The 57,671-nt window shown below is 38.2% G+C and carries 55 protein-coding genes, 1 tRNA gene and 1 rRNA gene (1 of these 57 running past the window's edge); 30 read left to right on the top strand and 27 right to left on the bottom strand.

The window, feature by feature from the left end; all coding sequences use genetic code 11:
* Positions 1-826: the 3' portion of a YpdA family putative bacillithiol disulfide reductase gene (locus FAZ19_RS17640; RefSeq protein WP_136822079.1), read on the top strand. It extends 152 nt beyond the left edge of the window; only the last 826 of its 978 coding nucleotides appear in the window; its start codon lies off the left edge, out of view; it ends in the stop codon at positions 824-826.
* On the opposite strand, the gene FAZ19_RS17635 is transcribed toward FAZ19_RS17640, so the two are convergent.
* Entirely contained in the window at positions 815-1,447 is a 633-nt protein-coding gene (locus tag FAZ19_RS17635; protein ID WP_229707634.1) for a TetR/AcrR family transcriptional regulator, read from the bottom strand. The genes FAZ19_RS17640 and FAZ19_RS17635 overlap by 12 nt on opposite strands.
* A gap of 92 nt (positions 1,448-1,539) precedes the next feature.
* Between FAZ19_RS17635 and murB the strand changes: the two genes are divergently transcribed.
* The 3 genes from murB (at position 1,540) to FAZ19_RS17620 (ending at position 3,618) form a co-directional block, all read left to right on the top strand.
* Positions 1,540-2,550, top strand: a complete 1,011-nt coding sequence (gene murB / locus FAZ19_RS17630; protein WP_136822078.1) for a UDP-N-acetylmuramate dehydrogenase — start codon at positions 1,540-1,542, stop codon at positions 2,548-2,550.
* Between the two features lie 283 nt (positions 2,551-2,833).
* Positions 2,834-3,346, top strand: a complete 513-nt coding sequence (locus tag FAZ19_RS17625; protein WP_136822077.1) for an RNA polymerase sigma factor — start codon at positions 2,834-2,836, stop codon at positions 3,344-3,346.
* A gap of 17 nt (positions 3,347-3,363) precedes the next feature.
* Positions 3,364-3,618: a cytochrome b5 domain-containing protein gene (locus FAZ19_RS17620; protein WP_136822076.1), complete on the top strand. Its 255-nt coding sequence runs from the start codon at positions 3,364-3,366 to the stop codon at positions 3,616-3,618.
* A gap of 10 nt (positions 3,619-3,628) precedes the next feature.
* Here FAZ19_RS17620 and FAZ19_RS17615 read toward each other — a convergent pair whose 3' ends face one another.
* The 4 genes from FAZ19_RS17615 to FAZ19_RS17600 form a co-directional block, all read right to left on the bottom strand.
* Positions 3,629-4,546, bottom strand: a complete 918-nt coding sequence (locus tag FAZ19_RS17615) for a PfkB family carbohydrate kinase (RefSeq protein WP_136822075.1) — start codon at positions 4,544-4,546, stop codon at positions 3,629-3,631.
* Positions 4,547-4,606: 60 nt separating this feature from the next.
* Positions 4,607-4,680, bottom strand: a tRNA-Asn gene (locus FAZ19_RS17610).
* 124 nt (positions 4,681-4,804) lie between these two features.
* Positions 4,805-6,502: an asparagine synthase B gene (gene asnB / locus FAZ19_RS17605; protein ID WP_136822074.1), complete on the bottom strand. Its 1,698-nt coding sequence runs from the start codon at positions 6,500-6,502 to the stop codon at positions 4,805-4,807.
* Between the two features lie 297 nt (positions 6,503-6,799).
* A complete protein-coding gene (locus tag FAZ19_RS17600) occupies positions 6,800-7,060 on the bottom strand; it encodes a hypothetical protein (RefSeq protein ID WP_136822073.1) in 261 nt (86 codons plus the stop codon).
* A gap of 216 nt (positions 7,061-7,276) precedes the next feature.
* Between FAZ19_RS17600 and FAZ19_RS17595 the strand changes: the two genes are divergently transcribed.
* Positions 7,277-7,834, top strand: coding sequence for a hypothetical protein (locus tag FAZ19_RS17595; RefSeq protein ID WP_244927463.1), 558 nt, complete (start codon positions 7,277-7,279; stop codon positions 7,832-7,834).
* Here FAZ19_RS17595 and tamL read toward each other — a convergent pair.
* Entirely contained in the window at positions 7,831-10,179 is a 2,349-nt protein-coding gene (tamL, locus tag FAZ19_RS17590; RefSeq protein ID WP_136822072.1) for a translocation and assembly module lipoprotein TamL, read from the bottom strand. The two genes, FAZ19_RS17595 and tamL, sit on opposite strands and share 4 nt — an antisense overlap.
* A 5-nt stretch (positions 10,180-10,184) precedes the next feature.
* Here tamL and FAZ19_RS17585 point away from each other — a divergent pair, with 5 nt between their 5' ends.
* Genes FAZ19_RS17585 through FAZ19_RS17575 form a run of 3 tightly spaced genes read left to right on the top strand, consistent with a single transcriptional unit; the run spans position 10,185 to position 13,422 of the window.
* Complete coding sequence (locus FAZ19_RS17585) at positions 10,185-10,943, top strand: TrmH family RNA methyltransferase (protein WP_136822071.1); 759 nt, start codon at positions 10,185-10,187, stop codon at positions 10,941-10,943.
* Between the two features lie 4 nt (positions 10,944-10,947).
* A complete protein-coding gene (locus FAZ19_RS17580; protein WP_136822070.1) occupies positions 10,948-12,123 on the top strand; it encodes an MFS transporter in 1,176 nt (391 codons plus the stop codon).
* 24 nt (positions 12,124-12,147) lie between these two features.
* Positions 12,148-13,422 carry an AI-2E family transporter gene (locus FAZ19_RS17575; protein WP_136822069.1) on the top strand — a complete coding sequence of 425 codons (1,275 nt, stop codon included), beginning with the start codon at positions 12,148-12,150 and terminating at the stop codon, positions 13,420-13,422.
* A 66-nt stretch (positions 13,423-13,488) separates the two neighbouring features.
* Here FAZ19_RS17575 and FAZ19_RS17570 read toward each other — a convergent pair whose 3' ends face one another.
* The 4 genes from FAZ19_RS17570 to FAZ19_RS17555 all read right to left on the bottom strand — a co-directional run bounded on the left by FAZ19_RS17570 (position 13,489) and on the right by FAZ19_RS17555 (position 17,959).
* Positions 13,489-14,820, bottom strand: a complete 1,332-nt coding sequence (locus FAZ19_RS17570) for a DUF3472 domain-containing protein (protein ID WP_136822068.1) — start codon at positions 14,818-14,820, stop codon at positions 13,489-13,491.
* 158 nt (positions 14,821-14,978) lie between these two features.
* Positions 14,979-15,998: an N-acetyl-gamma-glutamyl-phosphate reductase gene (gene argC, locus FAZ19_RS17565; RefSeq protein ID WP_136822067.1), complete on the bottom strand. Its 1,020-nt coding sequence runs from the start codon at positions 15,996-15,998 to the stop codon at positions 14,979-14,981.
* The gene (gene argG, locus FAZ19_RS17560) at positions 15,998-17,185 is read right to left on the bottom strand and encodes an argininosuccinate synthase (protein WP_136822066.1); all 1,188 of its coding nucleotides are present in this window, start codon (positions 17,183-17,185) and stop codon (positions 15,998-16,000) included. Before argG ends, argC begins: the two co-directional genes overlap by 1 nt.
* A gap of 57 nt (positions 17,186-17,242) precedes the next feature.
* A complete protein-coding gene (locus FAZ19_RS17555) occupies positions 17,243-17,959 on the bottom strand; it encodes a GNAT family N-acetyltransferase (RefSeq protein WP_136822065.1) in 717 nt (238 codons plus the stop codon).
* 504 nt (positions 17,960-18,463) lie between these two features.
* On the opposite strand from FAZ19_RS17555, the gene FAZ19_RS17550 reads away from it, so the two are divergent.
* On the top strand, positions 18,464-18,706 hold the full coding sequence (locus tag FAZ19_RS17550) for a hypothetical protein (protein ID WP_136822064.1): 243 nt from the start codon (positions 18,464-18,466) through the stop codon (positions 18,704-18,706).
* 45 nt (positions 18,707-18,751) lie between these two features.
* On the opposite strand, the gene FAZ19_RS17545 is transcribed toward FAZ19_RS17550, so the two are convergent.
* A complete protein-coding gene (locus tag FAZ19_RS17545) occupies positions 18,752-20,908 on the bottom strand; it encodes a S9 family peptidase (protein WP_229707633.1) in 2,157 nt (718 codons plus the stop codon).
* A gap of 126 nt (positions 20,909-21,034) precedes the next feature.
* On the opposite strand from FAZ19_RS17545, the gene FAZ19_RS17540 reads away from it, so the two are divergent.
* The 4 genes from FAZ19_RS17540 (at position 21,035) to recA (ending at position 24,946) form a co-directional block, all read left to right on the top strand.
* Complete coding sequence (locus tag FAZ19_RS17540; protein WP_229707632.1) at positions 21,035-22,660, top strand: S8 family peptidase; 1,626 nt, start codon at positions 21,035-21,037, stop codon at positions 22,658-22,660.
* A gap of 74 nt (positions 22,661-22,734) precedes the next feature.
* Positions 22,735-22,914: a hypothetical protein gene (locus tag FAZ19_RS17535; RefSeq protein ID WP_136822063.1), complete on the top strand. Its 180-nt coding sequence runs from the start codon at positions 22,735-22,737 to the stop codon at positions 22,912-22,914.
* Positions 22,915-23,009: 95 nt separating this feature from the next.
* Complete coding sequence (gene nth, locus FAZ19_RS17530; protein ID WP_136822062.1) at positions 23,010-23,687, top strand: endonuclease III; 678 nt, start codon at positions 23,010-23,012, stop codon at positions 23,685-23,687.
* Between the two features lie 236 nt (positions 23,688-23,923).
* Entirely contained in the window at positions 23,924-24,946 is a 1,023-nt protein-coding gene (recA, locus tag FAZ19_RS17525; protein WP_136822061.1) for a recombinase RecA, read from the top strand.
* A 165-nt stretch (positions 24,947-25,111) separates the two neighbouring features.
* On the opposite strand, the gene pruA is transcribed toward recA, so the two are convergent.
* From pruA to FAZ19_RS17490, 7 genes are all read right to left on the bottom strand, one after another.
* The gene (gene pruA, locus FAZ19_RS17520) at positions 25,112-26,749 is read right to left on the bottom strand and encodes an L-glutamate gamma-semialdehyde dehydrogenase (protein WP_136822060.1); all 1,638 of its coding nucleotides are present in this window, start codon (positions 26,747-26,749) and stop codon (positions 25,112-25,114) included.
* 262 nt (positions 26,750-27,011) lie between these two features.
* On the bottom strand, positions 27,012-27,881 hold the full coding sequence (locus FAZ19_RS17515) for an AraC family transcriptional regulator (protein ID WP_136822059.1): 870 nt from the start codon (positions 27,879-27,881) through the stop codon (positions 27,012-27,014).
* 13 nt (positions 27,882-27,894) lie between these two features.
* On the bottom strand, positions 27,895-28,533 hold the full coding sequence (gene msrA, locus FAZ19_RS17510; RefSeq protein ID WP_136822058.1) for a peptide-methionine (S)-S-oxide reductase MsrA: 639 nt from the start codon (positions 28,531-28,533) through the stop codon (positions 27,895-27,897).
* A 224-nt stretch (positions 28,534-28,757) separates the two neighbouring features.
* Positions 28,758-29,366 (bottom strand): superoxide dismutase, encoded by a 609-nt coding sequence (locus tag FAZ19_RS17505; RefSeq protein ID WP_136822057.1) that lies wholly within the window; start codon positions 29,364-29,366, stop codon positions 28,758-28,760.
* A 100-nt stretch (positions 29,367-29,466) separates the two neighbouring features.
* Positions 29,467-29,934 (bottom strand): nucleoside deaminase, encoded by a 468-nt coding sequence (locus FAZ19_RS17500; RefSeq protein ID WP_136822056.1) that lies wholly within the window; start codon positions 29,932-29,934, stop codon positions 29,467-29,469.
* Between the two features lies 1 nt (position 29,935).
* Positions 29,936-30,271 carry a tRNA-binding protein gene (locus FAZ19_RS17495; RefSeq protein WP_136822055.1) on the bottom strand — a complete coding sequence of 112 codons (336 nt, stop codon included), beginning with the start codon at positions 30,269-30,271 and terminating at the stop codon, positions 29,936-29,938.
* 5 nt (positions 30,272-30,276) lie between these two features.
* Entirely contained in the window at positions 30,277-30,492 is a 216-nt protein-coding gene (locus tag FAZ19_RS17490; protein WP_136822054.1) for a hypothetical protein, read from the bottom strand.
* A gap of 66 nt (positions 30,493-30,558) precedes the next feature.
* On the opposite strand from FAZ19_RS17490, the gene FAZ19_RS17485 reads away from it, so the two are divergent.
* The 6 genes from FAZ19_RS17485 (at position 30,559) to FAZ19_RS17460 (ending at position 40,037) form a co-directional block, all read left to right on the top strand.
* Complete coding sequence (locus FAZ19_RS17485; protein ID WP_136822053.1) at positions 30,559-31,140, top strand: outer membrane beta-barrel protein; 582 nt, start codon at positions 30,559-30,561, stop codon at positions 31,138-31,140.
* 170 nt (positions 31,141-31,310) lie between these two features.
* Positions 31,311-32,087 (top strand): succinate dehydrogenase cytochrome b subunit, encoded by a 777-nt coding sequence (locus FAZ19_RS17480; protein WP_136822052.1) that lies wholly within the window; start codon positions 31,311-31,313, stop codon positions 32,085-32,087.
* A gap of 48 nt (positions 32,088-32,135) precedes the next feature.
* Positions 32,136-34,070 (top strand): fumarate reductase/succinate dehydrogenase flavoprotein subunit, encoded by a 1,935-nt coding sequence (locus tag FAZ19_RS17475; RefSeq protein ID WP_136822051.1) that lies wholly within the window; start codon positions 32,136-32,138, stop codon positions 34,068-34,070.
* Positions 34,071-34,157: 87 nt separating this feature from the next.
* Positions 34,158-34,931 (top strand): succinate dehydrogenase/fumarate reductase iron-sulfur subunit, encoded by a 774-nt coding sequence (locus tag FAZ19_RS17470; protein WP_136822050.1) that lies wholly within the window; start codon positions 34,158-34,160, stop codon positions 34,929-34,931.
* Between the two features lie 97 nt (positions 34,932-35,028).
* Positions 35,029-38,778 carry an ATP-binding protein gene (locus FAZ19_RS17465; RefSeq protein ID WP_136822049.1) on the top strand — a complete coding sequence of 1,250 codons (3,750 nt, stop codon included), beginning with the start codon at positions 35,029-35,031 and terminating at the stop codon, positions 38,776-38,778.
* Positions 38,779-38,852: 74 nt separating this feature from the next.
* Positions 38,853-40,037, top strand: a complete 1,185-nt coding sequence (locus tag FAZ19_RS17460) for a C1 family peptidase (protein WP_136822048.1) — start codon at positions 38,853-38,855, stop codon at positions 40,035-40,037.
* A gap of 44 nt (positions 40,038-40,081) precedes the next feature.
* Here FAZ19_RS17460 and FAZ19_RS17455 read toward each other — a convergent pair whose 3' ends face one another.
* Entirely contained in the window at positions 40,082-41,176 is a 1,095-nt protein-coding gene (locus FAZ19_RS17455) for an MBL fold metallo-hydrolase (protein WP_136822047.1), read from the bottom strand.
* Positions 41,177-41,396: 220 nt separating this feature from the next.
* Between FAZ19_RS17455 and FAZ19_RS17450 the strand changes: the two genes are divergently transcribed.
* A complete protein-coding gene (locus tag FAZ19_RS17450) occupies positions 41,397-42,089 on the top strand; it encodes a hypothetical protein (protein WP_136822046.1) in 693 nt (230 codons plus the stop codon).
* Positions 42,090-42,110: 21 nt separating this feature from the next.
* Here FAZ19_RS17450 and cysM read toward each other — a convergent pair whose 3' ends face one another.
* The 4 genes from cysM to FAZ19_RS17430 all read right to left on the bottom strand — a co-directional run bounded on the left by cysM (position 42,111) and on the right by FAZ19_RS17430 (position 45,017).
* Complete coding sequence (gene cysM / locus FAZ19_RS17445) at positions 42,111-42,983, bottom strand: cysteine synthase CysM (protein ID WP_136822045.1); 873 nt, start codon at positions 42,981-42,983, stop codon at positions 42,111-42,113.
* Complete coding sequence (locus FAZ19_RS17440) at positions 42,983-43,792, bottom strand: serine O-acetyltransferase (RefSeq protein WP_136822044.1); 810 nt, start codon at positions 43,790-43,792, stop codon at positions 42,983-42,985. Before FAZ19_RS17440 ends, cysM begins: the two co-directional genes overlap by 1 nt.
* A gap of 66 nt (positions 43,793-43,858) precedes the next feature.
* Positions 43,859-44,242 carry a DUF3037 domain-containing protein gene (locus tag FAZ19_RS17435; RefSeq protein ID WP_136822043.1) on the bottom strand — a complete coding sequence of 128 codons (384 nt, stop codon included), beginning with the start codon at positions 44,240-44,242 and terminating at the stop codon, positions 43,859-43,861.
* Positions 44,220-45,017 carry a HipA family kinase gene (locus FAZ19_RS17430; RefSeq protein WP_136822042.1) on the bottom strand — a complete coding sequence of 266 codons (798 nt, stop codon included), beginning with the start codon at positions 45,015-45,017 and terminating at the stop codon, positions 44,220-44,222. The genes FAZ19_RS17435 and FAZ19_RS17430 overlap by 23 nt, the downstream gene beginning before the upstream one ends.
* Before the next feature lie 156 nt (positions 45,018-45,173).
* Here FAZ19_RS17430 and FAZ19_RS17425 point away from each other — a divergent pair, with 156 nt between their 5' ends.
* From FAZ19_RS17425 to gldG, 6 genes are all read left to right on the top strand, one after another.
* Entirely contained in the window at positions 45,174-45,719 is a 546-nt protein-coding gene (locus FAZ19_RS17425; protein ID WP_136822041.1) for a DUF1599 domain-containing protein, read from the top strand.
* A gap of 5 nt (positions 45,720-45,724) precedes the next feature.
* Complete coding sequence (locus FAZ19_RS17420) at positions 45,725-46,930, top strand: BT_3928 family protein (protein WP_136822040.1); 1,206 nt, start codon at positions 45,725-45,727, stop codon at positions 46,928-46,930.
* A gap of 1 nt (position 46,931) precedes the next feature.
* A complete protein-coding gene (locus FAZ19_RS17415; protein ID WP_136822039.1) occupies positions 46,932-47,462 on the top strand; it encodes a shikimate kinase in 531 nt (176 codons plus the stop codon).
* 4 nt (positions 47,463-47,466) lie between these two features.
* Positions 47,467-48,177: an ABC transporter ATP-binding protein gene (locus FAZ19_RS17410; RefSeq protein ID WP_136822038.1), complete on the top strand. Its 711-nt coding sequence runs from the start codon at positions 47,467-47,469 to the stop codon at positions 48,175-48,177.
* Between the two features lie 45 nt (positions 48,178-48,222).
* Positions 48,223-48,801 carry a porin family protein gene (locus tag FAZ19_RS17405; RefSeq protein ID WP_136822037.1) on the top strand — a complete coding sequence of 193 codons (579 nt, stop codon included), beginning with the start codon at positions 48,223-48,225 and terminating at the stop codon, positions 48,799-48,801.
* 113 nt (positions 48,802-48,914) lie between these two features.
* Entirely contained in the window at positions 48,915-51,329 is a 2,415-nt protein-coding gene (gene gldG, locus FAZ19_RS17400) for a gliding motility-associated ABC transporter substrate-binding protein GldG (RefSeq protein ID WP_136822036.1), read from the top strand.
* A 13-nt stretch (positions 51,330-51,342) separates the two neighbouring features.
* Here gldG and FAZ19_RS17395 read toward each other — a convergent pair whose 3' ends face one another.
* Positions 51,343-52,833 carry a succinate CoA transferase gene (locus tag FAZ19_RS17395; protein ID WP_136822035.1) on the bottom strand — a complete coding sequence of 497 codons (1,491 nt, stop codon included), beginning with the start codon at positions 52,831-52,833 and terminating at the stop codon, positions 51,343-51,345.
* A 228-nt stretch (positions 52,834-53,061) separates the two neighbouring features.
* On the opposite strand from FAZ19_RS17395, the gene FAZ19_RS17390 reads away from it, so the two are divergent.
* Together FAZ19_RS17390 and FAZ19_RS17385 are read left to right on the top strand one after the other, a co-directional pair.
* The gene (locus FAZ19_RS17390; protein ID WP_136822034.1) at positions 53,062-53,874 is read left to right on the top strand and encodes an AraC family transcriptional regulator; all 813 of its coding nucleotides are present in this window, start codon (positions 53,062-53,064) and stop codon (positions 53,872-53,874) included.
* Between the two features lie 20 nt (positions 53,875-53,894).
* A complete protein-coding gene (locus FAZ19_RS17385; RefSeq protein ID WP_136822033.1) occupies positions 53,895-54,746 on the top strand; it encodes a 3-keto-disaccharide hydrolase in 852 nt (283 codons plus the stop codon).
* A gap of 100 nt (positions 54,747-54,846) precedes the next feature.
* Here FAZ19_RS17385 and rpsT read toward each other — a convergent pair whose 3' ends face one another.
* Complete coding sequence (gene rpsT / locus FAZ19_RS17380; RefSeq protein ID WP_136822032.1) at positions 54,847-55,101, bottom strand: 30S ribosomal protein S20; 255 nt, start codon at positions 55,099-55,101, stop codon at positions 54,847-54,849.
* 196 nt (positions 55,102-55,297) lie between these two features.
* Here rpsT and FAZ19_RS17375 point away from each other — a divergent pair, with 196 nt between their 5' ends.
* Together FAZ19_RS17375 and sucD are read left to right on the top strand one after the other, a co-directional pair.
* On the top strand, positions 55,298-55,828 hold the full coding sequence (locus FAZ19_RS17375) for an RNA methyltransferase (protein WP_136822031.1): 531 nt from the start codon (positions 55,298-55,300) through the stop codon (positions 55,826-55,828).
* An 82-nt stretch (positions 55,829-55,910) separates the two neighbouring features.
* Entirely contained in the window at positions 55,911-56,786 is an 876-nt protein-coding gene (sucD, locus tag FAZ19_RS17370; protein ID WP_136822030.1) for a succinate--CoA ligase subunit alpha, read from the top strand.
* A 77-nt stretch (positions 56,787-56,863) separates the two neighbouring features.
* Here sucD and FAZ19_RS17365 read toward each other — a convergent pair whose 3' ends face one another.
* Together FAZ19_RS17365 and rrf are read right to left on the bottom strand one after the other, a co-directional pair.
* A complete protein-coding gene (locus FAZ19_RS17365; RefSeq protein ID WP_136822029.1) occupies positions 56,864-57,421 on the bottom strand; it encodes a hypothetical protein in 558 nt (185 codons plus the stop codon).
* A gap of 131 nt (positions 57,422-57,552) precedes the next feature.
* Positions 57,553-57,664: ribosomal RNA gene (gene rrf / locus FAZ19_RS17360) — 5S ribosomal RNA — on the bottom strand.
* Between the last annotated feature and the right edge of the window lie 7 nt (positions 57,665-57,671).

Raw genomic sequence — 57,671 nt, 5'->3', positions numbered from 1 at the left:
CTTTTCCACATCGGAAAAACTGGAAATAGGCAATGTACCCTTTGTAACTACAAGTCCTAAACCGAAACGAGCGGAAGCGCTGGAATATTACCGGCGAATTCAAACCACGTTTGACCTAAAAATACACTTGTTTGAAGAAGTGCTATCTGTTGAAAAGGAAAATACGGAAGTTTTTAGTGTAATAACGACCAAATCATCGTATAAAACAACACATGTTATAGTCGCCACAGGATTTTACGACATTCCTATTTTACTCGATATTCCTGGGGAAAACCTTCCAAAAGTAAAACACTACTACAACGATCCACATTACTATTCTGGACAGCATGTTGTTGTAGTTGGCTCAAGCAACTCATCTATAGACGCGGCATTGGAGACTTATCGAAAAGGAGCACGTGTTACATTGGTGATTCGAGGCGCTGAAATAAGTCCTCGGGTCAAGTATTGGGTTCGACCAGATATCGAAAATCGAATAGCTAATGGAGAAATTAATGTTTTCTACAATAGTCAGTTGACACGCATATCTGAGGCTGACGTTGAGATCCAAACACCGACCAATAAGATACACCTAAAGAATGACTTTGTATTAGCATTGACCGGATACAGGCCTAATTTCACTTTCCTGAAAAAACTAGGCATTGCAATTTCCGAGGAGACTCCCTGCATTCCAAATCATGATCCCAACACAATGGAAACAAATATCAAAAACATGTATCTAGCTGGAGTTGTGTGCGGGGGATTAAATACACACCTGTGGTTTATCGAAAATTCAAGAGTTCATGCCAACATGATTATTGCCGATATAATAGAAAAATTAGGCGCTTAACCCTTTTATAAAAATTTGAGCCATCTTCTTTTGCATCTCTAGGATTGCATCAAACTCTTCTTTGGTTGGAAAAAAGGAATGCTTGAGATCTTTAATCACGATCAAACGCATTCCCATCAAGGAGAATAAAAGTAGGCGAGCCGTTTCTTCATAATTGTCTATGACTAGCGCCCCACTTTTAGCGCCATTTTTAAGAATTGATGTAATTTGCTCATGTTGTTTTTCAAAAGAGCATATTATTACCTTTCCAAGATCTTCGGGTACATCTTTACTCGTGTTAAATGTATATTCAAAAAGATTGTAATATCGCTTAATATACTCCATTCTTTTTTCTAATATAATCATTATCGCCTTCTCAGTATTATTTATGGGCTTTAATTTCTCCAAAATATCTTCCTCTTGTTCTGTAATCACATAATCCAGTACAGCACAATACAGACTATTTTTATCCGGAAAGTAATAATATAATAAGGCCTTTGAAAAAGAAAGGTCTTTTGCAATCTCCGCCATGGTCGTTTTCGACATCCCATAGTGGGCAAAACGCCTTTTTGCAGATTCTAATATTTTAATACGTTTCTCATCAGCACTTTTAGGCATAAACAGTAAAATAAGTTTGTTCAAAAATTGCTCTTTATCTTATCTTTACAAATAAATTAATTAAAGTTATCACTTTATCTTGAATATTTAAAAGAATTAGTCAAATAATACAAGCTGTGGATATAGAACATAACATTTCCTTGAAGCCATTTAATACGTTTGGAGTTGAGGCTCTAGCAAGAAAATTCGTTGATATAGCGGATGAGAAGGAACTTCACGCCTTGTATGAAAGGGGTGTTTTTGAAGAATTATTTTTTGTTTTAGGAGGAGGAAGTAATGTCTTATTCACACAAGATTATGACGGCACGATCGTAAAAATATCCAATAAAGGAATCCAGCATTCCATTGAAGGTAACGATATATATGTTACGGCAAATGCTGGAGAGATCTGGAATGATTTAGTATGGTACTGTATTTATCATGACTTTCCTGGTTTAGAAAACATGGCGCTTATTCCTGGTACAGTAGGCGCATCTCCCATTCAGAATATAGGCGCTTACGGTTCCGAACTCATGAATTTCTTCTTCTCTTGTAAAGCTTTTGACACTAAAACCGGAGCATTTACATCTTTTTTGAATGAGCAATGTCAATTTACATATAGAGATAGTATATTCAAAAGTAAATTCAAAGATCGGTTTATAATAACAAACGTAACGTATAAACTATCGTTACAGAGTAGACGCAATACGAGCTATGGCGCCATTGAGGAAGAATTGATAAAAAGAAATATTGTTGCACCTACCATTAAAGATATTGCAGAGGTTGTTTCGTATATTCGGGTAGAAAAATTACCCGACCCCAGTACAGTAGGCAATGCCGGGAGCTTTTTTAAAAACCCGATTATAACCCATGATAAATTAATCATTTTAAAAAACACTTTTCCTGAAGTTGTTTTTTATCCGATGGACAATGGTCAATTTAAAATTGCGGCAGGATGGCTAATTGAACAATGTGGATGGAAAGGAAAACAAGTTGGTAATGTTGCCGTTTGGAAGAACCAAGCTCTGGTATTAACCAATATTAAAGATGCCACTGGCGCAGAGATTTACGACGTTTCGACCAAAATCATAGACAATGTCCTAAAAAAATTTGGCATTAGACTAGAGAGAGAAGTAAACATTCTTTAAAAAGTTTTCCACATTTCTTGATAATTTAGACACTCTAAACATTTAAATCTATCTTAAACATAGATTAAGCGCTATTTTCAATTCCTCCTCTATCTATTAACAAAAAATTAATGCCAATTCTTTAGTAAATTATAATCTTTAGCATAGCTTTTGTAAATATTGATACTGAAACCGTAGTTATTTATAAATTGACGTCATCAGAAGTTCTTTATTGAACATTTATAAATATCGTGATCCTATTGTAAGTAACTACATATTGTTGAACGAAATAATCCAATCTAGTATGAACAGAGTAGAATTCAACAGCTTAGTAATCCAGCATTCAGATTCACTAAAATTGTATGCAAGAAACTTCACAAAAGACCATGACGATGCAAATGATCTGGTCCAAGACACCTTATTAAAAGCTGTAACGTATTTCAACAATTTCAGAGAGGGTACTAATCTCAAAGGATGGTTGTACACGATAATGAAGAATACGTTCATCAACAACTATCGCCGCCTCGTAAAAACAAATTCCTTTATTACAAAAGAAGAAGAAATATCACCAGCTAATCTAGTCGTATCAGCGACTAAAAATAAAGGCGAAGATAAATTTGTAATGGAAGATATAAATACTGCACTAACTAATCTTTCGGACGAATACTACATCCCATTCACAATGTACTTTGAAGGTTTTAAATACCATGAAATTTCCGAGCATCTAAACATTCCAATTGGCACCGTTAAAACGAGAATACATGTCGCGCGAAAAGCAATGAAAAAAACTCTCTCGGCTTATAAATACCACGCATAAGATTGTAATTTAGCGGAATGAAATCCGAAGAGCGAAATACAAACTTTACAAAATATACGCGGTCGCAGCTGGCACTTCGGAATGGCCAAGATAAGACATCGATTTGGATAGCTTATAAAGGATACATTTATGACGTAACAGAAAGCAGACTTTGGAAAAAGGGATTGCATTACGAACATTGGGCAGGTCAAGATCTTACCGAAGAATTAGCTGATGCGCCACATTCGGCCGAGGTCTTTAGAAAATTTTCAGTTATTGGAATCTTAATTTGAGATAGGCGATTTATTCGCTTATCTCAAATTTTGCAAGTGCTATAAACTGTTTTAGTCGCAAAGAAATATCTTCTTGCGTTAAATTTTGCAAACGTTTGGTACCAAATTCCTCTACGCAGAATGAAGCTAAGGCCGAACCATAGATCACTGCATTTTTCATATTATTGAAATTGACAGACTTCACTTTAGCAAGATAACCAATAAATCCTCCCGCAAATGCATCTCCTGCTCCTGTGGGATCAAACACATCGGCTAAAGGTAGTGCAGGTGCAGAAAAAACCTGCCCATCACCAAATAATAAAGCACCGTGTTCCCCCTTTTTTATGATCAAATACTTAGGCCCCATTTCTTGAATAATTTTGGCAGCCTTAACTAAAGAATACTCTTCGGCAAGCTGTCTTGCTTCGGCATCATTTATAGTAAGTACATCTACTTTTTTCAATACAGATTTCAAATCGTCCAGCGCTACATCCATCCAAAAATTCATTGTATCCAAAACAACCAACTTAGGAGTATTCTTCAAACGGTCCAACGTAGATTGTTGAACCTGTGGTGTAAGATTTCCCAACAACAAGAACTCACAATCTTGGTAAGAAGCCGGTACTTTAGGGTCAAAATCAGCCAGCACATTCAGTTCTGTAATTAAGGTATCCCTACTGTTCATATCATTATGATATTTACCTGACCAAAAGAAGGACTTCCCACCAGGTATCACCTCTACGCCTTCAACATCAATACCCCTATCAGTGAGGATCTCCATATTGTTACCAAAATCCTCCCCTATTACACTAACTAACTTGACCTTGTCATATAAATATGATGCCGATAAGCCAGCAAATGTAGCTGCACCACCTACAATTTTATCAGTTTTACCGAATGGGGTTTCTATAGCATCAAATGCCACTGTACCAACTATAACTAAACTCATGCGTAATAATTAATATATTGTCCATAAAAAAACCGGCCTGTAAGCCGGTTTTTATTTTCGCTCCTGAAGCTGGGCTCGAACCAGCGACCCTCTGATTAACAGTCAGATGCTCTAACCAGCTGAGCTATTCAGGATCATATTAGAAGTACTTCCTTCTAAAGTTTTACAAAGATAAAGCTTCGTGATTAAAATTCAAAGAAAAAAACATTTTAAGATTAAAAAAAGGACTCCGCATTTTTTTAATCTTAAAATGTTTCACTAGTTATTTACAATAGTCTCTTCGTGCTTCTTTCCATAGCTCTCATTGTGCACACTAGCGACCGCACGACCGGAGGGATCGTTAAGGTTTTGAAATGACGCATCCCACAACAGTGCTTCGGGTGTACTACATGCAACCGACTTAACAGAGGGTACTGTCAATGCAGCCGCTTCCGAAGGAAAATGAGACTCAAAAATTGATCTGTACAGATATTCCTCCTTATTTTTTGGCGGATTAATTGGAAATCTTTCTGCAGCGCTACTAAACTCGGCATCCGTAACTTTGTTTTCTGCTTGTTCTTTCAAGGTATCAATCCAACTGTACCCTACTCCATCCGAAAATTGCTCTTTTTGACGCCAAGCAATACTTTCTGGTAAATAATCTTCAAATGCTTTCCGAACAACCCATTTCTCCATTCTCTCCGCTGTTATCATTTTATCCGAAGGGTTGATTGTCATGGCTACATCCATAAACTCTTTATCCAAGAATGGCACACGGCCTTCTACACCCCATGCCGCCAAAGACTTGTTAGCTCGCAGACAATCGTACAAATATAACTTTTTAAGCTTCCGAACTGTTTCTTCATGAAATTCTTGTGCATTTGGCGCTTTATGAAAATACAGATATCCACCAAATAATTCATCGGATCCTTCTCCCGAAAGAACCATTTTAATACCCATAGATTTAATCACACGCGCCAATAAGTACATCGGTGTTGATGCCCGAATCGTCGTTACATCATAAGTTTCCAAATGATAGATAACATCACGTATCGCATCTAATCCCTCTTGGATGGTAAAATTAATTTCGTGGTGAATAGTACCGATGTGATCTGCTGCCTTTTGTGCCGCGATTAAGTCCGGAGCGCCTTTTAATCCAACCGCAAACGAGTGCAGCTGAGGATACCAAGCTTCCTCCGCATCACCAGATTCAACTCTCTTGGATGCAAACTTTTTAGTTATTGCTGCAATAACAGAAGAATCTAATCCCCCTGATAGAAGCACGCCATAAGGCACATCCGACATTAATTGACGATGCACCGCATCTTCCAAAGCCTTACGGAGCTTGTCAATATCCGTTTGATTATCTTTTACACTATCATATGATTCCCATTCTCTAGTATACCATCTTTGCGGCTGTGTATCTTCTAAACTATTTATATAATGTCCGGGGGGGAATTGTTCTATCCGAGAACAAAATCCTTCCAATGATTTCAACTCTGAAGCTACGAAAAACTGTCCTTTTTCATCATAGCCATAATAAAGTGGAATAATACCCATATGATCGCGAGCGACAAAATAGGAATCGTTACGTGAATCATATAAAGCAAAACCAAATATACCGTTCAAATCCTCCACAAATGAAGAGCCTTTTTCAAGATATAAGGCTAGTATTACTTCTGAATCTGATTGCGTCGCAAAATTATAATTAGGCAAGGAATTTCTTAGTTCTTGATGATTATAGATTTCTCCATTTACAGCTAACACTACTGTTCCATCAGGACTAAACAACGGTTGACTTCCAGATTTAGGATCTACAATAGCCAAACGCTCATGGGCTAAAATAGCTTTCTCTGAACTGAAAATACCAGACCAATCCGGCCCACGGTGTCTAATTCTTTTAGACATCTCTAAAGCTTGGGGTCTAATCTTTCCTTCTTCTTCTTTTAAATCGAATGCTCCTATAATTCCGCACATACATATATAACTTTATCGTTCATATTTTATAACACAAAGGAAACAATAAAAAAACGAAATTCATAACATTATTTATTTTCCCTTACTAATTTAATAAAAAAAAACACATTTTATTATAAATAAGATTGTTAAAATAACCAATTCGTATGAAAGGAAATTATGCATAAAGTGTACATCACACATTTACAGCAGCTACAATACGATGTAAAGAAACTGCATAAAAAATAAAAAAGAGTAACGAATCCGCTACTCTTTTTTTACCTTATATAAATTCTCTTTAGAAAAACATTAACTAAATTATTCTTTCTTACTACCAAATCCTAAAATAGCGAAAACAACTTTAAAAGCTAAAAACGACGCTAGCAAAACTGCGAGATTAGCGATCAAAGAAAAAATAAAAGTAGATTGACCTAGTGAAGGAATCACATCAGGAACAAACCTTACAAATACGCCAAATAAACCAATAATAATCGCAATGGTTAGGGATACGTAATAACCTGTTTGATTTGCATTATTATCCGTTTTTTTTGGTTGTCTCTCGATAGCTGTATTTTCCATATCAGTGCGTTGTCTTTATTAAATTGATACAAATGTACAAAGTAATCCATCAATAAAAAATATTTTCATCTGATTATTTTTTGTTTTTCATCTATAAGATGAAGCCTTTGACAATTAAAATGTCCATTAACCTTTATGATTATGTTGATCAGGTAAGTTCATTTGTTTTGTTTAAATATGTCAATGTAAAAATGCAGAAGTATTATCGATTTTATTTTGATTATTTTTGTAGTAAATCATTTTGAAATGAAGCACATTCTATATTTTGCAATTACAATTGTTCCTTTTCTTTCTGCAGCGCAAGAACAAAGGATAGACAATTTTATTGTGAAAGAAAATTTAACACAAAATGGAAAAATAGCTATTGTTGCCGTGGATTCCGCAGAGGTTGCAGATGAAAGCATCGACGGTACATTTCTGTTTTCTATGAATGGTTTACAACAAAGTTTACAATTCCATCAAGGTGTAGCAGTACCTTCTCAAAAAATAGATGGATCAATATTTGTTTTTTTAAAGCATAAAAATCAAGACAACTCCACAGGTCGACTTTATTTTATACATAAAAAAGATAACAGTTTGAATCCTTATAAAATTAACGGCTTATTATTACTGATTATCCCGGCATTAATGCTACTGATAGCATACGTATTCAAAAGAATGCTGCTGACCCTTATCATACTCGGCTTAATTTATGGATACTTCTCTTTCAGCAAAGGCTTAGCTTTTTCGCAGATACTCGAAAGTGCATTTCAGATTTTAAAAAATTTATTCTAAAAAGGTAAGCCAACTCCAAAATTATATTGAATGAAATTATAACGATCCGGACGATTAGAGTTATAATATTCCTGTTTGAAATCCTTAGCATCAAATATTTTCTGAATCACCCATTGATCAGTGCCTACAAACTGAGGATCCTTCACTTTTAATCCCGCATCAAGTCGCATAATAAAATAGTCCATATCAAAGCGTAGACCGAACCCGGTACCTATTGCGATCTGTGAAAAGAGCTTATTTATCTCAAATTGACCATTCGGATTAAAACGGTCTTCCCGAAGACGCCAAATATTCCCCATGTCTACAAATGTAGCACCATTCATCTTAGCGCCTAAAAAGTTATTCAATAATCGAAAACGGTATTCTAAATTTGTCTCTAGTTTCACCTCTCCCAATTGATCTAAGTTCCGAAGACTCAGCCGGAGGTTTTCATCCGTTATACCCGCTCTATTATAATTTCCAGGACCTAATGTCCGCGCCTGCCACGCCCGGATACCGTTCATACCTCCAGAAAAAAAACTTTTCTCAAAAATAAGCAATTCAGAATTATTTCCGTAAGGAAGGGCCAAACCACCGTTAAAACGGAAAACAACCTGTCGATTTCCCCCTAAATGTTTATACAACCGATAATCGACCTCTCCCTTTATATATTGCAGATAAGGCACATTAAAAAGCATACGTTGATTGTCTTCGTTTCGCTGAAAATCAAATGCGTTACTCACTGCCCCCAATATATTGCCACTCAAATCGAGCGATCCTCTGATAAACGAAAAATTTTCTAATTTAAGTAACTGAGGTGCGTTCCATGTAACCGCATATTGTGAACCTAAACCAAAATATTCTCGGTCATTTGATTCCACATATAGATTATAGCCTTCTTTAATTAAATTCTCCTTAAAATTATCGTTAAATTTCCCTACGCGATATTCCAATACGATTGGGGTATAGCTATGCTGTAAATTAGGAGACTGCCACCAAGAATAGTTCAACGTATTAATCAAATAGCGATTAGAATACGTATTATCTTGATCGAACAGCTGTAAGCTAGACGAAAAAGTGGTGCGAGGCAATCCGTATTTTCCAATCCCACTTATCTGGAATGGCAACAATAACCGAGGTACAACTAAATTGACACCTACTTGAAAATCATTGTTAAAAATCTTCTGCGAAAGATTCCCTTCCAAGCGAGGATCAAATAACACGCCATAGCGCAATTTTACCTCCAGTAATTCCGCACCTCCAAAAATATTCCGGTGAGAGAAAGTATTTCCGACATTAAAGCCGCTCATCCCGGAACTAAAGGTATATTCCCCCTCCACTTGGTTGGCCATCAGTGCGCGTGGTATCAATTCATATTTCACATCCAACAAACTACTATCTACCTTTTCGAAATTAATTTTTACGCTGCGAAAGCCATTCATTTCATACAAACGATCATACGACAAGTTCTCATTACTTAAGCTATAAGTTTGTCCTTTCCGCAAATACATATAACGGGAAATCGGGCGCAATCTGAAACGGCCTGTTTCGTCGATAAAATCCACATTAATACTACTATCGTGATATGCTTTTACCTCTCTTTTCATCTCGTCCGAAGTAGGTCGAATTACAAGTGATACATTATTAATTTTATAGGTACGGTGTCTATCATTTTCCGGGCTTAGTACCTGAACAGTGAGATCTACCTGATCTCCCATTCGATTAGTGTCTACACCCACACGCATATACTGCCTTACATAATCGTAATAACCTTTATTTTTTACGGCGATGTAAAGTCTTTCGCGTTCCTGAAGGAGCTTAGCAGCGTCATATTTTTCACCAATTTTAATTTGGGTCGATGGCAATACATCCATTTCATAAATTCGCTTTATTACGGTATCCTGAAATTCATAGTCTATTTTGGCCAAGAAATATGGATTTCCCAGATTTGCATTAAAATCGAGTTGTGCTTTTTTCCGGTTTATTCCTATTCGTGTATTAACCGAAGCATTGAAATATCCCTTCGTAGTGAGGAAACTTTGGATCTGGCTAGCAGATAGTTCTACTAAAGAGGAATCTAAAATATGAGGAGCCTCGCCAACCTGACGTATATTCTCCGTTTTATACTTTCCGTTTCGGGTATTAAAGATATTATACATTGTTAAATTCAACGCCGAATTGGGTCTAATTTCATTAGAAATATAGAGAGAAGATTGTTCTTTCAGCTCATTGGTAATACCAATTAAATCTATGTCGGTTACTAAAGCTTGATCAGCCTCCAAGTACTTTGCAGAACGACAGGATGTAAAAATTAACAGTAAAAGCGTTATACTTGTAAAAATTAAAAAGCTTCTATTTTTAGTCATTAAATATGTTGTCAAAAGCGCAGATCAGTTTTATAACTTCACTGCAACATAAAAAATTCCGAACACAATATAGTTTATTCGTGGTCGAAGGTATTAAATCTGTAGTAGAATTTGTGCACTCTTCTTACAATGTACAAAAAATATTTGCCACACAAGATACATGGGCAAAATTGGGTAAAATCTCTCAAAACATAAAATGTGAAGAAATAACGGAGGTGGAACTGTCGAAGATAAGCAATCTTAAAAATCCGCAAGGGGTATTGGCGCTAGTCGAAATTCCACAGGTTACGCAATTGAATGTGGACACCTTAAAAGATAAACACAGTATTATTTTGGATGACATCCAAGATCCAGGTAATTTAGGTACAATCATACGTACTGCTGAATGGTTTGGCATCACCACGATTTTGTGCTCGAAAGGTACTGTAGATACGTACAATCCAAAAGTCGTTCAAGCGACCATGGGCTCGCTTTCTAGGCTACATATCTATTATATAGACATAGAAGAATTCTTATCACAATGCACGTTACCCACATTTGGCGCCTTACTGGAAGGGCATAGTATCTACGAAACTAACTTCGGAAAGGAGGGATTAATTATTATGGGAAATGAAGGAAACGGGATTCGCAAAAGTGTGATTAAAAAAATACAACAGGCCGTAACTATTCCTAGAATCGGGCACGCTGAATCGTTAAATGTCGCGATAGCTACAACTATATTTTGCACCGAAGTAACGAGACAAAAGATGCTGTCCAAAAAATAATAAAATGTCGGAAAAGCCGAAATCGATATATACGCTGCAGTTTGGATTACTTTGTCTGAGTTCATTGTTATTCTCCGCAAGTTTCAACATGATCATTCCCGAACTTCCAAATTATCTCAGCTCTTTAGGAGCAGCCGAACACAAAGGATTGATCATCGCACTTTTCACACTTACGGCAGGTATATCGAGACCTTTTAGCGGTCGACTTACAGACAAATGGGGACGAGTTCCTGTGATGGCTATTGGATCGATTGTTTGTGTAATCTGTAGTTTACTCTATCCACTATTAAGTTCAGTCGCGGGCTTCTTTCTTCTGCGCTTAATTCACGGTTTTTCCACAGGTTTTAAACCTACCGCCACATCCGCGTATATCGCAGATATCATCCCTGCCAACCGATGGGGCGAGGCTTTGGGCATGCATGGGTTATGTTTTAGTCTAGGAGGAGCAATTGGACCAGCCGTAGGCAGCGCCGTGGCCCAATCATTTGATATACACACCATGTTTTACTGCTCATCTGGGTTTGCATTATTCTCTATTATGATCGTAATGAATATAAAGGAAACATTAATTCCAACACAAAAATTCTCACGAGACATGCTCCGAATTTCGCGATCTGATATAATTGAACGAAGGGCAATTCCCGCCGGCATTGTAACATTGCTATCCTACTCCGCCTACGGTGTAATCCTTACTTTAATTCCAGACTGGAGCGAACATTTGGGTATAAATAACAAAGGATTATTCTTTTCGGCTTATACCTTAACATCTATAGGTGTCCGGTTCGTCTCAGGAAAGGTTGCTGACCGCCATGGAAGAATCAATGTCATGCTAGTAGGCTTAATAATTATATCAATCGCTTTATTTTTACTTGGTTTTGGAAATACTATTAATGGTCTCCTACTAGGAGCTTGTCTATATGGAATTGGCACAGGCATACTGTCTCCTGCGCTAAATGCATGGACAATTGATCTCTCATTACCGCAGTATCGCGGAAAAGCAATGGCGACGATGTACATTGCCCTAGAGATCGGAATTGGTGGGGGAGCACTGTTTTCAGGTTATCTATATCACGACGATATTTCAAGAGTTCCTTATATTATGTATGGAAATGGAATAGTCATTTTATTTTCTGTAATTTATGTTTTATATTGGGATTGGATAAACAAAAAAGCATCTTAACTGTTGTTTGATAAACTAAATTTTATGGAAAATGATTCTTCAAAAAGATCGTATGCGCTTGACCTCGCGTCAAGTTTACTAGCGCTCGGACTTATCATCGCATTGATGTACGTAACTCAAAGTGTGCTGGTACCATTATTATTCGCTATTTTGATATCAATTACACTATTTCCACTAGCACGTTTTTTTGAAAGGCTGCGTTTGGGAAAAGCATTTTCCGCAATTTTATCTGTCATTGCTGCCATTGCAATTATTTCAACAATTGGTTGGTTTATTGTTCACCAAAGTATTATTATTGGTAAGGATGCTTCTGCAATTACCGAAAAAGTTTTGTCCGTCTTTGAAAGATTGCAAGTGTGGACTCAGGAGACTTTTGGTATAGAACGCAGTCAAATGATGGATAAACTTCAAGAACAAGGCAATAAAGCATTGGAAAACACTGGGAGTCTCCTATCGAGCACCTTTGGCTCTATAGGTAATACCTTAGCCGGAACAGTGTTAGTCCCTCTATTTAGTTTTTTCCTTCTATATTACCGTGATTTCTTTCGTGAATTTTTTTTCAAAACGTTCAAATCTACCCCGCAGCGAAAGGTGAATGAAGTATTGAATAAGATTTATGAAGTAGTACAGAGCTATTTGCTGGGTCTAGTGACAGTAATGGGAATTGTAGCCGTACTAAATACGGGTGGATTGATGTTAATGGGAATTGACTATGCATGGTTTTTTGGATCGTTGGCTTCCTTGCTAATGCTACTGCCATATATCGGTATTGCGATTGGCTCTATTCTTCCGGCATTATTTGCACTGGCCGTAAAAGACAGTGCCTGGTATGCATTAGGCGTCGTTATTTGGTTTCAGTTGGTTCAATTTTTAGAAGGTAACATCATTACTCCGAATATAGTAGGAAGTAAAGTGAGTATTAACCCCTTAATGGCAATTATTGGTATTTTACTAGGTGGTATGCTTTTTGGTCTATCTGGTTTAATATTAGCTTTACCTTTGATAGCTACTTTAAAAGTTATCTTCGACGCAGTCCCAAGTATGCAGGCCATTGGATTTTTAATCGGCGAGCCAGAAAAAGAACATTTAAAAACAAATTCCACACAAGAGCTATTAATGAAATGGGGAATAGTACGGAAACCGAGAAATAAAAAGAAAATCCAATTGGATGTGAATGTAGATGTTGAATCTACACCTGCAACAACTACGTTAAATTATAAAGAAATTCACGAATCGGAACAGAATCCATATAAAAACTTAAGCGAAGAGTCAGGCAACGAAAAGGGCACAGAAAAATAAAAGAGCGAGATGTTCGCTCCTTTATCATAGTTTTTTAAGTACGCTATTTTTTCTATTTCGCTCGGACTAGGGTAGTTTTTCAAAATCAATATTTGGAACAGTATTCTTATTATCAAATGAGAAGGTGCTACCAGGAGTTACGATTTCATTAAAGAATCCTCCATTTTTCAGAAAGTATCCATTTGGGGTTACTCCTCCTACGGCATCTATTCGCTGTTTCGCATGATAGGTATTGTCTACTGTAAATCGTGCTGACGTAATTTTATTCCACTCGCCATTGTACACCCATTGATTTTTGAACTCTACCTGACGTTCCAAATATCCTTGATTAGGACTAAAATTCTCCAAGAAGCTGTGAAAACTAGTCAAATAGGTATTCGTCTTCGGGCGCTTGAAGCTTGCGACGATTTGCCACTGCCGGGTATCGGGATTAAAAAACCATGCAGAATAATCGGTGTGGTCATTTCCGTCAGGAATTCCTTTTAGCAAAAATCGGTAGGTGATACCGGCTTTCCAATTATACCGCAAATAGCTTTGGCCTCCTGATCCTTCATTACCGAACTCTCCAGTATGAACCTCTACGCCTTTTCTATTCAGGATAATCTGCTGATCATCAGGAACTGTTCTTGGATCATCCGTCTGGAATGGACTCCATACGGAAAACAGTATTCTTCTTTCCCGTTCGGAATTTACTTGAATACCGAAATATCCCTGCCCGAAACCTATAGCCATAAAATATGAACCAATCTTATCTTCACCCTCTGGAATAGTAATTTCATTATAATAATAGGTAGCATTTGATATTCCGGAAACATCGTAATTCATATGGCATGAAGGCCCTCTTCTCGCCCAATAGTAATAATTTGGATCATCAGAATACAACACACCATCTGCTACGGCTTCACCTGAAATTAAGAGATGCGAAATCTCTCCATAGCTATTGCCGGAAGTATTGACACCTTGAACACTCACTTTCACGTAACCATCGCCCGCTACGCGAAACTCTCCAACATTAATCTCTCCAAAACTAGACGAAAACAGTTCGATTTCTTCATATCTTTCACCTACTGAAACCCGAACACGGGACTTTTGACCTTCAGATGCTTTGGCTCGAAGCTTTAAGGAAAAGGTCCCTCCTTTCGAGGCTCGAAAATAAACACTTGTAACAGTAGAAGATTCTGACCAGTTTGTCAAACCGGTATTAGAAATTATTTCTTTGGCATGAGAACCCTTATAGGTAAAGAAGGCATTTCCGGCCAACGGAATTTCATACGTTTTGTCCTCGAATTTAATAGCCGACAAAGAACGATCTGTCGTAACATTAGCTTTTAAATGGTTGTTGCTAATGAGGAATACTACACCTAACAGAATAACACTTTTTAAATATTGTCTTATCATAAATTTAGAATAAGCAATAAAAATACAACATGCATTCTGTTAATAATATACCCGTTGCATCATCAAACGTTTGCGCAAAATGCGTTTTAAAAAATAGGGCAACAAGAAAGCCAATTCCTGCAGGAATTGGCTTTCTTGTATAGACATTAATATTTTTCTTAAAATCCGATCGACTTCAGATTCAAGCCTGTACGCTCATCCAAACCAAACAACAGGTTCATATTCTGTACAGCCTGACCGGAAGCTCCTTTTAACAAGTTGTCGGTCGCATTCAATACCAATAGTTGATTACCGTGTTTTTCTAGATGAATAATGCTTTTATTTGTATTGACAACTTGTTTTAAATCAATATTTTCATTAGATATATGCGTAAAAGGATGTGAAGCGTAATACCTTTCGTACAATTCGTATGCTTCTCTTTCCGACAAATCCGATTCAAGATAGATCGTCGAAAAAATTCCCCGGGCAAAATCTCCACGCTGTGGCACAAAATTGATTTTCTCTGCGGCTCTATCTAATAAAGATTTATCTGATTGCGGTAAAAAACCATCTTGTAACTGATCTAAAGATTCTGATATCTCCTGTAAATGTTGATGTTCAAAAGATTTATAAGCGGAAAGATTGTTATTACGCCAGGAGAAATGAGTCGTCGGCCCTGGCTTTTGCCCTGCTCCTGTCGAACCTGTAGTCGCGTTAACATGTATTTGATGAGGTAATATTCCCTCACTAGCCAACGGTAACAAGGCCAACTGGATATTCGTGGCAAAACAACCTGGATTAGCAATATACTGTGCTAACTTTATAGCGTCTCGATTTAATTCGGGCAAGCCATAAATAAATCTTTTATCTTGATATGATGTATTCGCACGAAGACGATAATCTTGTGATAAATCAATGATTTTTACGGAAGCGTCAATGGAATGAGCATCTAAAAATCGTCGTGCGTCTCCATGACCTACACAAAGGAATAGAACATCAATATTCGAATGAAAATCAGAAGAAAATGTCAACTCTGTATCACCCAATAAGTCGTTATGTACCTTATACAACTTATTCCCAGCATTAGAAGCGCTATTTGCGAATACAATCTCTACATTGGGGTGGTAGATCAATATACGCAGTAATTCACCGCCAGTATACCCTGCAGAACCTACTATTCCTACTTTAATACTCTCCATTAGTCCGCCTTATTTACTTTGTGCCAAATCAGCGTCTGATTTCCAAATATCTTCGAAAACCCTTTCACATCGTCACCCGTATAGCCCTTGTTCATCTCTCCGTAGCTACCAAATTTATTAGACATTAAATCGTGATTCGACTCGATACCGATGATAACAAAACGGTATGGATGCAATTCGACAATAACGCGACCCGATACCGTCGATTGTGAACTCTGTAGAAACGCTTCAATATCGCGCATTACTGGATCGTGCATTTGACCTTCATGCATATAATTCCCATAAAATGCCGCAATCTGATCTTTCCAAGATAATTGCCATTTTGTTAACGTATGTTTTTCTAACGCATGATGCGCTTTAATCAAAATCAGGGGAGCAGCCGCTTCAAAACCAACGCGCCCCTTAATACCAATGATCGTATCACCTACGTGAATGTCGCGGCCAATACCGTAAGGCTGGGCAAGATCCTGTAGCTGTTGAATAACTTTTACAGCGTCCATTTTTTGTTCGTTCAAAGCAACAGGTTCGCCATATTCAAAATCAACCGTTATTTGACGGGCTTCTGTAGAAGTTACAGGTGTAGGCCACGCTGACTCTGGAAGATATTGATTCGATGTTAACGTCTCTGCACCTCCTACTGAAGTACCCCACAGTCCCTTATTAATCGAATACTTCGCTTTTTCGGCCGAATATTCTATGCCGTGACTATTTAAATAGTCAATTTCGGCTTCACGGCTTAATTTTAGATCACGAATTGGCGTAATGATTTCTATTCCCGGAATTAACGTTTCGAAGATCATATCAAAACGAACTTGATCGTTACCTGCTCCCGTAGAACCATGAGCCACGCATTCTGCTCCGATTGTTTTGGCATAATTTGCGATTGCCGTTGCCTGGCAGACACGTTCTGCAGATACGGATAAGGGATAAGTTGCATTTTTCAATACATTACCAAAAATCAGATATTTTATCGTTTCGCGGTAATAGTTTTCAGTTTCGTCGATCGTAGTATGCGATTTTACACCTAATTCATAAGCGCGCTTTTCAATATGTTGAATTTCTTCCTTCGAAAAACCACCCGTATTCACGACTACTGAATGAACTTCTAAACCTAGATCTCGAGTTAAATAAATACAACAAAACGAGGTATCTAAACCACCACTGAATGCTAAAACTACTTTTTTCATGCTCCTTTATAAAGAAATTTATACACGGCCTATAGAAAGCCGAACAAAGTTAACAAATTAATACCCTTTTATTGGTTTTGTACCCACTGGAATTACGGATGCGACAAATTTTTTCGTAGATTTCCATAATTTTGCTTCAATACGTTTTAAAAGCGATTGCTTCTTAGCTATCCGATCCAAACGTTCTTTTGCTTCAGCTTTACGCTGAATTTTTTCTTTAAGCTCCTTTTCCTTTTCTACAGGATCCCATAGCATCGCTGTACACATACAGTTCTTACGGTCTTTACTCATCAAGATATCGTAGTTAATACAGCTCTTACAGCCTTTCCAAAATTCTTCATCTTGTGTAAGTTCAGAATACGTTACGGGCTCGTAACCCAGGTCGGAGTTGATTTTCATCACCGCCAGTCCTGTAGTCAGTCCAAATATTTTGGAATTGGGATATTTTTCCCGAGAAAGGTCGAACACGCGCTTTTTTATTGCTTTTGCTAATCCAACCTTTCGAAAAATCGGGTTAACAATTAACCCAGAATTAGCAACATAGTCGCCATGTCCCCATGTTTCAATATAACAAAATCCGGCCCAAGTACCGTCCTTGTGCAACGCAATCACGGCCTTTCCTTCGTCCATTTTCATGGCTACATATTCCGGTTTACGACGCGCAATACCTGTTCCACGAGCTTTTGCCGATTCAAACATCTCCTCACAGATTTGTTCAGCATAATGCAAATGAGCAGATGTAGCAGGAGTAATTAAAAAATCTGAAATTGTCATCTAAGATGTCGACCTAAAATTAATGCACATTCGTGCTTTGTGATATAAACTAAATTTGAAAAAAAATCACCGATCCGGGTGACCTTTAAACAGATGGAATTAGCCTGCCTCCGCATCAAGCCCGAGGCAGAATAGGTCGTCGAAATCGCAAAATTGGACAGTTTAACGTATAAATTTCGACCATATGAGAGCCAACAAGCTTTCTCGAAGTTTGTTTTAACCATTCCATATTAGCCTTAGTACAATACATTTAAATAATGTGTTCGCTCTTTAAATCGGACATGGCAAAAGTAAAAAATAATTTTTTTCTTTTATGCAATCTTTTTGTAGTTTTTTTGAATTTTAATCAATTATATAAAACATACTTCAACAAACTATCAATTGGACTTCGCTTCTGTTAAAACGTTTAAATCCTTGCCACTGTCAATTATTTGTTAATTCGACAATAAGATTTTTCAAATTGAACAATAAATAAGCTAATTTTGGTGATTAAATAACATTATAATGGTCGGACCAAGTATTATCTTCTATATCATCTTTGCAGTTCCTTATATCTTTGTTATGTACTGGCTTGTAAAGCAAGACAAAAAGAAATATGCATGGGGATTAGCAGTCGTAACTGTTATTGCTCTTTTAGCGATATATGTATCGCAAGTAGCAAGCAGAAATGCTATTGAAAATTACAAGCAGCATCAAATTGACTCCCGGAAAATTGAAAGGGAACAATCTCAAGAATCTACCGATTAAAAGAGACTCGTATATCGAGCCTCTTTATCCTAGTCTTGGCACACGCTAATCATCAATTCCCTCTAGCTTAAGAAAAAAAGCATATTCTAATGCTTGATCTTTGAGGTAATCAAAACGGCCGGAAGCACCTCCATGACCGAAATCCATGTCGGTTTTTAACAAGATCACCTGATCGCCAGTTTTAGTCGTTCGCAATTTAGCAACCCATTTGGCAGGTTCGAAATATTGCACTTGACTGTCGTGCAATCCAGTTGTAACGAGTAGGTTGGGATAGTCTTTAGCTTCTATATTCTCATAAGGAGAATAGGATTTCATATATTCGTATGCTTCTTTATTATTCGGATTTCCCCATTCATCGTATTCATTCGTAGTGAGTGGAATACTTTCGTCCAACATTGTATTTACCACATCTACGAAGGGCACCGCAGCAATTACACCGTTCCACAAATCAGGAGCCATATTAATCACTGCCCCCATAAGCAATCCTCCAGCACTTCCACCTTCAGCATACAAATGTCCTTTAGATGTATAATTTTGTGCAAGCAAGTATTCCGCACAATTAATAAAATCCGTAAACGTATTGATCTTTTTCATCATCTTGCCATCTTCGTACCACTGACGTCCCATCTCCTCTCCTCCGCGGATGTGGGCTATGGCGAAAATGAATCCACGGTCAAGCAATGACAGACGGCTGGTGCTAAAGGTTGCATCCATGGACGCCCCATACGATCCATACGCATATAAGTACAGAGGAGCAGAACCATCCTTCTTTATCCCCTTTTTGTAAACCAGAGAAATAGGCACTTTTGTCCCATCCTTTGCAGTAGCAAACAAACGCTCCGTAACATACTGTCCAGCATCGTATCCGCCCACCACTTCCTGCTGTTTAAGCAAAGTCTTTTCTTTGCGCTTCATATTATAATCGTAGGTTGAAGAAGGTGTAACCAATGAGGTATAGCCATAACGTACTAGATCAGACTCATATTCTTCATTCGTACTGGAAAACACTTTATAAGTCGGTTCTCCCATATCTAGATAGTGGGTTGAATGATCGCTCAAATTACGAATAGCTAAATTGGTCAATCCATTTTTGCGTTCCGAAATAACGAGATAATCCCTAAATTCATCAATCCCTTCAACCAGTACATCGGACCGATGGGGAATGAATTCAGACCAATTCTCTCTACCCGTTTTATCTAACGGACATTGCATTACTTTAAAGTTTTTAGCTTTATCATTAGTCAATACCAAGAAACGATCTGCCAAAGGAATTACCGAATACAGTACGTCTTTCAATCTGGGCTGAAAAACTTTAAATTTTCCACTTGGGTCATTAGCTTTTAAAAAAAGCACTTCCGAACTTAATGTAGCAGTCGAATAAATTAGAATATATTCACCATTTTTCGATTTTCCTACACCTATATAGTTGGTATTATCTTTTTCCTCATATACTGTTACATCCTGCTTACTATCTGTCCCCAAGGTATGTCTTTTTATTTTTTCAGAGAGAAGTGTAACTGAATTTTTAGAAGTATAGAACATTGTTTTATTATCCGCTGCCCACGTCGCACTTCCGGAAGTTCTATCAATTTTATCCGTATACACTTCTCCTGTTTCCAGATTTTTGATATACAGCGTATACTCTCTTCTTGAGATCGTATCTACTCCATAAGCCAGCAACTTGTTATCAGGACTTACAGACGAGCCACCAACAGCAAAATAAGGATATCCTTTAGCCATCTCGTCTACATCCAACAGCACTTCCTCTTTTGCATCTAAGCTCCCCTTTTTTCGGCATAGTTTATAATACTGTTTTCCTTCATCCGTACGTCGGTAATAGTAATACCCATTTTTAAGATAAGGAACGGATTCATCTTTTTCTTTGATGCGGGACTTCATTTCAGTAAATAACTTAGCTTGCAACCCCTCCGTACTCTTCATCATTTCCTGGGTGTACGCATTTTCCGCCTCTAAGTACTTTACTACGTTTGCAGATTCTGGACCTTTCTTGAAATAATCGTTCAACCAATAATAATTATCCGCCACCGTATCGCCATGTATAATCCGATTAAATGGTTTAATGCCAGCCACAGGAATTTTTACATCGGGCCAAATGACAGTGGATTGTCTGGTTTGTTGCGAACAAGAAGTTAAAATAGCACCAATTAGAATCATATAATTAATTTTTGTTATTTCCATCATGTTGTGAAGGGTTTATAAAAGAGTAAAGTTATGTAAAAAGTATATGACTTTTTGCCTTTTTTAACAAGCTGATGCAATTAATAGCACTATATTTGTTTAATAGAGAAAATAACAAAACTGCAAAATATGCTTAAAAACAAACATTTGGTTGCCTTATTGGGCATCAGTATATTGCCTTTCATGGGTTTTACCCAAGACAAAAAAGATACACCTCCCGCGAACTGGTTTAATTTGGATTACAAGGCGGATGGCATTATGGGTATTAGCACCGAAAAAGCCTATGAACTATTGAAAGGGAAAAAGCCTAGTCCAGTAGTTGTGGCAGTAATAGATGGTGGCGTAGATATTGAACACGAAGATCTGAAAGATGTTTTGTGGATTAATAACAAGGATTCAAATAATGATGGCAAAGATGATGATGGAAATGGGTATATAGATGACAAATATGGCTGGAATTTTATTGGAGGAGCTAATGGCGAAAATGTAAATCACGACAATCTCGAAGTGACCAGATTAATTGCAAAATATGAACCAAAATACATATCTGTCCTACCTTCCACCCCACTTTCTGAAGCCGAACGTAGAGAATTCGTAGCCTATCAAAAAATGATTGCGGATTACACCACAAAAATGGACGAAGCGCAATTCGGAGAAACAAACTATGGTCGGCTAAAACAAGAATTGGACAATATTATATCTGTTATTGGAAAAGATCCAAAAGATATTACCAAAGCCGATTTCGACGCATTTAATGCGGTATCTGACCGTCAGAAAATGGCCGTTCGCATTGCAAAAAAGGAATTGGAAAAAAATTCATTTGAAAAATTCTATACAGACATCAAAGATGCAGACACCTACTTCGGAGATCAAGTAAAATACCATTTAAACAAAGATTTTGATCCACGTCCGATCGTGGGGGACAATTACGAAAACGCAACAGAGCAGTTCTACGGCAACAATGATGTGAAAGGTCCTGATGCAGACCATGGCACACACGTTGCAGGCATTATTGGTGCAAAACGGGACAATGGAAAAGGAATAAATGGCGTTGCTGACCAAGTCAAAATAATGGCCATTCGTGTCGTTCCAAATGGAGATGAAAGAGACAAGGACGTAGCAAACGGGATCCGTTACGCGGTAGATAATGGTGCTAAAATTATTAACATGAGTTTTGGTAAAGGCTATACTTATAATAAGAAAGTAGTGGATGAGGCTATTAAATATGCTATCGAAAAAGACGTTTTACTTGTACATGCAGCTGGCAACGACGGAAAGAATATTGATATATCAAAAAATTATCCAACCAAATATTTCACAGACAGCCTTGGTGCTATAACAGGAGAAGCCACTTCATGGATCACGGTCGGAGCAACATCTTGGGAATTAGATGGAGACCTATTGGCAGAGTTTTCAAATTACGGATACAAAACAGTCGATGTCTTCGCGCCGGGGGTAGCCATCCATTCCACTATGCCAGATTCTAAATACAAAGATCAGCAAGGAACTAGTATGGCTGCTCCGGTTGTATCTGGATTAGCAGCTCTACTGAGAGCTTATTATCCACAACTGACGGCTCAGGAGACCAAAGATATAATCCTAAAATCAGTAACTAAAGTAGATCAAAAAGTAAAAATAAATCAAGACGGCTCGTCTAAGAAAGTTTTTTTGGACGAGATCAGCACGGGAGGGGGAATCGTAAACGCTTATAATGCCATCGTAGAGGCAAATAAATTTATCTCAAATAAAAAGTAAAAAAATGTTAAATTTTCTATAATATAAATTCTTAACTTACGTTATATAAGTGTATTGTAACTAATAAGATGCGTATGGTAGAAAATTTTACAAAAACTGAAAGTCTAACTTACGAGGGGATAGCGGGGGATAACAAAATTGAGACGGAAGAGCAATTTGAAGAAAAGCTAAAAGCAACTATCAAAAAATTTACTAAAGCTCCAAGTGATCAGATTATTGAAAAAATACTCAGTTACTCCAAGTCACTCAAGTAAGTAACAACAAAAGCTACTCTAATAATAGAGTAGCTTTTGTCATGTATGTACATTATTTATATATTGTACTTTCTCAAATTCCCTATCTTTGTAGCATGTTAAAGAAAGAACGGTATAAAGAATTTGTAAGCTATTTTTCCACCCATAATCCAGATGCACAGACAGAACTAAACTATAGTAATCCTTATGAGCTTCTTGTAGCGGTAATTCTTTCTGCACAATGCACAGACAAGCGCATCAACCAAGTAACACCAGCATTATTCAAACGATTTCCCGATGTTGTTTCTCTTGCCGCAAGCAGCCCAGAGGAAGTGTTCACTTATATCCGGTCGGTAAGCTACCCCAATAATAAAGCGAAGCATCTTGTCGGTATGGCTCAAAAACTGCACGCTGAATTTAGTGGCGAGGTTCCGGAAAGAATAGACGATTTGATAAAATTACCTGGCGTCGGACGCAAAACAGCAAACGTTATCTCCTCTGTGGTATTCCAACAACCTGCAATGGCAGTCGATACACATGTTTTTAGAGTGAGTAACCGGCTAGGTTTGACAAGTAACGCTACAACCCCACTAGCAGTAGAAAAACAACTCGTAAAATATTTACCAAAGGAAACGATTGCCATTGCGCATCACTGGCTGATTCTTCACGGTCGATATATTTGTCTGGCACGTAGGCCTAAATGTGAAGAATGCCCTATTACATATATGTGTAGGTATTTTGAAAAAACACATAAGGTTATTTCAGCAACCACCTCTCCTGATAAAAATACTTAACCATTCCAACTGCTTACAGTTGAAGAGGATATTGGTACAATAAGAGCGTCGAAAATCAAAATCTTTCAAGAAATTGATTAAGTTCGTAGAAAAAGTAAATAAACTTTTCAACAAATTGGTCAACTATCTGAATTAGACCCTATCTTTATTACAAAAAATAATAGACTAATTTTTTTAGCATATTATTTTGTTATATCATTTTAATATCTTACTTTTGATTTATAAATACTAATAATATGAGCAAAGAAGACAAGTTAAAAGCACTGCAACTTACATTAGATAAACTGGACAAAACATACGGTAAGGGTGCCATAATGAAATTAGGGGATTCTGCTGTAGAACCCATTGAATCCATTTCTACCGGTTCATTGGGCTTAGACATCGCTTTAGGAATTGGCGGTGTTCCGAAAGGACGAGTGATCGAAATATACGGTCCTGAATCTTCTGGTAAAACTACCTTAGCGACCCATATCGTTGCTGAAGCACAAAAAAAAGGTGGTATAGCAGCAATCATAGATGCGGAGCATGCTTTTGACAAGTACTATGCTCAAAAATTAGGCGTAGATATTGAAAATCTTTTGATCTCTCAACCCGATAACGGTGAGCAAGGGCTGGAAATTGCAGATAACCTTATTCGATCAGGCGCAATTGACGTTATCGTAATAGATTCTGTCGCCGCTTTAGTTCCGAAAGGTGAGATTGAAGGTGAAATGGGCGATTCCAAAATGGGCCTTCAAGCACGTTTAATGTCACAGGCGTTACGTAAATTAACCGGTACAATATCCAAAACAAACTGCTGCTGTATCTTTATTAACCAATTACGTGAAAAGATCGGCGTGATGTTTGGCAATCCAGAAACTACGACCGGTGGTAACGCTTTAAAATTCTATGCATCCGTACGCTTGGATATTCGTCGTACCTCACAAATCAAAGATGCGGACGAGGTGTCGGGTAATCGTGTAAAAGTAAAAATTGTAAAAAACAAGGTAGCACCACCTTTTCGTATAGCTGAATTTGATATCATGTTTGGAGAAGGGATTTCAAAAGTTGGCGAAATAATCGATTTAGGGGTAGAATATGGCATTGTTAAAAAATCAGGCTCCTGGTTTAGTTACGGAGACACCAAGCTAGGTCAGGGACGTGATGCAGTGAAATCTTTATTATCGGACAACCCAGATCTTAGCGACGAGATAGAAGCTAAGATTAGAGCGGAAGTGAGTGGAGTCAATCTAGATCAGTCAGTTTTAAGTAAGGAATAAACTTTATTCATATATACTGTAAAGAAAGAGCAACCGAAAATTGGTTGCTCTTTCTTTTTCACTTACATTTTTTCAAGGCAATTTACGCACAGAGAGGTATGAGAAAATATATAAGACAGGAATCCATTAATTGAACTTCTGTCTTTATACTCTTATACTTTGTCTTTAATCTTCAGAGCTCAAAAATGGATACCTGTAATCTGTATCCGCAGCAAATGTTTCTTTTATTGTGCGGGGAGACACCCATCGTAATAAGTTGATCATCGATCCAGCTTTATCATTTGTGCCCGAGCCGCGTGCCCCACCAAAAGGTTGTTGCCCTACTACGGCACCAGTACATTTATCATTAATATAGAAGTTACCTGCTGCATTGCGTAATATATGAGTAGCTTCTTGTATAGCATAGCGATCCTGAGAAATAATAGCGCCGGTCAATGCATAAATCGATGTACTATCGACCAATTCCAACGTTTCACTCCAATTTCTGTCTTCATAAACATAAACAGTTAACACAGGACCAAATAATTCTTCAGACAAAGTTTCATAGTCTGCCTTTTTAGCTAGAATAACAGTTGGTTCAATAAAATAGCCCTTAGATTTATCGTAACCTCCGCCGATAACTACCTCTGCATCGACGGATTGTTTTGCATTATCAATATATTTTGTAATCTTATCAAATGCTTTTTCGTCAATTACAGCATTGATGAAGTTACCAAAATCTTCCGTTCCACCCATTTTGAAAGATTTAATATCTTTTTCCATAGATTGTTGTAAATTCGACCACAATGATTGTGGGATATATGCACGTGATGCCGCAGAACATTTTTGTCCCTGATACTCGAATGCCCCACGTACTAAGGCTGTATTCAATACGGCTAAATCTGCAGAAGGATGAGCCAATATAAAATCCTTACCACCCGTCTCTCCAACTATACGAGGATATGTTTTATATAAATGGATGTTTTGACCAATTGTCTTCCAAACATCTTGGAAGACACCTGTAGAGCCTGTAAAGTGAATACCTGCAAAATCTGGATGTTTAAAGATAACATCTCCCGCATCCGGGCCAGAGACATATACCAAATTTATAACACCATCAGGCAAACCCGCTTCCTTAAAAATTTGCATCAAAATATTTGCAGAGTATATCTGGGTATTTGATGGCTTCCAAACAACAACATTTCCCATCATAGCGACGCATGAAGGTAAATTACCTGCAATAGCGGTAAAATTGAATGGTGTTAATGCAAAAACAAAGCCTTCTAATGGACGTTGTTCAACACGATTCCACACCCCCTTGCTATTTGCGGGAGGTTGTTGCGCATAGATCTCGCTCATATACTGCACATTAAACCGTAAAAAATCGGTAAACTCACATGCTGAGTCAATCTCCGCCTGATACGCATTTTTTGATTGCCCCAGCATAGTTGCAGCATTTAATTTATAGCGGTATTTGGTAGAAGCCAGCTCCGCTGCCTTCAGGAAAACAGCTGCACGCTGTTCCCATGGGAGGTTCTCCCAATTAGATTTTGCTGCTAGCGCCGCGTTAATAGCGTCTGTTACATTAGATTTTGTACCTTGGGAATAGTAGCCCAATACATGTTGGTGGTCGTGTGGTGGAGTTAATTGCACTTTGTTTTCTGTGCGAACTTCTTCATCACCAATATACATTGGCACATCGATTTCCTTAGCTCTTGCTTCTGAAATAGCCTCTTTCAATAAACTTCTCTCTTTCGTTCCGGGTGCATACGTGTACACGGGCTCATTTACAGGAGCTGGAACATTAAAAAAACCTTTTAACATAATTCAATTTTTATTTATGTAAAAATACATCATAATTGACAGGATGAGTACACCACATTTATCCATCATTTAACCTATTTTATCCACCACAAAGTTTATCGAAAAAGGTGAAATAAAGATCAAATACAACGAGCAATTAAATTATAAAAAACTAGTATACAGGCAAAAAACTCCATTTACCCTTTATAACGAGTGTCACTTTATCTATACTGGAACTCCTCTTCACCTACCCATCAAAAGACAAATTATGTCAAAAATGCTCTTAAACTAGTGTATGCAGTCTAGTGTAATTATGCGGCGAGAGTCCCATAACACGCTTAAAAACACGATTAAAATGAACGATATTATTGAATCCTACCCGAAATGCTGTTTCTGAGATACTTTCTGTCTTTCTATTAATTAACAGCTGACAAGCTTTTTCAATCCTGACCTCGTTTAGAAAACCGATATAAGTTTTCATCGTATGCTTTTTAAAAAATTTACAAAACGATGTGGGTGTCATATAAACTAAAGAAGCGACTTCGCTAATGCTAATATCATGCTCAAAATTATCTAAAGTATATTTAAATACAGAACTTATGCGTTCGCCATCTTTATCGGAGTAATTTAAATTTCGTATACCTGAATATAACGATATGGATTCATTTCGACTTTGCATAAGACCATGCAATAGTGTTATAAATTCAGTAAATTTTGGAATGCCCACTTTGTATAGTAGGTTCAAAAAGTTATCCCGTAGTAGATGAGCAACAGAAGATTCTAACCGTTTACTTACATCTAGGTCACGAAAGTATGTACTGAGATCTGCAAACTCAGCTAGTGCGAAAAGTTTAGTCATCCTTTCAAGATTGACAAACAGATGAACAGCATGAATCGTATCTTCCTCGATTACTTTTTCAGCCCCATACTTATCAAACATATGCGGTTCATTCGGTTTCAGAATAAACACGTCATCCTGACTAAAAGACTGCACAACGTTACCAATCATGATGGTTCCCCTCCCCTTGAGAATATAGGTAATTTGGAGCTCCTCATGTCGATGATAGTAACCATAAAAATTATCTTTCTTATCTTCTAAAAGAGCAAACAAATCTTCACCATATACCGGAACAGTAAATTGTATCGCCTTCATAATTGGCCAGTAATTATTTTAATTTGTCCGCGAACACTTTCTTAAACTTGTCCATTTTTGGTTTAATGACGAGCCTGCAATACATTTCATTTGGATTCAGGGCATAATAATTTTGATGATAATCTTCTGCCTTATAAAATTCACTGGCATTCTCTATAGTAGTTACAATAGGATTATCATACACCTTTTCCGCATTTAATTTTTCAATGTAATACCTTGCCTTTTCTTCCTGCTCATCATTAAGTGGAAATATAGCCGAACGATACTGCGTTCCAATATCATTTCCTTGTCTATTAAGCTGCGTGGGATCATGTATCAAAAAAAAGGCCTCCAATAATCCATCATAACTTATTTTTGAAGGATCAAATTTTATCAACACCGCTTCTGCATGTCCCGTATTACCCATTGAAACCTGCGTATAATTTGGATTAACAACGTGGCCACCAATATATCCGGACACTACCGTATCTACCCCATCCAATAGTAACAATGGAGCTTCTACGCACCAAAAACATCCTGCAGCTAATATAGCCGTATTCGATGCATTTCCCATATTTCTAATTTGTTTAATTTCTGCTGTTTTCGAATTCATATGTTGACAAGATCCTAAAACCGGTAACAATAATAATAACAAGAGTCCTATCTTTTTCATACGTATAAAATTTTGTTCATCCCGCTGACGGTAGTATTTTTTAGTTTTCAGCTCCTGTATCTTTCACAACAGTACCGCAGCATACCCGCCAGTTAGTTAACACGCTGCCTCGTCCATGAGTCATAATAGCATAGTTCATCCTAGTCGATCCCCTCCAATGTGCTATTAGAAGTAAAAAAGGCGACATAGAAACTATATCGCCTTCCCTTAAACCATCAATATTATTACTTAGCCGATGCGTAGTTTTGTGCTACAGCATCCCAGTTAACAACATTAAAAATTGCTTCTAAATAAGCGGGGCGTTTGTTTTGATATTTCAAATAGTACGCATGCTCCCATACATCAATACCAAGGATTGGTGTACCTTTTACGTCTGCCACATCCATCAAAGGATTATCTTGATTAGGAGTAGAAGTGACGGCCAATTTACCATCTTCACCAACGATAAGCCATGACCAGCCCGAACCGAAACGGGTTGCTCCAGCTTCTTGTAGTTTCTTTTTCAATTCATCGAAAGAGCCAAATGCATCATCAATAGCCTGAGCCAACTCGCCCGTAGGAGCGCCACCCCCGTTAGGACCTAAAACAGACCAAAATAACCTGTGATTGAAATGTCCTCCACCGTTGTTACGAACAGCGGGCGAATAGTTACTCACATTTTTCAAAATATCTTCTAAAGATGCATTTTCAGCATCCGTTCCAGCAATAGCCTTATTTAAGTTATCGATATAAGCTTGATGATGACGATCATGATGAATTTCCATGGTCTCTCTATCAATATGTGGTTCTAGCGCGTCTGCAGCGTATGGTAATGCTTCTAATTCAAATGCCATAGTTTTGTTATGTTTATGTTTATTATTCTATTATTAACAGCACGAATATAACAAATTTCGTATTAGGTTTGTTTGTCGGAATCGTCATTTTAAAGACAAATCAACGTTTATTACGAAAAAATGATTTAATTAACGTTGCGCAATCCTCTTCCATCACTCCTCCAACAATTTCCGTCTTTGGATGGATAATCTGTTGATTAAACTTAGCAAAACCCCTCTTTTCGTCTTTTGCCCCATACACAATACGGGATATCTGAGTCCAATACGATGCCCCGGCACACATCACACAAGGCTCTATTGTAACATACAATGTACAATCTGTTAAATATTTGCCTCCAATAAAATTAGAAGCGGCTGTAAACGCCTGCATTTCCGCATGAGCGGTAACATCATTCAAACGCTCAGTTAAGTTATAGCCTTTTCCAATAATTTTCCCCTGAGAAACAACGATCGCACCTATCGGGACTTCGTCTTCTTCAAAGGCACGCTGCGCCAGTCGCAGCGCCTCTTTCATATACAGCTCGTCTGTCGATAAAGATGTATCGTTCTCAAAATTAAAAATCCGCATTTTAGTTCAATTTAGCACCGTTCGGAAGCCGGCGCTCTACACTAGAAAGTACAATATCTCCATTTTCATCTTCAAATCCAGTAACCAAACACTCAGACAGAAACTTACCAATCTGCTTTTTAGGGAAATTGACAACCGCAATAACCTGTCGATTTATCAATGCTTCCTTAGTGTATAATTTCGTAATTTGGGCACTGGATTTTTTAACACCTAATTCTCCAAAATCTATACGCAGTTGATAGGCTGGCTTACGCGCCTCAGGAAAGTCATATACTTCCAAAATAGTTCCTACACGAAGATCAACTTTTTCAAATTCTGTCCAACTTATCTCCTCCATTTCCGTTACAACCTATTACTGTCTAAGTCGGTCAATTCTTTAGATAGTGTAAAAAAAACGTAATCTCTGTTTCTACGTAATCTTTTCGCTAAGCGTTCCAAAAGCGCCTCCTCTTCTCCTTCGTTGTATCGCAAATCAGCATCTGTCAGGTGATTGTATTTTCGTTGAAGTTTTATTTTTAGCACTTCCCAATCAGAATTTGAAATTTTAAACGTTATCATAGTACAATCATTTATGTCAGTTAAAGATTAATTCTTATTTTAGTTGCTAAATTTAACACTTATCACATGAAAAAACTAATACTCGTAGCAATTGTCTGCCTTTTATCAATCACGAATTCGCAGGCACAATTACTTCCGTCATTCAAATTGGGCATAAAAGGAGCTCTAGGCTTTTCTACACTACATTCAGAGGGTAAATTATTCAACTCCGATACGAAGACAGGTTACCAACTGGGGTTATGGGGCCGTGTAGGAATAGCAGGCTTTCACGTACAACCCGAGGCGTATTTTGCCAACAAAAAAGTAGGCCTTAAAGAAGGAAATGAAAGTGGAGACGCCACGTTCAAAAGCTTTGACGTACCTATTTTGCTGGGAACGAAAATAGGTTTAGGTCCGGTTGGCTTCCGTGTGCAAGCAGGCCCCGTATTTTCCTTTGCACAGGATGGTGATATTGATTTCACACAGGCGACCAATTGGGATAGTTACAAGAAAACTTCAACAGGAATCATTGGAGGAATTGGCGCGGATATAAGCAAGCTAACCGTAGATTTACGTTACGAGCATGGGTTGACTAACCTTAACGGCAGTGGAAACGATAATCAAAAAATAAGAATGTGGACCATCGGCGTAGGTTTCGCTTTCTTATAGGCGGTATATCTGTATAGAAATATAAGCTAAAGAGGTCGGATGTTAACGCATTCGACCTCTTTTTATATACTGAAATTAGAACAATTCTAAATTATAGGTTTTTTGTATTATAAACGGATTTATTATAAAGTAAATAGATATTTTTGCCCTTAAAATAAATTACAAGGATAATGAGTAGTAAATCGAAGCCAGTTTTAAGTTCTTCCATTGGGAAGAAACTGATCATGAGCTTAACAGGATTATTTTTATGTACGTTCCTAGTTATTCACCTGATCGGTAACTTGCAGTTATTTAAAAGTGATGAAGGATATGCATTTAATAATTATGCTTATTTCATGACACATTTTACACCTATTAAAGTAGTTTCATACTTACTTTATGCCTCTATTATCATTCATGCTATCTATGCAATAGTAGTGACAATGAATAATAAAACGGCTAGACCTATTGCATACAAACAATATGATGGCCAAGCAAACAGTAAGTGGAATTCTCGTAATATGGGGATATTAGGTACTATCATCTTAGTATTTTTAGCTACGCATTTACAAAACTTTTGGTGGAAGTATCACAATGATCAAGTACCTTATGTAGAGTATCATAAAGATCTTTCCACAGGAACCGTGACGACCCACGAACTGCAAGCGACAGACTTTACGGAATATTCAGTGATTACTGAAAATGGTGTAGAGGTAACAAAAGCCCGCGATCTTTATAAACAAGTAGATTATGCATTTCAAAACATTGGTCTGGTTGCACTATATGTAATCGCCATGGCAGCTTTAGCGTTTCACTTGATACATGGATTCGGTTCGGCGTTTCAGACAATAGGTTTTAATCATAAGAAATATGTGCCTATCATTCGGTTTTTAGGGGTTTGGATATTTGGTGTTATTATCCCTATCGCATTTGCTATAATGCCATTATATTTTTATTTCATTAAGTAATATTTTAGGATAGCGTATCACGCAAATCTATTAAAATAAATAAAGCATATGTTAGATTCAAAAGTACCTGCAGGCCCACTGGCTGAAAAATGGTCAAAACATAAATTTGAAATGAAGCTTGTTAATCCAGCTAACAAACGTAAATTTACTATTATCGTTGTTGGTACGGGATTAGCTGGTGCTTCTGCTGCCGCATCGTTGGCAGAATTGGGTTACAATGTGAAAACATTTTGTTACCAAGATTCTCCCCGTCGAGCACACTCTATTGCAGCACAAGGGGGTATTAATGCTGCAAAGGATTATCAAAATGACGGTGACTCTGTATACCGTTTATTTTACGATACCATCAAAGGAGGTGACTATCGAGCGCGTGAAGCAAACGTGTACCGTTTAGCGGAAGTTTCGACGAATATTATCGATCAATGCGTTGCTCAAGGCGTGCCTTTTGCACGCGAATATGGGGGATTGTTAGATAATCGTTCCTTTGGGGGAGCGCAAGTTTCACGTACATTTTATGCACGTGGTCAAACAGGGCAGCAACTATTGTTAGGTGCTTATTCTGCTTTAAATAGACAAATTCAAAAAGGCAAAGTAAAATCTTACACTCGCCATGAAATGTTGGATCTTGTAAAGATCGACGGTCAAGCACGTGGTATTATCACTCGTGATATGGTAACAGGAAAGATCGAAGCCCACGAAGGACACGCTGTCTTATTGTGCACCGGTGGATATGGCAACGTATTCTTCTTGTCGACAAATGCGATGGGATGTAATATAACCGCTGCTTGGAGAGCCCACAAGCGAGGAGCTTTCTTTGCTAATCCCTGCTACACGCAAATTCACCCTACTTGTATTCCTGTAACAGGTGATCATCAGTCCAAATTAACACTAATGTCAGAATCCCTACGTAATGACGGCCGCGTATGGGTACCTAAAACAACGGAGTTAGCTGCTAAATTACGCAAAGGTGAATTGAAGGCAGTAGACATTAAAGAAGATGACAGAGATTACTTCTTAGAACGCAAATACCCTTCATTTGGTAATTTAGTACCTCGGGATGTAGCATCTCGGAATGCGAAAGAAGCAGTAGATGACGGTCGAGGCGTAGGTAAGTCAGGTGTGGCTGTATTTTTGGATTTTGCAGACGCCATCCAACGTTTGGGTGAAGATACTGTACGTGCAAAATATGGTAATTTATTTGACATGTATTACCAAATCACGGATGAGAACCCTTATAAACAACCTATGCGTATTTACCCTGCGGTTCACTACACAATGGGCGGCGTTTGGGTAGATTATAACTTAATGACTACTGTCCCTGGTCTTTATGCATTAGGAGAATGTAACTTCTCAGATCACGGAGCTAACCGTTTGGGTGCATCGGCATTAATGCAAGGGCTATCAGATGGTTATTTTGTGATTCCGTATACAGTAGGTGACTATTTGGCAAAATTAGGAAACTTTAATCCAGTTGATAAAAATCATCCTGCATTCGAGCAAACCCGCCAAGAGGTAGAACAAAAAATCAATGCGCTATTAGCGTTAAGAGGTGAAAAAACGGTAGACGACATCCATAAAGAATTAGGCCATATTATGTGGGAATACTGTGGCATGGCACGTACTGCAGAGGGACTTACTAAAGCGAAAGGATTAATCCAGGAGCTAAAAAAAGAATTCTGGAGCAATGTCAGAGTTTTAGGAGAGAACGAAGAGTTAAATATGTCTCTTGAAAAAGCTGGCCGTGTTGCCGATTTTATAGAATTAGGAGAGTTGATGGTGGATGATGCCTTGAATCGAAGAGAGTCATGCGGAGGACACTTCCGTTTGGAGTCACAAACTGAGGAAGGCGAAGCGATGCGTATCGACGAAGAATTCACATACGTGGCAGCATGGGAATATACCGGCGATGATCAACCAGAAGTCCTTCACAAAGAAGAACTAGTATTTGAAAACGTTAAGTTAACACAAAGAAGTTATAAATAGATATGAGATAACAGATATGAGATAATAGATAGTTAAGAATTCTAGTATCTCATATCTCAAGTTTCAGATTTCAAATCATATATCGATATGAGTGCACATATGAATTTAACGCTAAAAGTATGGCGTCAGAAAAACGATAAATCCAAAGGTCAATTCGTGACTATTCAAGCGAATGACATTGCAGATGATATGTCTTTCTTAGAGATGCTTGACATTGTCAATGATGATCTTACTCGTAAAGGAGAAGATCCTATATATTTTGATCATGACTGTCGCGAAGGAATTTGTGGGATGTGTTCGTTAGTAATTAACGGGCGTCCTCATGGCCCTAAATACGGAATAACGACTTGCCAACTTCACATGCGTTCATTTCACGACGGGCAGACGATCGTGATTGAGCCTTGGAGAGCAGCCGCGTTTCCTGTATTAAAAGATTTAGCTACAGACCGTACAGCATTTGATCGTATCCAACAAGCTGGAGGATATGTAAATGTGAATACAGGTGGAGCTCAAGATGCAAACAATATCCTGATTCCCAAACGTATCGCTGATGAAGCGTTCGAATCAGCTACCTGTATCGGATGTGGAGCATGCGTAGCTGCATGCAAAAACGCCTCTGCCATGCTTTTTGTATCCGCTAAAATATCTCAATTTGCCTTGTTACCTCAAGGTCAAACCGAACGTTATGAACGTGCTCAAGCTATGGTAGACCAAATGGATGCCGAAGGCTTCGGTAATTGTACAAATACAGGCGCTTGCGAAGCAGAATGTCCAAAAGGTATTAAATTGACAAATATAGCGCGCATGAACCGAGAATATCTGACAGCAAAATTCTTCAGAGAAGAAGATATTCACAATTAATTTCTTCTTTAGATGTCATTTAAAGTCCTCGTAAAAATATTTACGAGGACTTTTTTAGCTATATTTACTTCGTTTAATTGTATAGCCAATCTTAAAAATGGGATATAAAATTCGAATTCTCTTACTTCTTCTTACCTTATGTTTTGTCGCAACAGCCATCACGATTCACAATAGAGTCGGTAAAGAAGATCTTTTGGAACTTGATACCAAAACCCTAACCAAGAATATTCATCAAAAGGAAGATATTATTGGTAAAATCTTTTCCGATACCCTACTATTAAAGACACTCAGCAACTTTGAAAGATATCCACTGCAAGTAAGAGAGTATGCTAAACGATATGCAAAAGAATCTGTATACCTATACATTTATAAAAACAACAAACCTGTTTACTGGGTTTCGAATGTGTACGTACCGGAAACACACGATGGTCTAAAAAACGACATAAATTTTATCAAATCCGACAACCGTTCATTCATTGTCCAACAAAAGCATATTGCTAATAATATCACTTTATTGGCACTCTTACCTGTCAAAAGAAATTTTAACACGAATAATGAATATCTAAAAAACTCTTTTCTCGATTGGATATTAAAATCTGAGAATTTAGAAATTGCAGAGTTTAATGATACAGGAAGTATCCGGAATATTTATTCCAAAAACAAAGCATATCTCTTTTCTGTAAAACTAAAACCCGGAAAACACAATAATGTCTATATCCAGATCCAATTCATTTGTTGGGTATTGGGAACATTGCTCTTTATCATTCTAATGAGTAATATTTGCTACGAATTAGCAAAAAAAGGAAGGGCTTGGCTATCTGCATTATTATTTGCTGCTGTAATCGTCGGGATACGAATAGCAGATCTAGAAACAAATTGGTTGGCACAAAATTCAAGCTTAGCTATTTTTGATCCAAAATACTACGCATATAATAAATTCTTTCCACACCTATGGGCATTTATTATAAATAGCATCAGTGTGCTTTGGTTTATTTACCACCTTGTTTCTATTAAGAAGTTTCTTAAGATCCCTGCAATCCTATTAAAAAAAGTGAACGGGATAACGGTATATTACTTACTTCTATCCTTGTTGTACGTACTTTTTCACGCATTTTTTTTTCAAATAAACACCTTAACCATAAATACCTCTGTACGAAACAACGATATAACACATTTACTAGATCTAAACTCCATTACGTTGATATTTGTTGCGATCTATTGCATAAATATACTATCCTTAGTCGTCTTATCTGATCTAGTACTCGATCTAGGTAAAAAAATAATAGAAAAAACAACTACCAATCTGAATATTCAGTTATTTGTTTTAGTGCAAGCAATTATCGTTTCAGCACTCTTCGACGATTATAGTTTATTCAATGTTATTGTCGGTCTATTGATTATGATCAGATCCTTTGACAATCATAAAATACATGAGAACAACTTCTCTTCCCATATCGCCGCTTTGGTGTTGATTGCACTGATTTCGACGATAAAATATACAGAAGCGTGGAAAGTTAATCAGGAAGAAGAGATGAAGCTTATTCTAACAAACCTAGAGGCCGAAGACGATATCAATGCCATTACATTATTCAGCGAGATAGAAAATGAAATACTGAATGACCAGAAACTAAAACACCTCTTTACATTAGGCATTCCTTCCAAGGAAGTTAGTTTTATCGATGACTATATAAAAAGGCAATATTTAAGCGGCTACCTTTCCAAATATGAATTCCAAGGCTACTATTACTTTGAGAATAACTCGCTAGGCAATTATAACAAAAACAAAATAGACGAGTATAGAGAAAAAGTAATCAGTAGATCAGCCCGACTAAACGAAACCGAATACTTTTATAAAGTGGCAAGTGAAATCGGCACACACGAATATTTTGCCCAAATCGCCTTGCCCATTAGCGAAACACAAAGCGTATTGTTATTTCTCAACTTAAAAAACAAGGCATTCAGCCCTACCATTCCCTACCCTGCTATTCTCACAGATAATAGATTGGACTTTATCAATCAAGAGAACATTAATAAAGATAGTTTTGCGCTTTACAAAAATGGATCACTCATTACTCAGAATGGGAAATTTACTTATCCCAATACAGATAAAGAATATCCTAAAAATGAAAATGAATTTATTAAATTAGTAGACAGCTATGGATTCCATCACATGCTGTACAAGCCAAATCCTTTCACTACTATTATCGTAAGTAAACCCTTTCAATCCTATTGGGAATTTATAGCCGTGGCATCGCTTTGTTTTTTAATTTTATACATTTCCACCACTGTACTGAAATTCTTTACTTCCATATATACTATTTTCAACTATAGAAGATTTAAATTCAAACATCTAAAATACCATTTCCGACTACTCTTTAGTAATATCCAGTACAGTACACGCATTCAAACTTTGGTTATTACTTCTGTGTTATTTGCTATTATTATTTCTGGAATAATTACTTTTTTCAGCATAAGCTATCAGTCCGAAAACAACAAGAAAAATGACCGATTGAATTATATTTCTGAAGTAAGCAAACGCATAGAAAACACCATTTCGTATACCGATATAGTACCACTCGATAGGTTAGAAAATATCCTTCAGTATTTAACAGATATTTTAGTTACAGACTTCAATTTGTACAATAAAAATGGAAAATTAATTTATTCAACACAAGCGAAGATTTATGATCAAAAATTATTATCCGAGTACATCAATCAAGATGCTTATATCGATCTAAATGTTCTCAAGAAAACAGAAACCTTACTTACGGAAAGAATAGCAAGTTTTGAATATTCGGCTACCTATGCTACCATTCGAAACAGTGAGTACGAGACGATTGCCTACCTAAGTGTACCTTATTATGCGGCTAAAAAAGAAGACACCTCCAATCAGAATATCATTCTGAATACTATTCTGAATATCTATACGATTATAATCATTGCATTTGCGTTCTTCTCGGCATTTATATCCAATAAGATTACAGCGCCCCTCCATATTATCAGTAAAAAATTATCGCAAACCAATCTAAGTAGCAAACCAAATGAACCACTATATTGGGAGAAAAATGATGAGATAGGAGCCCTGATAAAGGAATATAATTATATGCTAGTTAAGCTTGAAGAAAATGCCAAACAGCTTCGTAATGCAGAACGAGAGACCACCTGGCGAGAGATGGCTAAACAGATTGCTCACGAAATCAAAAATCCGTTGACACCGATGAAATTAGGTATACAGCAGCTTAGCCGATCTTTTTATGAAAAAGACCCCAAATTGGAAGAACGATTTGGTCGTATATCCACATCTTTTATCGAACAGATAGATGCCTTATCGCGAATTGCGTCCGAGTTTTCTGCTTTTGCAAAATTGCCCGAGACAAAGCTGGTCGAAATTGATCTTCTTGAAGAAGTAGCAAAATGTATCGACTTATACAATACAAATCAAAATACCGTTGTAGAATTAGTTAACAATACAAACCTAAAAAAGATAAATGTACTAGGTGATCGCAATCAGCTGTTAAGGTCATTTAACAACCTTTTCAAAAACGCCATCGAAGCTAGTCCTAAAAAGCGGAAACACCGTATTACTCTATTGATATATCGTATCCCAGATTCTTGGATCGAATTACAAGTCAAGGATAATGGATTAGGTATAGCCGAGGATGCTATACCCAATATCTTTAGACCAAATTTCACCACTAAAAGCTCTGGCACAGGATTAGGACTAGCCTTTGTAAAACAAACTATTGATGGGATGGGCGGAAATATTAGATTCGAAACCGAATTAAACGTCGGAACAACTTTCTATATCCAGCTGCCATTAATAAGTGATGCAGAACATTCATCATAATATTTTTACAAAAAACAGCGAAGAATTAATTGTTTAATCAACTATATTCGTGCAAAATAAATTTTAGATAGATTATGAATTGGAGAAGATCTCTTTTTGTTGCTGGCGCATTACTAGCCTGCACGACTCAATCCTATGCACAGGACAACCTGATCAACGCTTTAAAAACAAATGTAAGTGATAAAAGCAAAGAAGGTTTTACGTTTACTGAAGTTATCAATCTTAGAAATACGTCTATTAAAGATCAGGGTTCATCGGGCACATGTTGGTCCTATTCAGGAAACTCTTTTCTCGAATCTGAAATGATTCGGATGGGAAAACAACCAGTCGAGATTTCGCAGATCTTTACGGCCTATTATACCTATCTCGAAAAAGCTAAAAATTACGTAAGATTACATGGCGACCAAGCACAAGGCGAAGGTGGTCAATTACACGATGTATTAACCATATTTCGTCAGTATGGCGCTGTACCTAGGGAGGTTTATACAGGATTGCAAGAAGGGCAGACCCGAAACAATTTCTCCGAAATGAGCAGCATTGTTCACGGTATGAACGAGAATATTGTAAAAAACAAAAAGCTCACACCAAATTGGCAACAAGCAGTGACTGGCGTAATGGACGCATATTTAGGAGCTCCACCAGAAGAATTTCAATACAATGGTAAGACATACACGCCGCGTACTTGGGCGGATCAAATCGTAGGGATCAATCCCGATGACTACGTAGGTATATCCTCATTCGATTCCTATGCATATTACAAACCGTTTGTTCTCCTTATTCCAGATAACTGGTCGTTCGAGAGTTTCTATAATGTACAGATCAAAGATTTAACAAGTATTATTGATAATGCTTTACAGAACGGATATACGATAGCCTGGGCATCTGACGTGTCCGAAAAGTCCTTTAGCTGGAAGAACGGTGTAGCATACGTACCTGAAAAAACAGTGGAACAAATGACCAAGATAGAGCAGGACAACATGTTCAATGGTCCAAAACCAGAGGCAAAAATCACCCCAGCTCAACGTCAAGCAGCATTTGATGATTACTCTACCACCGACGATCACGGTATGCATATCGTAGGATTAGTAAAAGATCAAACAGGAAAAGAATATTACATTGTTAAAAATTCTTGGGGCGAATCCAATGATTATAAAGGATATATGTACGTAACCAAAGAATTTGTTCGCTACAAAACAATCTCAATCCTAGTGCATAAAAATTCTATACAAAAAGAAATTAAATCCAAACTAGGCATTTAGAGTAAAAAAAGGAAGGTTTTAAAACACCTTCCTTTTTTTTGCATTTATTGTCGCCACCAACGTTCGAATACTTGATTTTCATTACGCAGATCGACCAGTTCCCCAATTTTAGGTGTAATTACCTGAAGTTTTGGACCTGCATCGTTTAAAGAAGTCACTTTTTCTAACGGTTCTTTCCACGGATGGTTTGCCAATTTAAATTTCCCCGAGTGAACAGGTAATACGCGCTTCGCCATTAGATCTTTGGTGGCAAGCAATACCTCTTCCGGCATCATATGAATATACTTCCATTTATGATCGTATTGCCCGTTCTCTAAAACCGCTAAGTCAAAAGGCCCATATTTCTCACCAATCATTTTGAAATGTGTATCATACCCACTATCTCCCCCTACAAATACCTTGAAATTATCCACTTGTAGGACGTAGGACGTCCAAAGTGTTTGATTTCGTTTAAAACTCCTACCCGAAAAATGCCTTCCTGGGGTCGAGGTAATAGAAATCCCATGCTTTAGATTAATAGCTTCAGACCAGTCCAATTCTGTTATTTGTATCGCCGGATATCCCCAGAACTCCAGGTGTTCACCTACTCCCAGAGGACAAATAATATGACCGACCTTATCTTTAAGCTCTTTAAACGTTGTATAATCTAAATGATCATAATGGTCATGCGTCAAAAGTAAATAATCCAGATTGGGCATATCTTCCGAAAGCGTCAAATCCGCTCCTTTAAAAGCTTTATTTGTCCCATACAGTGGTGAGGCGTTTTTTGTAAATACCGGATCCACCAAAAATTTTATTCTATCTATTTGCATATAGTAAGAAGAATGTCCGAACCATACCAATCCATTTAGATCAGCTGGAAGCTTTGCTATATCCGTCTTCACGTGTGGCACACTATCTATTGGATAAGCCTCCTCTACTTTGCTAAATAACAATTCTTTTATTACGCCGAAATACGTAACACCTTCTGCCATAGCAGGCGTATGCGATAGGTTTTGAAACTCGCCGTCACGATAATTGTTAGATTGTTTTATACGCTGAAGTCGTTCACTGGAAGCTGCTTTTCCAAAGAGCGGATGCTTTAAAAAGGCAAAACCCATTGCGAGCAAGATAGCAATTATAACAAAGAAGATATACATTTTCTTGTATTTATGTTTTTTAAGACCATTCATTTCGTTGCTAAAATACTAAATTAGTACTCACGCAATTGTTGATTTAGTGTAGAAATAAATAAAACTAAATGTTACCATCATATGTTATAATACAAGTCGTTTGCAATCTGGGCAAGATGATTAAATAAATTAGAATAAGACTATCATTTGACACATATATCTTCACTATTACCAAGTTATTATAAACATGAAATCACTAACAATCATTATCATTGGAATATGCATATTTTTTGCTTCTCCAGCTTCTTCTCAACCGTCGTCCCCCCTAAATGGCGTATATCATACAAAGGTATCTGGAACAAATACCCTATGGCTTTTTTCCGACGGTTACAGCTCTCAAATTGTATATAAAGACACCGAGTACCTCTTTACAAAAGGCGGTCCTTATAAATATAATGGAGAAACGTTATCTATTATAGTAGAATATAGTGATAACGACAGCAGTGAAGTTGGAAAAACCCAAGATATACAGATGTTCCTAGAAGGCAGTAACCTCAAAAGTCCAGAAGGAGTGGTCTTTAAGAAACAGCCTACCAAAACGCAGGAGCTCGATGGCGTATGGCGAATAAGTGGTCGGAAGCAAGGAGATGAAATCAACATCATACAACGTGGAGACCGCAAGACAATAAAAATCCTGATCGATGGCTATTTCCAATGGGTCGCCATCAATCCATCTGTGAAAGGGTTTTACGGAACAGGCGGTGGTCACTACACGCATAAAGATCAGCAATATACCGAACATATACTTTTCTTCTCTCGTGATAATTCTCGTGTGGGTAATTACCTAAATTTCAAAGGAGAAATAAAAGATGATTCGTGGCACCATTCCGGGAACAGTTCGAAAGGAGATCCAATATATGAAATCTGGAGTAGCGAGTAAGCTCTTGCTAGTCCCTCGACTCTAGCCGAATAAGTCAGAACTTAAATATCGGTCACCTCGATCACAGGAGATAAAGACGATCACACCTTCCTCAATTTCATTTGCTATCTGTAGTGCAGCGTGGAAAGCTCCTCCTGTGCTCATTCCTGAAAATATACCCTCTTTTTTTGTCAACTCACGCGCCTTTTTAGTCGCATCTTGTTGCGAAATATCAATAATCCGGTCTACTCTCGAAGGGTCAAATATTTTCGGCAAATAAGCCTTAGGCCATCTTCTAATCCCAGGGATGGAAGACTCTTCTGTTGGCTGACATCCTATAATCTGAATGTCCGGATTTTTTTCTTTTAAGAACATAGAACTCCCCATTATAGTCCCTGTCGTACCCATCGCACTTACAAAATGGGTAATCTTACCTTCAGTATCACGCCATATTTCAGGCCCCGTTGTCTTGATATGAGCCTTGTAATTATCTGGATTAGAAAATTGATTCAAGATAAAATACGCTCCAGTTGCGGCCTTTTCTTCCGCGTAGTCACGACATATTTCCATTGTGTCTAACAAAGTGACTTTCGCTCCAAAGGCCTCCATCGTCAACGTACGTTCCCGGGTCGAGGTAGAAGGCATCACCAATTCCAAGCTTAAATTATAGATGCCTGCGATCATTGCCAATGCAATACCTGTATTGCCGCTGGTTGCCTCGATGAGCTTAGTATCCTTGGTAATATCTCCCCTTTCTAGGGCCGAGCGGATCATATTTAGCGCAGCACGATCCTTTACTGAGCCGGCAGGATTATTCCCTTCCATTTTTGCATATATCCGTACCTTCGGATTGGAATGAAATGAGGTAATTTCTACTAAAGGCGTATTACCTATAGAATCAATAATATTTCCCATTATACTGTTGGTTTTGAGTCGATAAACTTTGAATTGGGTAAGTGATACACCGTTGTATAAGGTTCTACACTATTGGTCAGCCACACATTCCCTCCGATAATAGAATGATGACCTACAACGGTCTCTCCTCCTAAAATAGTTGCACCCGCGTAAATGATCACATAATCTTCAATAATTGGATGTCGTTGTGTATCTACCATAGACTTCGCAACACTCAATGCACCCAGTGTTACACCTTGATATAGCTTCACGTGGTTTCCAATGATACAGGTCTCACCAATCACCAGCCCAGTGCCGTGGTCGATATATAGATATTCTCCAATTTTAGCGCCAGGATGAATATCAATACCTGTTTTGGAATGTGCATGCTCTGTCAAGATCCTTGGTATTAAAGGCACGCCCAATAACCAAAGCTGATGAGCAATACGGTAGATACAGATAGCCGTAAATCCTGGATAAGTTCGAATCACTTCGCGAATACTACGTGCCGCAGGATCACCATCCATAATGGCTTGCGCATCGGTCAACATGCAGTTATATATCTTTGGTAGTTCGGTAAAAAAAATTGCTGCAACCTCTCTATTATCACAATGCGAGCAGGCTTTCGTTTTCAACAAAAGCTCAAACAATTCAACCTCCGCTTGTTCAAAAGCCAATTTTATCTCCGCCACACTTTCGAAACTTTTCGAATTGCGCTCCGGAAATAATAAATGAAGCACATTCATTGCCCATTCAGCAATACGCTTATTACTCGGCATATCCTGCACTTCGAGCTGCTTTTGATACAAATGATTATAAAAATCTTCCATAATATTTATTAGCTATAATATTCTCCAGCCGATCAAAGGTAGTTCTTTGTATAATATCTATCAAGCCTATAGAACTAACTTTTTAAATAATGCTTCATGGGTATCTTCCGCCGATATACATAAACCAGGATGTACAGCCGAACACTGAATCAACGTACTTCTCTTAGCCGTAAGCCATCGAAAACGTTCTGTTTGATCCAATTCCGCAATTTTACCGGCCTCCCTATCGCCTGCGCAAATCTTTGCAAACGATTCCAAATGACGATAAATTAGTTCCAAATCGATGGCAGGATCTAATGCGGTGCATTTAGGTACATCAACGAATATCTTAACCTGCGCATACCGTTGTTTTCTGCAGTACATGGCTACGCCAACATTTACAAATTCCTCTCGTTCCACCCGAGGAACCACACGCACTACAGCATACTCATATACGGCTCTCTCGTTCATGTTCAATTTGGTTTATAAAAGTTTCAGAATGCATAATCCTACGCATTAAGAATTCGACATACACGGCTCTAGATTCGTCGGGCGTAACGTCACTGCCTTCCTGTAATAGCCACTCATCCGGTATAACAGCAAGTATATTTCGAATATGCTCCTCCGTAAATAGCGCTTTATATTCTTCGTCTATCCTCCTCACCTTCGAGGCATTTTTCAGCAAAACATGGTCCTTAATCTGAATAAAGGGCTTAATTGCTTGTTCTTCCCAATTGTCCCACGAATGATGAAAATACAATGAAGCGCCGTGGTCTATTAACCACAATTCCTTATGCCAGATCAACATATTGGTATTACGAGGCGTACGGTCAACATTCATCAACAATGCATCGAGCCATACAATTTTCGAAGCTTCCTCTTCGGCGATGACATCCACATTGGCATCGAAAGTAATCGCACCATTCAGAAAGTGTATACCTAAATTCCTACCGATCGAAAATTTCAACAAGTCCTGGATCTCTTCGTCAGGTTCCGTTCGTCCAAATGATTCATCGAGCTCGGCGAAGACCATTTCAGGCATTCGTAAGCCCAGAAACCGAGCCAATTCCCCTCCTATCAATTCAGCAATCAATGCCTTTTTACCCTGTCCGGCACCTCTAAATTTAATCACATAACTAAATCCGTCGTCTGCATCCACAAGTGCTGGAAGCGAACCTCCCTCCCGAAAAGGTTGTACATAGCGTATGATATTTACATCTCGTATTACTGGCTTATGTATATTCATATTATATTAATGTTCCACATTCAATTGTCTAAATTAGCATAATTATTCCTTTTCTTAAAAATTAAACCCCTCCAATACAAATGTGACAAAGTGAAATAAGTAATTCTCATTATATTTGTCTCAATTCATTGCCTACACAGCAATTTAGATATCTATATGGACACAACTACGGAATACAATACGATAATTAGCTATTGCCAAGATCTATTTATCAAGAAAACCCAAGACTATGGCACTGCTTGGCGTATCTTAAGACTTTCCTCAATTACAGATCAAATCTATATTAAAGCACAGCGAATACGAACGCTAGAAATAAAAAAAGTGTCCAAAGTAGGCGAAGGCATCACTGATGAGTATGTTGGCATTATTAACTATTGCGTAATTGCTCTGATGCAGCTCGAGCTAGGTGAGGGCGGTGATGAAAACCTTGATCCATCATGGGTTGCGCAGCAATATACCCAAAAAGTAAATGAAACACGAGACCTCATGTTTGCCAAAAACCATGATTATGGCGAAGCATGGCGTGATATGCGTACTTCATCCATGACAGATCTTATTTTAATGAAAATCCATCGCGTAAAACAAATAGAAGACAATGGCGGTTATACCTTAGTATCAGAAGGGCTTCAAGCCAATTATCAAGATATGTTGAATTACGCCGTATTTGCGTTAATAAAATTAGGATTAGCTAAACAAAATTAAACGAGATGTCGACTTCATACTATACCGCCTATAACACCCAATCCGAAAAACCCAATGCCCTACTCTGGATATCACGGCTATTTGTCGGTTTACTTTTTATTTTTTCCGGATTAATAAAAGCTAATGATCCTATGGGATTTGGCTTTAAGTTGCAAGAATATTTTCACGTATTCCACCTGAACTTTCTGAATGACTACAGTACATGGATAGCCGTCATTATTTGTGCATTGGAAATCATTTTGGGAGCGCTACTTTTGTTGGGGATAGCGGGAAAGGAAGTAGCATGGGGCTTGCTCATGCTAATCCTATTTTTTACATTTCTAACGTTTTATTCTGCTTTTTTTGAAGTCGTAACCTCTTGTGGCTGTTTTGGCGATGCAATACCCCTTACCCCTTGGCAATCCTTCATCAAAGACCTTATACTACTTGGATTTATTCTTATCATCTTCGTGTACCGAGCTAGGTTAACACCGTTAATCAAGAACAGTTTCTCACGTAATCTAGCCACCTTTATCATCTTCGTCGTCTCTTTCGGGATAGGCATCTATACGGTTTATTTCCTCCCGTTCATTGACTTTTTACCTTATAAAATTGGCAATAATATTCCACTGTTGATGGAAATCCCGGAAGGGGCACCCCAAGATGAATACCAACATATCTACACCCTCCAACATAAAGTCACTGGAGAAAGCAAAAAAGTAACTGATAAGGTATATATGGCTGAAAAAATATGGGAGGATGAAAACTGGGAGGTTGTTGGCGAGCCAGAAACCAAATTGCTAAGAAAAGGATATCAAGTTGCGATACCCGATCTGATTATTTCCGATGCCGAAGGCAATAATTTAACGCAGGAGATTATTACCAACCCCTACTATAACTTTGTGGTCGTGAGTACCGATGTGACCAAATTATCACCTACTGACTTCCTTGCGTTGGATAGGTTAAACGAGACTATTCGTGATCTCTCAAAAGATTATAATATTAGAGCAACGCTACTTACAGCAAGTGCTTCTAACGATGTGAACTATCTGAATGATCAATTAGATCTGGTTCTAGAAACTTTTTATGTGGATGCAATTCCTCTTAAGAGCATGGTTCGATCCAATCCTGGTGTGTTATTATTACAAAATGGCATCGTAATCAATAAATGGTCCAAACATTCCTTTCCGAATAGAGAGGAATTGGAGAAAACCTATTTTCACGGTCAGTAACATGGATAAACCAATATTTTTAGTGGGCTTTATGGGAAGCGGAAAAACAACTTGGGGCAAGAAGATTGCACAGGTCATGCAGCTTCCTTTTATTGATCTCGATCATGAGATCGTATTACATATTGGAATGTCTATTCCCGAATATTTTAACTTACATGGCGAACTGCAGTTCCGTGAATTAGAAAGAGAGTTCCTCAAGAAACAGTCTAACAAGTATGCGGTAATTTCTACAGGGGGAGGGACACCTTGCTTTTACGACAATATGAAATGGATCAACAATAACGGACTTTCCTTATATCTATATCATACACCAAAGTCACTTTATGCTAGATTAAGCCAATCCGATATCAATAAGCGTCCTATTCTAAAGGGATTATCCGGCGATGAGTTATTTACTTTCATTTCCACCAAACTACAAGAAAGAGAGAAATATTATGAGCAAGCCCACATCAAGTTTGCGCAAATCCATACCCCCATCGAAGAAATAATAGATCTTATAGAACGGCATCAGACCAAGGGTATCCAATCATAAGCGTATGTCCATTCAAGTAAATAATTTGACTAAATCTTATGGTCGTCAAAAAGCATTGGCATCCATTAATTTTAAAACCCAGTCCAATCACATTATCGGATTTTTAGGACCTAATGGTGCAGGAAAATCCACTACAATGAAAATTTTAGCAGGTATCCTTCCCTTTGACCAAGGAGAATGCACTATAAATGGCATCAATATTAAACTCGACCCTCTAAAAGCAAAAAAGAGAATCGGTTATCTGCCCGAAAACAATCCGTTATACCAAGAAATGTATCTACAGGAAATACTGGCTTTCGAAGCCCGTTTACATCAGATTCCTAATTCTTTGCATCGAATCCAAGAAGTAATATCCCTTACCGGACTATCAACGGAACAACATAAGAAAGCAAGTCAATTATCCAAAGGATACAGACAGCGCGTAGGTATTGCAATGGCGATTATACATGATCCACAGATTTTGATTTTAGATGAGCCCACTTCCGGACTCGATCCCAATCAAATATTGGAAATAAGAACATTGATCAAAACATTAAGTACAAATAAAACCGTTTTGCTATCTACACACATTATGCAGGAAGTTGAAGCCTTATGTGATGAAATTATCGTCCTTCATAAAGGCATAGTCAAAGACCATTTTCTTAAATCTGAAGCCGCTGTAAAATTTCCTAACCAAAATATGGAAGAAATTTTCGTAGAACTTACCAAAAATTAAAACTTATTTCAATTCATTTTGTTTTAAAGCTAAACAATAATGGATATGAAAAAATACATACTATCATTCGCTATCGCCATCGGTATCGTTTCCTTGGCAAATGCACAACAAATTAATACTGTTCCACAAAGCTCAGCAAATGTAGGACTTACACCTATCAAAGCAGGTAACTGGATGGTTGGAGGTGCCATTGGCAACATTGGATACAGTTTTGAAGCTGAATCATTCAATGCAGCCGTACAACCCAGAGCGGGATATTTTATATCTGATGGGATTGCTTTAGGTGCCGAGGTTAATTTAGGCCTCAAAACCATTCCCGACACCGATAATGAGTGGACTTACGGCGTTGCTCCTTTTATACGTTATTATTTTCCAGAAGGAGCTAGCTCCACTGGCCGATTTTTCGCCCACGGTAATGTTGGTATTGCAGGCAGTAGTGCAGGCAGCGATGTTGGACTTGCTTTAGGTGCAAATGTGGGTTATGCCCACTTTATCACACAGACAGTCGCACTCGAAGCCACGCTAGGTTACAATTATTCCAAAGCAAATGTCAATATCAGTGAAAAGCAGACAGGCCTAGGTGTCGGCGTAGGATTTCAGATTTACTTGCCTGGTCGCAGATAGAAAAAAACGCTTAATTTTATACAACTTAGAGAGCACCGATCGCGAGGATTTGTGCTCTCTTGCTTTACCGCAATCATTTCCCTATTTTCGAAGCAAAATAAAACGAAAAGGCATTGTTTAGCATTTACAAAAAAGAGGTAGCGAGTTATTTTAATTCGCTCATTGGATATTTAGCCATTAGTCTGTTCCTTCTCATAACAGGGCTTGTGCTTTGGTTTTTCCCAGATTCTTCTATGTTGGAAACAGGGTATGCTTCGTTAGAAGGTTTCTTTTCTCTTGCACCCTATTTACTTATATTTTTAATTCCCGCTATCACAATGCGCAGTATAGCAGGAGAAAAGGCAGATGGCACCTACGACCTGCTTCTGAGCCGTCCAATTTCCCTTAAACAAATTGTGATTGAAAAATATGCAGGTAGTTTGACCATCGTTATCCTAGCCATACTCCCTACTATTGTCTATGCTATTACGCTCTACGTTCTGGCATTTCCCATTGGAAATATTGATTTGGGGGCCACGATCGGATCCTATCTCGGATTACTTCTACTCTCTAGCGCTTTCGTAGCACTGAGTATTTTCTGCTCATCGCTAACACAAAATCCAATTATAGCCTTTCTACTTGCCATTTTCCTTTGTTTCACCATCTATTACGGTATCGGTGCCATAGCACAGCTTCCGATTTTTACAGCAGTTGCCGATGGCCTCGCCGGCATGGGAATTCAATCCCACTACGATGCCGTGAGTAGAGGAGTTTTAGCGGCCCAGGATTTTATTTATTTCCTTAGTTTTTCCATTTTCTTCCTGACCTTGTCCATCGGTCATTTAGGTAGATTTTTCAGAGCCCGAAAAACAACGTTCACCGTCTATATAGGTACTATTGTTTTCCTTCTAATCCTAAATCAGTCCTTCTTTTACAACCTATTTGGCCGAATAGATTTCACCGAAGACAAACGTTTCACGCTATCTGACACGTCGAAAGAACTAATTAAAAACCTAGATCAAGATATTTATATTACGATCTTCTTAGATGGCGACCTTCCTAGTGGGTTTAAACGACTGCGACGAGCTGCCATCGACATGGCGTCCGACCTTCAGGCCTATTCCGATGGCCGCATTAAAATAAATCTGGTTAATCCATTAGAAGGGAACGAACAGCAGCAACAAGAATTTACGCAAGCACTGATAAACCGTGGGCTTTACCCTACCAATCTAAGCGTCAAATCCGAGAGCGGATTTTCTCAAAAACTCATCTTCCCAGCCGCCATTGTCAATACCGACTCTTTAGAAGTCAATATTAGCCTTCTCCAGAACAAAACTGGAGCCGATCCCGAATACGTATTAAACAATTCCATTCAAAATCTAGAATATGCTTTTGCTTCGGCCATTCGTAAAGTTATCGCTGACAAAATCTCCTATATCGGATTCACCGAGGGCCACGGGGAACCCAGCGACTTAGAACTATACGACGCGATGCACACGCTTATGGTAGGCAATCAAGTGGGGCGTCTTCACTTAGATTCTATCCATCTCGAAGACTTGAAGCAAATACAAATTATCGTTATCGCTAAGCCAATTAAGCCCTTTTCAGAAAGCGAAAAATATAAATTAGACTACTTTATCCGTCACGGCGGAGGCGTCATTTGGGCTATTGACCAGCTTGATGCCAGTCTTGACGCCTTGCGCTCCCAAGGCAACCAGACCGTTATAGGTCGACAGCTCAATCTCGACGATCAACTTTTTTTATACGGAGCAAGGTTAAACTACAATATGATTGCCGATCTGAACTGCGGACAGATTCCTTTATCCGTGGGGAATATTGGCGGGAATGCACAAATTGAACTTTCACCTTGGTACTTCTTTCCTATTTTAATGCCGATCAGTACACATCCCGTCGTCAAAAATTTGGATGGAATACGCACAGAGTTTATCGGCACAATAGACACAGTTGCCTGTACAGGGATAAAAAAAGAAGTGATTTTGCAGACATCTCCTTTTACGCGTCTGCTCAATACACCGATGGCCTTGTCTTTACAAATGGTGGAAGAGCGGCCTGATCCCACAAAATTCCGAACAAAACCTGAACCTGTTGGAATACTACTTTCTGGAAAATTTCCCTATATTTTTGAAAACCGTCCCGTCCCGTCTGGCATACAATCTCCCGTCGATCTATCCAACATTTCAAAGCCCGCTAAAATGCTCGTCATTTCCGATGGGGACTGGCTGATAAATCAAGTGAATGCAAAAGATCAGTCTCCGTATCCATTGGGCTGGGATCGCTATACCGAACAACAATTTGCCAACAAAATATTCTTGGAAAATATTGTTGATTACCTAGTGAATGATGAAAGCTTGATCGCGCTTCGAAACCGGGAAGTGAAGCTCCGTTTACTCGACCAAGCCAAAGTACGTAACGAGAAGGTGCAATGGCAAGTGATCAATATCATCGTTCCGCTCGTTCTCCTGCTTCTTATCGGTTCTGTTCAACAATATATACGGAAGAAGAAATACACGAAAAAACTTCCTATTTGACAGCCGAATCCGTCTATTCTTTCATCGAACCAGTCTTTGCCAAACGCAGATGCCAACTAAAGGCTTCCTCCAGTAAATGCGGAGTATGTCCGCCCCGTTCTCGCGCACGGTCAAAGTACGATTGAAGCTGCTCTTTATAATCTGGATGCACGCAGTTGTCAATAATCTTCTGTGCCCGCTCACGAGGTGCCAGTCCCCTCAAATCCGCTAAGCCAATATCTGTGACCAATATATCTACATCGTGTTCTGTATGGTCGACGTGCGACACCATGGGTAATACATGCGAAATGGCATTTCCCTTTGAGGCCGCCTGTGCCACAAAAACACTTAAGTAAGCATTACGTGCAAAATCACCCGAGCCACCTATACCGTTCATTATTTTTGTCCCCGAGATATGTGTAGAGTTTACATTGCCATATATATCAAATTCAATCGCCGTGTTAATTGCAATAATACCTAATCGTCTGATCAAACCCGGTGTGTTGGAAATATTCTGAGGACGTAAGACAAATTTATCCCGGTATTTCTGCAAGTTGCCAAACACCCGCTGATAACAATCTGCAGATACGGTTACCGAAGATGCCGACGCAAAACTTAATTTACCAGCATCGATCAAGTCAAATGTACTATCCTGCAATACCTCCGAAAACATCGTTAGATCGTAGAAATTACTATCTTTAAACCCCATTAATACGGCATTCGCCACTTTGCCGATTCCCGCTTGGATAGGGAGAAGGCGATCCGTCAGATGACCCAGCAGCACTTCATTTTCAAAAAAAGCTAAAATATGCTGTGCAATAGCAGTCGTTTTCGGGTCAGCAGGCGCTATATCCGCGGGACTATCCAACATATCAGTGAATACAACGCCGACAACTTTACTGGGATCTAGCGGAATCGTCTTACGTCCGATCTTATTCCAAGGTGCTACAATAGGGATAACATTACGATGAGGATAATCTTCCGCCTGATAAATATCATGGATGCCATACATATCTTCCTTCACGGCCATATTAATTTCCAAGATAACCTGTTTTGCCAAGGCTGCAAATGTAACCGAGTTACCCACCGAAGTCGTAGGCACTATACTTCCATCGCGGTCTATATACGCCACCTCTATCACCGCAATATCTACGGAGGGTAGATTCTTGTTATGCAATAGTTCAGCACTCTCGCTTAAATGCTGATCTATAAATAAGACCTCTCCTGCGTTTATTTTATTACGTAAGACACGATCCACCTGAAACGGCATGCGTTTTGCCAAAGCGCCTGCCTCCGCTAGTTTACCGTCGGTATCATGACCTAGGGATGCCCCGGTCATCAAGGTTATTTTTATTTGTTCTTTCTTCGCACGCTCCGCGAAAGCGGGAAGTACGGCTTTACTATCCCCTGCTTTTGTGAAACCACTTGAACCAACTACCATTCCGTCCTTTATAAGAAAAGCAGCCTGCTCCGCAGTCATTATTTTATCCTTCAAACTTTCTAAACGTATTCTATCGTTTGCCATTTTTTTGATCGTTATTATTTTTCAACTTAGATAAGAGCACTTCTTGATAGCGCAAATATACTGTCTCTAAGACAGATAAAAATGATATACAATATTAACTATAATTGTTTTGAACATTTTATTCAATTCAGACAGTATTTATCCCACTACATTATTTAAGCCTGTCGATAAGTATCACTTGGTTTTCTAGCTAAATTTGAAGAAATTTACAAATCAATATACGTATATATGGAGAAGGAGTATGTAAATAAATATTACATAACTGAAGTGGATGCCGTTGCAGATAGTATATATTGTCATCACGCACTTATGGGAGAAAGTGTGATTACGGCGCACAAGCATCAAAAAGGCCAGTTCTTATATACAGAGGGTGGAGTCGTCTTTTTGAAAACATCCGAAAAATCATATTTTCTACCTGCAAGACATTATATATGGATACCATCTGGCATTAAACACAGCATCCATCCCAGTTCGCCAACGGTTGTGATGCGCAATCTGTATTTTCCGAGGTTTAAGACTGATACCGACTTTTACGATAAAATCAATATCTACCCCGTCAATGATCTGCTGATCGAACTCATTATGTTTACCAACAGATGGAATGGAAATATATTTCCTTCAGATGAAACGAAATATGCCATTGCAAAAGCTTTTAAACTGGTCTTACCTGAGCTTTCAGCATCCGAGTTACCCTTAGCCTTACCCTATCCACAGCATGCTATATTAAAAGATATCGTTGCTTATCTGGAGGCAAACATTACTGAAAGTATCAGTTTTAGCGCCTTAGCGAAGCAATTCGACTTTAGCGAACGCACCTTAGCACGTTTATTTCAGAAGGACCTAAATATGTCCTTTATTCAATACTATACCATCTTACGTATGTTAACAGCGCTTAGACTTTTACTAGATGAGAAACTAAGTGTTCACGAAGTTGCGCTACAAGTTGGATATAGTAGCTTACCTACCTTTAGTAATACATTCCACAAGATCATCGGGATACGCCCTAGTGATTACGTCAAACACAAAAACACTTTAATATAATATATACCTAACTTTATCGTATGAAAATAAAACCTATAATACTAAGCCTAATTACGTTATCAGCTCTATCGTGTGGAATGAGTACGGGGGGCGATCGAAAAGATGTAAAAGCCCCCTCTCCGATCCAACTTTTCAACGGCAAAGATATAGTCGACTGGACACCGAAAATCCGACTTCATGAAACCGGAGAAAACTATGCACAGACTTTCCGTGTTGAGGATGGACTATTAAAAGTACGATACGACGGTTACGAAGATTTCGATCAACAATATGGACACCTTGCCTATAATAAACCATTTGGATATTATGTACTCCGTGTTGAATACCGATTTGTGGAAAGTCAAGCCAAAGGAGGCGAAGGCTGGGCCTGGCGTAATAGTGGTGCCATGCTGCACGGGCAATCGCCCCAAAGCATGTTAAAAGATCAGGACTTCCCTATATCCATAGAAGGACAATTCCTTGGTGGCGACGGCACATCCGACCGTACAACCTCCAACTTGTGTACTCCGGGCACCCATGTTTACTACATGAATGAACTTTTTACACCACATTGTACAAGTTCTACTTCGAAAACATATCATGGAGATCAGTGGGTAACAGCGGATTTCGTCGTGCTGGGGGATTCCATCGTGAGGCATGTGCTAGAAGGTACTACGGTATTGGAGTATACCAAACCTCAAATTGGTGGCGATAACGTATCTGAATTTGACAAAAATGCAAAAACAGATGGCAAAACATTGAAAGAAGGCTACATTTACTTACAAAGCGAGAGTCATCCAATTGATTTCAGGAAGGTAGAATTATACGATCTCTCCGAATATAAAAAAAGTCCGGAACAATTGAATAATGTCATCCAGCAAATCATTAAGTAAAGTAAAAAGACCAGCCGATCAGGTTGGTCTTTTTACGATCATAAACAACAAGAAAAGGGATGTAAATGAATACATCCCTCTTATTTCGAGTTCTAAAAAATTAAGCTAATTTATTAACTAGTTTAGTTAATTTAGATTTGTTGTTAGAAGCTTTTTTCTTGTGAATTACGTTTTTCTTAGCCAGACGATCAAGCATTGAAATTACACGAGGCAATAATGCTTTTGCTTCCTCTGCAGAAGTAGTGTTACGTAATTTCTTAATTGCGTTACGCGTTGTTTTTGCTTGGTAACGGTTTCTTAGACGCTTCGCAGCGTTAGCTCTAATTCTTTTGATCGCTGATTTATGATTTGCCATTTCTCTTAGCTAATTTTTATTTTCTTTTTTACTATATTTCGGACTGCAAAAATAACAAGTTAATTCCATTATTCAAAATCTAATCTAAAGTTTATTTCATATTTATACCCTACTAAATTTTGGTTAAGTTTTTGAGATTTTTTTTATCGAGCCACATCAAAGATAATATTTACTTTTGACTCTTTAATTTCCAACTATGCAAAAGTTAACGATGGATCAGTTGAACCGTACGGATCTAGAAACGTTTAAAAATCAAGAGAAAACCCGCATTACCATCGTGTTGGATAATGTACGTAGTATGCACAATGTAGGTTCTACGTTTCGAACAGCCGATGGATTTGCTATCGAGCAAATCTATCTTTGCGGTATTACTGCTACCCCCCCACACCGTGAAATCGAAAAAACAGCTTTGGGTGCCACACAGTCTGTACTATGGTCTCACCATTCAGACACCTTATCGGCACTGATAGAACTCAAAGAACAAGGGTATACCATCATTGCAGTTGAACAGGCAGCTGGCAGCATTATGCTCAACGAGTTTGCTCCCCTTTCTTCCGAAAAATATGCCTTGGTATTTGGAAATGAAGTACATGGCGTAAGCGAGGAAGTTATGCACATTTTAGATACCTGCATCGAAATCCCACAGTTTGGCACTAAGCATTCTTTCAATGTTTCTGTCACGATCGGTATGGTACTATGGGATTTTGTGGTTAAAATGAAATATTGATAATTATTTGGCATTTATACCAAGGCAAATTTTCGAAAGTCAATGCAAAATGGTAGATTTGCTATGCAAAAAATCAGAACAAATGAGTGTATTAGTCAATAAAGATTCAAAAGTTATCGTACAAGGTTTTACAGGAACCGAAGGTACTTACCATGCAAGTCAAATGATCGAGTACGGAACCCAAGTTGTTGGTGGTGTAACTCCTGGTAAGGGAGGTCAAACTCACCTCGATCGTCCTGTATTTAATTCTGTACAAGATGCCGTAGACAAAACGGGCGCTAATGTTTCTATCATATTTGTACCTCCTGCTTTCGCTGCAGACGCCATTATGGAAGCTGCTTCTGCGGGTATTGAAGTAATTGTATGTATTACTGAGGGTATTCCTACTAAGGATATGATTCAGGTAAAATCATATTTAAGTGATAAAAACGCTCGTTTAATCGGACCGAACTGCCCAGGTATCATTACCGCTGAAGAAGCTAAAATTGGTATCATGCCTGGATTTATCTTCAAAAAAGGTAATGTCGGCGTCGTCTCCAAATCAGGTACCTTAACTTACGAAGCTGTTGACCAAACCGTAAAAGCAGGCTTAGGTATCACTACAGCTATCGGAATCGGAGGTGACCCTATTATCGGTACCACTACCAAAGAAGCGGTCGAACTGTTAATGAATGATCCGGAAACCGAAGCAATCATCATGATTGGAGAAATCGGTGGTGGAATGGAAGCAGAAGCAGCCCACTGGATTAAAGAGCACGGAACTAAACCAGTAGTTGGATTCATCGCCGGACAAACAGCGCCTCCGGGACGTCGTATGGGTCATGCTGGCGCAATTGTTGGTGGTGCAGATGACACCGCTGCAGCTAAGATGAAAATCATGGCAGAGTGTGGCATTCGCGTAGTAGAGTCTCCTGCTGAGATTGGAAAGGCTATTGCTGAAGAACTAGCAAAAAAATAAAAATTATCGTTTATCGGTTTTATAAAGATATCAAGAGTCGCATATTAAATATGTGGCTCTTTTTTTGTCTTACCTGATTAAAGGGTTAAAAACCAGCTTTCCAAAGATGTAATCATATCAGGGTCAATATCCCCCGTAGGAAAAATGATTACTTTATAGTCGTCTCCGTAGTATAGGCTTATTACAGCTTTTTGAAATGCGGTATGTGTAGTGTTTTCACACATAATCGTCATCCTACGTTCCACATCATCTGTCGTTCCCTGAAAAATTAGGGTTGAATCCTCATTCATTATCTTCTCTTTAACAGAAGCTTGACGAGCAATATTATATATTTCTACTAATCCAACCTCCGAGTAGGTCGCCTCCAGTCTGTTTAATCTCTTTATTGATTCTCCTGTAAGTTCGTAGATATCAAATCCCATGTTTGAGAAAGAAGAATTGGTAAACTGGCTAATGAGTTTATCAAAATAAATGAATTGCTGCGTATTTATAAACTTTCCATTATCTATCACAAAATGTTTTACAGAGTTTATATCTTGAGAAACTGACTCCTCAAGATAATTTTGAATTTTAGATGTTTGCGCGCTGGTAAATAGAGAGCATGCTAGAGCTAAGCTCAAGAGGAACGATTTCATGATTATCATAATTTATAACAATAATAACAAATATGTACCGAATTACAAAACGGAGCTGGGGATAGGGGGAAATATAGAAATATAGGGCACAAAAAAAGCCCTTACTGTTTCCAGCAAGGGCTCTGTATAAAAAAAGGCACCGACCTACTCTCCCACCTGTTACGGCAATACCATCGGCTCTGGCGGGCTTGACTGCTCTGTTCGGAATGGGAAGAGGTAGACACCGCCGATATAGGCACCTGAAGATCTT

Source organism: Sphingobacterium alkalisoli, assembly GCF_005049105.1.
In the GTDB taxonomy this organism is placed as follows: Bacteria; Bacteroidota; Bacteroidia; order Sphingobacteriales; family Sphingobacteriaceae; genus Sphingobacterium; species Sphingobacterium alkalisoli.
Note: the sequence above shows the minus strand (reverse complement) of the source record. Positions and strands in the feature narration are given on the sequence as shown.

What these genes read in the sequence shown, in the direction of transcription:
- FAZ19_RS17625 (WP_136822077.1), top strand. Translation starts at nt 2,834, where the DNA reads ATGAACAGAGTAGAATTCAACAGCTTAGTAATCCAGCATTCAGATTCA.
- FAZ19_RS17620 (WP_136822076.1), top strand. Translation starts at nt 3,364, where the DNA reads ATGAAATCCGAAGAGCGAAATACAAACTTTACAAAATATACGCGGTCG.
- FAZ19_RS17615 (WP_136822075.1), bottom strand. Translation starts at nt 4,546, where the DNA reads ATGAGTTTAGTTATAGTTGGTACAGTGGCATTTGATGCTATAGAAACC.
- asnB (WP_136822074.1), bottom strand. Translation starts at nt 6,502, where the DNA reads ATGTGCGGAATTATAGGAGCATTCGATTTAAAAGAAGAAGAAGGAAAG.
- FAZ19_RS17600 (WP_136822073.1), bottom strand. Translation starts at nt 7,060, where the DNA reads ATGGAAAATACAGCTATCGAGAGACAACCAAAAAAAACGGATAATAAT.
- tamL (WP_136822072.1), bottom strand. Translation starts at nt 10,179, where the DNA reads ATGACTAAAAATAGAAGCTTTTTAATTTTTACAAGTATAACGCTTTTA.
- FAZ19_RS17585 (WP_136822071.1), top strand. Translation starts at nt 10,185, where the DNA reads ATGTTGTCAAAAGCGCAGATCAGTTTTATAACTTCACTGCAACATAAA.
- FAZ19_RS17580 (WP_136822070.1), top strand. Translation starts at nt 10,948, where the DNA reads ATGTCGGAAAAGCCGAAATCGATATATACGCTGCAGTTTGGATTACTT.
- FAZ19_RS17575 (WP_136822069.1), top strand. Translation starts at nt 12,148, where the DNA reads ATGGAAAATGATTCTTCAAAAAGATCGTATGCGCTTGACCTCGCGTCA.
- FAZ19_RS17570 (WP_136822068.1), bottom strand. Translation starts at nt 14,820, where the DNA reads ATGATAAGACAATATTTAAAAAGTGTTATTCTGTTAGGTGTAGTATTC.
- argC (WP_136822067.1), bottom strand. Translation starts at nt 15,998, where the DNA reads ATGGAGAGTATTAAAGTAGGAATAGTAGGTTCTGCAGGGTATACTGGC.
- argG (WP_136822066.1), bottom strand. Translation starts at nt 17,185, where the DNA reads ATGAAAAAAGTAGTTTTAGCATTCAGTGGTGGTTTAGATACCTCGTTT.
- FAZ19_RS17555 (WP_136822065.1), bottom strand. Translation starts at nt 17,959, where the DNA reads ATGACAATTTCAGATTTTTTAATTACTCCTGCTACATCTGCTCATTTG.
- FAZ19_RS17550 (WP_136822064.1), top strand. Translation starts at nt 18,464, where the DNA reads ATGGTCGGACCAAGTATTATCTTCTATATCATCTTTGCAGTTCCTTAT.
- FAZ19_RS17545 (WP_229707633.1), bottom strand. Translation starts at nt 20,908, where the DNA reads ATGATGGAAATAACAAAAATTAATTATATGATTCTAATTGGTGCTATT.
- FAZ19_RS17540 (WP_229707632.1), top strand. Translation starts at nt 21,035, where the DNA reads ATGCTTAAAAACAAACATTTGGTTGCCTTATTGGGCATCAGTATATTG.
- FAZ19_RS17535 (WP_136822063.1), top strand. Translation starts at nt 22,735, where the DNA reads ATGGTAGAAAATTTTACAAAAACTGAAAGTCTAACTTACGAGGGGATA.
- nth (WP_136822062.1), top strand. Translation starts at nt 23,010, where the DNA reads ATGTTAAAGAAAGAACGGTATAAAGAATTTGTAAGCTATTTTTCCACC.
- recA (WP_136822061.1), top strand. Translation starts at nt 23,924, where the DNA reads ATGAGCAAAGAAGACAAGTTAAAAGCACTGCAACTTACATTAGATAAA.
- pruA (WP_136822060.1), bottom strand. Translation starts at nt 26,749, where the DNA reads ATGTTAAAAGGTTTTTTTAATGTTCCAGCTCCTGTAAATGAGCCCGTG.
- FAZ19_RS17515 (WP_136822059.1), bottom strand. Translation starts at nt 27,881, where the DNA reads ATGAAGGCGATACAATTTACTGTTCCGGTATATGGTGAAGATTTGTTT.
- msrA (WP_136822058.1), bottom strand. Translation starts at nt 28,533, where the DNA reads ATGAAAAAGATAGGACTCTTGTTATTATTATTGTTACCGGTTTTAGGA.
- FAZ19_RS17505 (WP_136822057.1), bottom strand. Translation starts at nt 29,366, where the DNA reads ATGGCATTTGAATTAGAAGCATTACCATACGCTGCAGACGCGCTAGAA.
- FAZ19_RS17500 (WP_136822056.1), bottom strand. Translation starts at nt 29,934, where the DNA reads ATGCGGATTTTTAATTTTGAGAACGATACATCTTTATCGACAGACGAG.
- FAZ19_RS17495 (WP_136822055.1), bottom strand. Translation starts at nt 30,271, where the DNA reads ATGGAGGAGATAAGTTGGACAGAATTTGAAAAAGTTGATCTTCGTGTA.
- FAZ19_RS17490 (WP_136822054.1), bottom strand. Translation starts at nt 30,492, where the DNA reads ATGATAACGTTTAAAATTTCAAATTCTGATTGGGAAGTGCTAAAAATA.
- FAZ19_RS17485 (WP_136822053.1), top strand. Translation starts at nt 30,559, where the DNA reads ATGAAAAAACTAATACTCGTAGCAATTGTCTGCCTTTTATCAATCACG.
- FAZ19_RS17480 (WP_136822052.1), top strand. Translation starts at nt 31,311, where the DNA reads ATGAGTAGTAAATCGAAGCCAGTTTTAAGTTCTTCCATTGGGAAGAAA.
- FAZ19_RS17475 (WP_136822051.1), top strand. Translation starts at nt 32,136, where the DNA reads ATGTTAGATTCAAAAGTACCTGCAGGCCCACTGGCTGAAAAATGGTCA.
- FAZ19_RS17470 (WP_136822050.1), top strand. Translation starts at nt 34,158, where the DNA reads ATGAGTGCACATATGAATTTAACGCTAAAAGTATGGCGTCAGAAAAAC.
- FAZ19_RS17465 (WP_136822049.1), top strand. Translation starts at nt 35,029, where the DNA reads ATGGGATATAAAATTCGAATTCTCTTACTTCTTCTTACCTTATGTTTT.
- FAZ19_RS17460 (WP_136822048.1), top strand. Translation starts at nt 38,853, where the DNA reads ATGAATTGGAGAAGATCTCTTTTTGTTGCTGGCGCATTACTAGCCTGC.
- FAZ19_RS17455 (WP_136822047.1), bottom strand. Translation starts at nt 41,176, where the DNA reads ATGTATATCTTCTTTGTTATAATTGCTATCTTGCTCGCAATGGGTTTT.
- FAZ19_RS17450 (WP_136822046.1), top strand. Translation starts at nt 41,397, where the DNA reads ATGAAATCACTAACAATCATTATCATTGGAATATGCATATTTTTTGCT.
- cysM (WP_136822045.1), bottom strand. Translation starts at nt 42,983, where the DNA reads ATGGGAAATATTATTGATTCTATAGGTAATACGCCTTTAGTAGAAATT.
- FAZ19_RS17440 (WP_136822044.1), bottom strand. Translation starts at nt 43,792, where the DNA reads ATGGAAGATTTTTATAATCATTTGTATCAAAAGCAGCTCGAAGTGCAG.
- FAZ19_RS17435 (WP_136822043.1), bottom strand. Translation starts at nt 44,242, where the DNA reads ATGAACGAGAGAGCCGTATATGAGTATGCTGTAGTGCGTGTGGTTCCT.
- FAZ19_RS17430 (WP_136822042.1), bottom strand. Translation starts at nt 45,017, where the DNA reads ATGAATATACATAAGCCAGTAATACGAGATGTAAATATCATACGCTAT.
- FAZ19_RS17425 (WP_136822041.1), top strand. Translation starts at nt 45,174, where the DNA reads ATGGACACAACTACGGAATACAATACGATAATTAGCTATTGCCAAGAT.
- FAZ19_RS17420 (WP_136822040.1), top strand. Translation starts at nt 45,725, where the DNA reads ATGTCGACTTCATACTATACCGCCTATAACACCCAATCCGAAAAACCC.
- FAZ19_RS17415 (WP_136822039.1), top strand. Translation starts at nt 46,932, where the DNA reads ATGGATAAACCAATATTTTTAGTGGGCTTTATGGGAAGCGGAAAAACA.
- FAZ19_RS17410 (WP_136822038.1), top strand. Translation starts at nt 47,467, where the DNA reads ATGTCCATTCAAGTAAATAATTTGACTAAATCTTATGGTCGTCAAAAA.
- FAZ19_RS17405 (WP_136822037.1), top strand. Translation starts at nt 48,223, where the DNA reads ATGAAAAAATACATACTATCATTCGCTATCGCCATCGGTATCGTTTCC.
- FAZ19_RS17395 (WP_136822035.1), bottom strand. Translation starts at nt 52,833, where the DNA reads ATGGCAAACGATAGAATACGTTTAGAAAGTTTGAAGGATAAAATAATG.
- FAZ19_RS17390 (WP_136822034.1), top strand. Translation starts at nt 53,062, where the DNA reads ATGGAGAAGGAGTATGTAAATAAATATTACATAACTGAAGTGGATGCC.
- FAZ19_RS17385 (WP_136822033.1), top strand. Translation starts at nt 53,895, where the DNA reads ATGAAAATAAAACCTATAATACTAAGCCTAATTACGTTATCAGCTCTA.
- rpsT (WP_136822032.1), bottom strand. Translation starts at nt 55,101, where the DNA reads ATGGCAAATCATAAATCAGCGATCAAAAGAATTAGAGCTAACGCTGCG.
- FAZ19_RS17375 (WP_136822031.1), top strand. Translation starts at nt 55,298, where the DNA reads ATGCAAAAGTTAACGATGGATCAGTTGAACCGTACGGATCTAGAAACG.
- sucD (WP_136822030.1), top strand. Translation starts at nt 55,911, where the DNA reads ATGAGTGTATTAGTCAATAAAGATTCAAAAGTTATCGTACAAGGTTTT.
- FAZ19_RS17365 (WP_136822029.1), bottom strand. Translation starts at nt 57,421, where the DNA reads ATGAAATCGTTCCTCTTGAGCTTAGCTCTAGCATGCTCTCTATTTACC.